52 protein-coding genes and 5 tRNA genes (1 of these 57 only partly in view) are annotated in these 56409 nt (G+C 71.3%); 22 read left to right on the top strand and 35 right to left on the bottom strand.

The features are described 5' to 3' along the window. From rpmB to ACWDVB_RS07640, 3 genes are all read left to right on the top strand, one after another. Positions 1-91 carry the final stretch of a 50S ribosomal protein L28 gene (gene rpmB / locus ACWDVB_RS07650; protein ID WP_016642993.1) on the top strand. The gene continues 95 nt to the left of window position 1, outside the view, so 91 of the gene's 186 nt are visible here — the last part of the coding sequence; its start codon lies off the left edge, out of view; it ends in the stop codon at positions 89-91. 103 nt (positions 92-194) lie between these two features. Then, a complete protein-coding gene (locus ACWDVB_RS07645) occupies positions 195-3209 on the top strand; it encodes a BTAD domain-containing putative transcriptional regulator (protein WP_451515767.1) in 3015 nt (1004 codons plus the stop codon). Positions 3210-3243: 34 nt separating this feature from the next. Next, positions 3244-4512, top strand: a complete 1269-nt coding sequence (locus ACWDVB_RS07640) for an FAD-dependent monooxygenase (protein ID WP_451515766.1) — start codon at positions 3244-3246, stop codon at positions 4510-4512. Here ACWDVB_RS07640 and thiD read toward each other — a convergent pair. Together thiD and ACWDVB_RS07630 are read right to left on the bottom strand one after the other, a co-directional pair. Further along, complete coding sequence (gene thiD / locus ACWDVB_RS07635; protein ID WP_451515765.1) at positions 4485-5279, bottom strand: bifunctional hydroxymethylpyrimidine kinase/phosphomethylpyrimidine kinase; 795 nt, start codon at positions 5277-5279, stop codon at positions 4485-4487. The genes ACWDVB_RS07640 and thiD overlap by 28 nt on opposite strands. Beyond that, on the bottom strand, positions 5276-6244 hold the full coding sequence (locus ACWDVB_RS07630) for a thiamine-phosphate kinase (protein ID WP_451515764.1): 969 nt from the start codon (positions 6242-6244) through the stop codon (positions 5276-5278). Before ACWDVB_RS07630 ends, thiD begins: the two co-directional genes overlap by 4 nt. 209 nt (positions 6245-6453) lie before the next feature. On the opposite strand from ACWDVB_RS07630, the gene ACWDVB_RS07625 reads away from it, so the two are divergent. Together ACWDVB_RS07625 and ACWDVB_RS07620 are read left to right on the top strand one after the other, a co-directional pair. Continuing rightward, positions 6454-6687: an Lrp/AsnC family transcriptional regulator gene (locus ACWDVB_RS07625; RefSeq protein WP_016642988.1), complete on the top strand. Its 234-nt coding sequence runs from the start codon at positions 6454-6456 to the stop codon at positions 6685-6687. Between the two features lie 20 nt (positions 6688-6707). Continuing rightward, positions 6708-7205, top strand: coding sequence for a DUF3515 domain-containing protein (locus ACWDVB_RS07620; protein WP_451515763.1), 498 nt, complete (start codon positions 6708-6710; stop codon positions 7203-7205). Positions 7206-7252: 47 nt separating this feature from the next. On the opposite strand, the gene ACWDVB_RS07615 is transcribed toward ACWDVB_RS07620, so the two are convergent. From ACWDVB_RS07615 to ACWDVB_RS07605, 3 genes are read right to left on the bottom strand one after another with little or no spacing between them, the layout of a single operon-like run. Continuing rightward, entirely contained in the window at positions 7253-8434 is a 1182-nt protein-coding gene (locus tag ACWDVB_RS07615; RefSeq protein WP_451515762.1) for a D-alanine--D-alanine ligase family protein, read from the bottom strand. 34 nt (positions 8435-8468) lie between these two features. Further along, positions 8469-9497, bottom strand: coding sequence for an NAD(P)H-dependent glycerol-3-phosphate dehydrogenase (locus ACWDVB_RS07610; protein WP_451515761.1), 1029 nt, complete (start codon positions 9495-9497; stop codon positions 8469-8471). Beyond that, positions 9494-10348 (bottom strand): lysophospholipid acyltransferase family protein, encoded by an 855-nt coding sequence (locus tag ACWDVB_RS07605; RefSeq protein ID WP_451515760.1) that lies wholly within the window; start codon positions 10346-10348, stop codon positions 9494-9496. Before ACWDVB_RS07605 ends, ACWDVB_RS07610 begins: the two co-directional genes overlap by 4 nt. A gap of 256 nt (positions 10349-10604) precedes the next feature. Here ACWDVB_RS07605 and cofC point away from each other — a divergent pair, with 256 nt between their 5' ends. Together cofC and ACWDVB_RS07595 are read left to right on the top strand one after the other, a co-directional pair. Beyond that, positions 10605-11240, top strand: coding sequence for a 2-phospho-L-lactate guanylyltransferase (gene cofC, locus ACWDVB_RS07600; protein WP_451515759.1), 636 nt, complete (start codon positions 10605-10607; stop codon positions 11238-11240). A 13-nt stretch (positions 11241-11253) separates the two neighbouring features. Next, positions 11254-11457, top strand: a complete 204-nt coding sequence (locus ACWDVB_RS07595; RefSeq protein WP_451515758.1) for a hypothetical protein — start codon at positions 11254-11256, stop codon at positions 11455-11457. Between the two features lie 141 nt (positions 11458-11598). Here the strand turns inward: ACWDVB_RS07595 and ACWDVB_RS07590 are convergent, their stop codons facing one another. From ACWDVB_RS07590 to leuC, 4 genes are all read right to left on the bottom strand, one after another. Beyond that, complete coding sequence (locus tag ACWDVB_RS07590; RefSeq protein WP_451515757.1) at positions 11599-12297, bottom strand: HU family DNA-binding protein; 699 nt, start codon at positions 12295-12297, stop codon at positions 11599-11601. A 162-nt stretch (positions 12298-12459) separates the two neighbouring features. Next, on the bottom strand, positions 12460-12696 hold the full coding sequence (locus ACWDVB_RS07585; RefSeq protein ID WP_223776996.1) for an SCO5555 family protein: 237 nt from the start codon (positions 12694-12696) through the stop codon (positions 12460-12462). Between the two features lie 247 nt (positions 12697-12943). Continuing rightward, on the bottom strand, positions 12944-13537 hold the full coding sequence (gene leuD / locus ACWDVB_RS07580; RefSeq protein WP_451515756.1) for a 3-isopropylmalate dehydratase small subunit: 594 nt from the start codon (positions 13535-13537) through the stop codon (positions 12944-12946). Between the two features lie 5 nt (positions 13538-13542). Continuing rightward, entirely contained in the window at positions 13543-14967 is a 1425-nt protein-coding gene (leuC, locus tag ACWDVB_RS07575) for a 3-isopropylmalate dehydratase large subunit (protein WP_451515755.1), read from the bottom strand. Between the two features lie 181 nt (positions 14968-15148). Between leuC and ndgR the strand changes: the two genes are divergently transcribed. Then, complete coding sequence (gene ndgR / locus ACWDVB_RS07570; RefSeq protein WP_451515754.1) at positions 15149-15865, top strand: IclR family transcriptional regulator NdgR; 717 nt, start codon at positions 15149-15151, stop codon at positions 15863-15865. Between the two features lie 95 nt (positions 15866-15960). Here the strand turns inward: ndgR and ACWDVB_RS07565 are convergent, their stop codons facing one another. Beyond that, a complete protein-coding gene (locus ACWDVB_RS07565) occupies positions 15961-16446 on the bottom strand; it encodes a DUF4188 domain-containing protein (RefSeq protein ID WP_451515753.1) in 486 nt (161 codons plus the stop codon). Between the two features lie 117 nt (positions 16447-16563). Here ACWDVB_RS07565 and ACWDVB_RS07560 point away from each other — a divergent pair, with 117 nt between their 5' ends. Further along, positions 16564-17220: a MerR family transcriptional regulator gene (locus ACWDVB_RS07560; RefSeq protein ID WP_451515752.1), complete on the top strand. Its 657-nt coding sequence runs from the start codon at positions 16564-16566 to the stop codon at positions 17218-17220. A gap of 41 nt (positions 17221-17261) precedes the next feature. Here the strand turns inward: ACWDVB_RS07560 and ACWDVB_RS07555 are convergent. From ACWDVB_RS07555 to ACWDVB_RS07515, 9 genes are all read right to left on the bottom strand, one after another. Beyond that, a tRNA-Glu gene (locus tag ACWDVB_RS07555) sits at positions 17262-17334 on the bottom strand. A 28-nt stretch (positions 17335-17362) separates the two neighbouring features. Further along, positions 17363-17434 (bottom strand) — tRNA-Gln (locus ACWDVB_RS07550). A 32-nt stretch (positions 17435-17466) separates the two neighbouring features. Continuing rightward, a tRNA-Glu gene (locus ACWDVB_RS07545) sits at positions 17467-17539 on the bottom strand. A gap of 62 nt (positions 17540-17601) precedes the next feature. Beyond that, a tRNA-Glu gene (locus ACWDVB_RS07540) sits at positions 17602-17674 on the bottom strand. Positions 17675-17714: 40 nt separating this feature from the next. Continuing rightward, positions 17715-17786, bottom strand: a tRNA-Gln gene (locus tag ACWDVB_RS07535). A gap of 87 nt (positions 17787-17873) precedes the next feature. Further along, the gene (locus tag ACWDVB_RS07530; protein WP_451515863.1) at positions 17874-18602 is read right to left on the bottom strand and encodes an HAD family hydrolase; all 729 of its coding nucleotides are present in this window, start codon (positions 18600-18602) and stop codon (positions 17874-17876) included. A gap of 85 nt (positions 18603-18687) precedes the next feature. Further along, complete coding sequence (gltX, locus tag ACWDVB_RS07525; protein WP_451515751.1) at positions 18688-20175, bottom strand: glutamate--tRNA ligase; 1488 nt, start codon at positions 20173-20175, stop codon at positions 18688-18690. Then, a complete protein-coding gene (locus ACWDVB_RS07520; protein WP_451515750.1) occupies positions 20168-20956 on the bottom strand; it encodes a fumarylacetoacetate hydrolase family protein in 789 nt (262 codons plus the stop codon). Before ACWDVB_RS07520 ends, gltX begins: the two co-directional genes overlap by 8 nt. 145 nt (positions 20957-21101) lie before the next feature. Beyond that, a complete protein-coding gene (locus tag ACWDVB_RS07515; RefSeq protein WP_451515749.1) occupies positions 21102-21302 on the bottom strand; it encodes a hypothetical protein in 201 nt (66 codons plus the stop codon). 575 nt (positions 21303-21877) lie between these two features. Between ACWDVB_RS07515 and ACWDVB_RS07510 the strand changes: the two genes are divergently transcribed. From ACWDVB_RS07510 to ACWDVB_RS07475, 8 genes are all read left to right on the top strand, one after another. Further along, positions 21878-25783 carry a nitrate- and nitrite sensing domain-containing protein gene (locus ACWDVB_RS07510; protein WP_451515748.1) on the top strand — a complete coding sequence of 1302 codons (3906 nt, stop codon included), beginning with the start codon at positions 21878-21880 and terminating at the stop codon, positions 25781-25783. 9 nt (positions 25784-25792) lie between these two features. Further along, entirely contained in the window at positions 25793-26206 is a 414-nt protein-coding gene (locus ACWDVB_RS07505; RefSeq protein WP_451515862.1) for a roadblock/LC7 domain-containing protein, read from the top strand. A gap of 144 nt (positions 26207-26350) precedes the next feature. After that, positions 26351-26752 (top strand): DUF742 domain-containing protein, encoded by a 402-nt coding sequence (locus ACWDVB_RS07500; protein ID WP_362998167.1) that lies wholly within the window; start codon positions 26351-26353, stop codon positions 26750-26752. Next, entirely contained in the window at positions 26733-27317 is a 585-nt protein-coding gene (locus tag ACWDVB_RS07495) for a GTP-binding protein (protein ID WP_451515747.1), read from the top strand. Before ACWDVB_RS07500 ends, ACWDVB_RS07495 begins: the two co-directional genes overlap by 20 nt. Positions 27318-27656: 339 nt before the next feature. After that, positions 27657-30860 (top strand): nitrate- and nitrite sensing domain-containing protein, encoded by a 3204-nt coding sequence (locus ACWDVB_RS07490; RefSeq protein WP_451515746.1) that lies wholly within the window; start codon positions 27657-27659, stop codon positions 30858-30860. Positions 30861-30870: 10 nt separating this feature from the next. Next, positions 30871-31284, top strand: coding sequence for a roadblock/LC7 domain-containing protein (locus ACWDVB_RS07485; protein WP_062779227.1), 414 nt, complete (start codon positions 30871-30873; stop codon positions 31282-31284). Positions 31285-31379: 95 nt separating this feature from the next. Next, positions 31380-31970, top strand: a complete 591-nt coding sequence (locus ACWDVB_RS07480; protein ID WP_451515745.1) for a DUF742 domain-containing protein — start codon at positions 31380-31382, stop codon at positions 31968-31970. Further along, complete coding sequence (locus tag ACWDVB_RS07475) at positions 31951-32535, top strand: GTP-binding protein (RefSeq protein ID WP_030361923.1); 585 nt, start codon at positions 31951-31953, stop codon at positions 32533-32535. The genes ACWDVB_RS07480 and ACWDVB_RS07475 overlap by 20 nt, the downstream gene beginning before the upstream one ends. A gap of 27 nt (positions 32536-32562) precedes the next feature. Here ACWDVB_RS07475 and ACWDVB_RS07470 read toward each other — a convergent pair whose 3' ends face one another. After that, the gene (locus ACWDVB_RS07470; protein ID WP_451515744.1) at positions 32563-32952 is read right to left on the bottom strand and encodes a tautomerase family protein; all 390 of its coding nucleotides are present in this window, start codon (positions 32950-32952) and stop codon (positions 32563-32565) included. 126 nt (positions 32953-33078) lie between these two features. On the opposite strand from ACWDVB_RS07470, the gene ACWDVB_RS07465 reads away from it, so the two are divergent. Further along, the gene (locus ACWDVB_RS07465; protein WP_451515743.1) at positions 33079-33966 is read left to right on the top strand and encodes a LysR family transcriptional regulator; all 888 of its coding nucleotides are present in this window, start codon (positions 33079-33081) and stop codon (positions 33964-33966) included. Positions 33967-34027: 61 nt separating this feature from the next. On the opposite strand, the gene ACWDVB_RS07460 is transcribed toward ACWDVB_RS07465, so the two are convergent. From ACWDVB_RS07460 to ACWDVB_RS07435, 6 genes are all read right to left on the bottom strand, one after another. After that, positions 34028-34219, bottom strand: coding sequence for an acyl-CoA carboxylase subunit epsilon (locus ACWDVB_RS07460; protein ID WP_451515742.1), 192 nt, complete (start codon positions 34217-34219; stop codon positions 34028-34030). A 50-nt stretch (positions 34220-34269) separates the two neighbouring features. Further along, positions 34270-35862: an acyl-CoA carboxylase subunit beta gene (locus tag ACWDVB_RS07455; RefSeq protein ID WP_451515741.1), complete on the bottom strand. Its 1593-nt coding sequence runs from the start codon at positions 35860-35862 to the stop codon at positions 34270-34272. A gap of 246 nt (positions 35863-36108) precedes the next feature. Continuing rightward, the gene (locus tag ACWDVB_RS07450; protein WP_451515740.1) at positions 36109-36900 is read right to left on the bottom strand and encodes an ABC transporter permease; all 792 of its coding nucleotides are present in this window, start codon (positions 36898-36900) and stop codon (positions 36109-36111) included. Further along, a complete protein-coding gene (locus tag ACWDVB_RS07445) occupies positions 36897-37898 on the bottom strand; it encodes an ATP-binding cassette domain-containing protein (protein WP_451515739.1) in 1002 nt (333 codons plus the stop codon). Before ACWDVB_RS07445 ends, ACWDVB_RS07450 begins: the two co-directional genes overlap by 4 nt. A gap of 64 nt (positions 37899-37962) precedes the next feature. Continuing rightward, a complete protein-coding gene (locus ACWDVB_RS07440; RefSeq protein WP_451515738.1) occupies positions 37963-38802 on the bottom strand; it encodes a DUF4097 family beta strand repeat-containing protein in 840 nt (279 codons plus the stop codon). A gap of 91 nt (positions 38803-38893) precedes the next feature. Then, positions 38894-39451 (bottom strand): hypothetical protein, encoded by a 558-nt coding sequence (locus ACWDVB_RS07435; RefSeq protein WP_451515737.1) that lies wholly within the window; start codon positions 39449-39451, stop codon positions 38894-38896. 173 nt (positions 39452-39624) lie between these two features. Here ACWDVB_RS07435 and ACWDVB_RS07430 point away from each other — a divergent pair, with 173 nt between their 5' ends. Continuing rightward, positions 39625-42258 (top strand): hypothetical protein, encoded by a 2634-nt coding sequence (locus ACWDVB_RS07430; RefSeq protein WP_451515736.1) that lies wholly within the window; start codon positions 39625-39627, stop codon positions 42256-42258. 83 nt (positions 42259-42341) lie between these two features. Then, a complete protein-coding gene (locus ACWDVB_RS07425) occupies positions 42342-42869 on the top strand; it encodes a hypothetical protein (protein ID WP_451515735.1) in 528 nt (175 codons plus the stop codon). Between the two features lie 44 nt (positions 42870-42913). Here the strand turns inward: ACWDVB_RS07425 and ACWDVB_RS07420 are convergent, their stop codons facing one another. The 8 genes from ACWDVB_RS07420 to ureA form a co-directional block, all read right to left on the bottom strand. After that, positions 42914-44284: a hypothetical protein gene (locus ACWDVB_RS07420; protein ID WP_451515734.1), complete on the bottom strand. Its 1371-nt coding sequence runs from the start codon at positions 44282-44284 to the stop codon at positions 42914-42916. 48 nt (positions 44285-44332) lie between these two features. Beyond that, positions 44333-45931, bottom strand: coding sequence for a citramalate synthase (gene cimA / locus ACWDVB_RS07415; protein ID WP_451515733.1), 1599 nt, complete (start codon positions 45929-45931; stop codon positions 44333-44335). Positions 45932-46260: 329 nt separating this feature from the next. Next, positions 46261-47523 (bottom strand): TolB family protein, encoded by a 1263-nt coding sequence (locus ACWDVB_RS07410; protein ID WP_451515732.1) that lies wholly within the window; start codon positions 47521-47523, stop codon positions 46261-46263. 76 nt (positions 47524-47599) lie between these two features. Beyond that, complete coding sequence (locus ACWDVB_RS07405) at positions 47600-48712, bottom strand: hypothetical protein (protein ID WP_451515731.1); 1113 nt, start codon at positions 48710-48712, stop codon at positions 47600-47602. A gap of 151 nt (positions 48713-48863) precedes the next feature. Next, positions 48864-49478 carry a TetR/AcrR family transcriptional regulator gene (locus ACWDVB_RS07400; protein ID WP_451515730.1) on the bottom strand — a complete coding sequence of 205 codons (615 nt, stop codon included), beginning with the start codon at positions 49476-49478 and terminating at the stop codon, positions 48864-48866. A gap of 15 nt (positions 49479-49493) precedes the next feature. Then, a complete protein-coding gene (locus ACWDVB_RS07395; protein WP_451515729.1) occupies positions 49494-50531 on the bottom strand; it encodes an agmatine deiminase family protein in 1038 nt (345 codons plus the stop codon). Positions 50532-50572: 41 nt separating this feature from the next. After that, on the bottom strand, positions 50573-52294 hold the full coding sequence (locus ACWDVB_RS07390) for an urease subunit alpha (protein ID WP_451515728.1): 1722 nt from the start codon (positions 52292-52294) through the stop codon (positions 50573-50575). Beyond that, the gene (ureA, locus tag ACWDVB_RS07385) at positions 52291-52995 is read right to left on the bottom strand and encodes an urease subunit gamma (protein WP_451515727.1); all 705 of its coding nucleotides are present in this window, start codon (positions 52993-52995) and stop codon (positions 52291-52293) included. Before ureA ends, ACWDVB_RS07390 begins: the two co-directional genes overlap by 4 nt. Positions 52996-53150: 155 nt before the next feature. Between ureA and ACWDVB_RS07380 the strand changes: the two genes are divergently transcribed. Beyond that, positions 53151-54581: a cytosine permease gene (locus ACWDVB_RS07380; protein WP_451515726.1), complete on the top strand. Its 1431-nt coding sequence runs from the start codon at positions 53151-53153 to the stop codon at positions 54579-54581. A 36-nt stretch (positions 54582-54617) separates the two neighbouring features. Here the strand turns inward: ACWDVB_RS07380 and ACWDVB_RS07375 are convergent, their stop codons facing one another. Beyond that, complete coding sequence (locus ACWDVB_RS07375) at positions 54618-55547, bottom strand: zinc-binding dehydrogenase (RefSeq protein ID WP_451515725.1); 930 nt, start codon at positions 55545-55547, stop codon at positions 54618-54620. Between the two features lie 129 nt (positions 55548-55676). On the opposite strand from ACWDVB_RS07375, the gene ACWDVB_RS07370 reads away from it, so the two are divergent. Then, complete coding sequence (locus ACWDVB_RS07370; RefSeq protein WP_451515724.1) at positions 55677-56306, top strand: TetR/AcrR family transcriptional regulator; 630 nt, start codon at positions 55677-55679, stop codon at positions 56304-56306. Positions 56307-56409: the final 103 nt, after the last annotated feature.

Below are 56409 nucleotides of genomic sequence, written 5' to 3'. Positions count from 1 at the left end.
CATCCAGCGTGTGCGTGCCGTGGTGAGCGGGACGCCGAAGCGCCTCAACGCCTGCACCTCGTGCATCAAGGCCGGCAAGGTCTCGCGCTGACGTCAGCGCGGCCACCTAGCTGGTTGCTGAATCAGCCGGCTCCCCTCGGGGAGCCGGCTTTTTCGTGCGCCCACGCGCGTAGCCGCCTGTCAGAATCTGGCGGATGCGCTTCGGCATTCTCGGTCCCCTCGACATACGCTCCCGCGACGGCGTCCCCCTGGACCCCGGCGGACCGCGCCCCCGCGCGCTGCTCACCCTGCTGCTCCTGGACGCGGGGCGTGCCGTCTCCGTGGAGCGGCTCATCGACGGGCTCTACGGGGACGAACCGCCGGCGGGCGCCGCGAACGCCCTGCAGTCCCAGGTCTCCCGACTGCGCAAGCGTCTGGGGCTTGACATCGAGGCCCTCCCCACGGGCTACCGTCTCGCCGTCTCCCCGGAGGACGTCGACCTGCACCGCTTCGAGCGCCTCGCCCGTGAGGGACGCCGGGCGCTCGGCTCCGGGGACCACGCCGGGGCCGCCGCGCTTCTGAGGGAGGCGCTCGGCCTGTGGCACGGCCCTGCCCTCGCCGACCTTCCGGACGCCCATGCGTCCGTCGCCCGTCTCGATGAGCTGCGGCTTGCCGCCACGCGGGACCGCGTCCAGGCTGACCTCGCGCTGGGCGGCGGCCCCGAACTCGTACCGGAGCTGCGCGAGCTGACCGCCGCGCATCCGCTGAGCGAGCGGCTCCACGCCCAGCTCATGCGGGCGCTGCACGCGGCGGGGCGGCCCGCGGAGGCGCTCACCGCCTACGAGGACGCCCGGCGCACCCTCGCCGACGAACTGGGCGCCGCCCCCTCGGCCGAGCTGTCCGCGCTCCACCTGGAGCTGCTCCAGGGCCGGGAGCCGACCCGGCAGCGGGGAGTGCCCGCGCAGTTGACGCGGTTCATCGGGCGGGCCGACGAGCTCGCGCGGATCGGCGCCCTGCTGCCCGGGGCCCGGCTCGTCACGCTCACCGGGCCGGGCGGCGCGGGCAAGACGCGGCTGGCGATCGAGGCCGCCCGCGCGCTGCCCGACGTCTGCTACGTGGAGCTGGCGCCGCTCGCCGAAGGGGCCCAGGTGACGTACGCGATCCTCACCGCGCTCGGGGTGCGGGACGGCTTCCACGCGCCGGGCGGCGACACCGCCGAGCGGTTGCTGTCCGCGCTGCACGGCCGTGAGCTGCTGCTCGTCCTGGACAACTGCGAGCACCTCGTCGACGAGGCGGCCCGGGTCGCCGGGCTGCTGCTCGGGGCCTGCCCCGGTGTGCGCGTCCTCGCCACCAGCCGGGAGGGGCTCGGGATCACCGGCGAGGTCCTGTGGCCGGTGCCGCCGCTCGACGCCGGACCCGCGGCCCGGCTCTTCGCGGACCGGGCGGCCGCCGTACGGCCCGACCTGGAAGGACTCGGCGCCGGGGACGGTGAACGGCTCGTCGCCGAGATCTGCGCGGCCCTCGACGGGCTGCCGCTCGCCATCGAGCTGGCCGCCGCCCGGCTGCGCACACTCACCCTGGACGAGCTCGCCGCCCGCCTCGGCGACCGCTTCCGGCTGCTCTCGCGCGGCGACCGCACGAAGGCACCGCGCCACCGCACCCTGCACGCGGTCGTGGAGTGGAGCTGGGAGCTGCTCGACGACGAGGAGCGGGAGCTGGCCCGCCGCCTGACGGTGTTCTCCGGAGGCGCCACCGCGGCCGCCGTGGAGGCCGTCTGCGGGATCCCGTATCCGGAGGATCTGCTGGCCTCCCTCGCGGAGAAGTCGTTCCTCGACGTGGCCGACGGGCGGTACGGCATGCTGCGGACCATCCACGCGTTCTGCGCCCGGCACCTCGCCGAAGCGGGCGAGGAGGACCGGTTGCGGGCCGCGCACGCCGCGTACTTCCTGGACCTGGCCGAGCTGGCCGAACCGCGGCTGCGCGGACGCGAGCAGCTCCCCTGGCTGGCGGGGCTCGCCGCCGAGCACGGCAATCTGGACGCCGCGCTGCGCCATCTGACCGGCACCGACCCGCATGGCGGGCTCCGGCTGATGGCGGCGCTCTCCTGGTTCTGGCGGCTGCGCGGCCTCTACGGAGAGCGGACGCTCCTCGCCCGCGAACTGCTCGACGCGGTGGGCACCGAGCCTCCGAAGGATCTCGCCGAGGAGTACGTCCTGTGCATGATCAACACGATCGCGGGCGACGGCGCCGATCCCACGGAACCGGAGCGCCTCGCGCGCGCGGACGGCCTGCTCGCGGAGTTGCAGGGACCTCTGCGGCTGCCGCACCTCGTGGTGCTCTGGTCGGTGGCGGGCGGCCCCGCGCGCGCCATGGAGGACCGGGTACGGGCCCAGGTCGGCGACCACCCCTGGAGTGTGGCTCTCCTCGACCTCGGCCGGGGCTTCCAGGAGCTGTTCGCGGGCCGCGCCGACGCGTCCGAGACGGCGTTCGCCCACGCCCTCGCGGGTTTCCGGACGACAGGGGACCGCTGGGGCATGGCCAACTGCCTCGATCCGCTGGGGATGTTCGCCGACTGGCGGGGCGAGCGGGAGCGGGCCCTTGGGATGCTGGACGAAGGTCTCACGTACGTACGCGAGTTGGCCGCCCCCGAAGAGACCGCCGATCTGCTGCACCGGCGCGGCACGGTCCTGCTGCACGCCGGCGACTTCGAAGGCGCCGCCGCCCATTACGCGCACTCGGCGGCCCTGGCCCGCACCACGGGCGTGCCCGACAAGGTGGCGACCGCGCGGCGCGGCCTCGGGGACGTGGCGCGGCTCTCCGGAGACACGGCACGCGCGCGTGAGCACTACGAAGCGGCTCTGGAGGCGTGTGCCGCCAACTGGTTCAGCCTGGGCGAGAGCGTGCGGACCCTGGTGGGGCTCGGCCGTACCGCGCTCGCCGAGGCCCGTTCCACGGAGGCGGCCGACTGGTTCGAGCAGGCCCGCGTCCTCGCCTCGGACACCGGTGAACTGGCCGAGGTCGCCGAGGCGTTGGCGGCCGTCGCCCCGTGCCCCGAGGAGGCCGCCCGGCTTCTGGGCGCCGCCCACGGTCTGCGCGGCACTCTCATCGCCGACGACCCCGATGTCGTACCCGTGGAGCGGTCGGCGCGTGGGCGGCTCTCTCCGGAGGCGTACGAGAAGGCCTTCGAGCGGGGTCGGGAGCTGCGGTCAGCGGCGGTAAGGGGACGGTAGGCGGACGGTCAGCGCCCACCCCGAAGCTCGTGGCATGACGACAGCGACGAGCACGACACAGACCGCCACCCACAGCCTCGCCCACCTGGACGTCCTGATCTCCGGGGCCAGCGTCGCGGGCCCCGCGCTCGCCCTGTGGCTCTCCCGCTACGGCGCGAACGTCACCGTCCTTGAGAAGGCGCCCGCCCTGCGCGAGGGCGGCTTCGCGGTCGACTTCCGCGGCGACGTGCACCGGACCGTGCTGCGGCGCATGGGCGTCTGGGACGAGATCCACCGCCGCCAGACGCACATGGGCCGCCAGACCATCGTCGAAGCCGACGACAAGGAACGCGTGGATCTGCCCGCGTTCCTGATGAGCGGCGATGTGGAGATCTTCCGCGGCGATCTCTCCAAAATCCTGTACGAGCGCACCCGGGACCGCGTGGAGTACGTCTTCGGGGACTCCATCGCCTCGCTGACCGAGGACTCCGAAGGCATCGACGTGACCTTCGACCACGGCGCTCCCCGCCGCTTCCACCTCGTCGTCGGCGCCGACGGTCTGCACTCGCACACGCGCCGCCTCGTCTTCGGTGACGAGTCCCGGTACCTGCGGTTCCTCGGCTACTACGTGGCGGGCTTCGACCTGCCCAACCGCCTGGGGCTGGACCGCACCGCCCGCATCTACACCGAGCCCGGCCGCACCCTCATGATCAACAACTACGACGGCGACCCGGAGAGGGCGGGCGCGGCCCTGGTCTTCGGGTCCGAGCGGCTCGCGTACAACCGCCACGACGTCGGCCGGCAGAAGGCGATCCTCGCCGAGAAGTTCGCGGGCATGGGCTGGACACACGCCGCACAGGTCCTGGAGGGCCTTGAGGGCGCCGAGAACCTCTACTTCGACGCCATCGCGCAGATCCACGTCGACAGGCTCTCCGAGGGCCGTGTGGTGCTCCTGGGGGACGCGGGGTACGGCGCCACGATGGGCGGCATCGGCACGGGTACGGCGCTGGTCGGCGCGTACGTCCTGGCCGGGGAGCTGGCCGCCGCGCGGGGCGACCACCGGGTCGGCTTCGCCGCGTACGAGGCGGAGATCAGCGCCTACGCCAAGGGCTGCCAGAAGATCTCGGGCAACGCGGGCCCCTTCCTCGCCCCGCCCTCACAGAAGAAGATCCGCAGCCGCGACCGCGCGTACCGCCTGCTCGGCTCCCGCCTCCTCGCGGGCTTCTTCAAGAGGCTGACGGAGAAGGCCGCGAGCGATCTCACGCTCAAGGACTACGCCCGGCAGCCCGCGGAGGGCTACGCCTCCCTGAACCGCCAGCCGTGATCGACCGGCCCGATCCCCCCGCCGAACGCGAACCCGGCGGCGATCGCCCCGGTGACGTACTCCTTGGCCGACGCGACGGCCTCCGGAACGCTCCGTCCCTTCGCCAGCTGCGCCGCGATGGCGCTGGCGAGGGTGCAGCCGGTGCCGTGCGTGTGGCGGTTGTCGTGGCGCGGGGCGCGCAGCACGTGCTCCTCGGAGCCGTCGGTGAGCAGGTCCACGGCGTCGCCGCGCAGATGGCCGCCCTTGATGAGCACCCACTTCGGGCCGTACGCGAGGACGGCGGCGGCCGCGCGCCGCATGTCGTCCTCGGAGGTGACCTCGACGCCGGTGAGCTGGGCGACCTCGTCGAGGTTGGGCGTGGCGAGGGTGGCCACCGGCAGCAGCTTCGTGCGTACGGAGTCCAGGGCGGAGGCCGCGAGCAGCGAGTCGCCGTGCTTGGAGACGCCGACCGGGTCGACGACGGCGGGCGCGTCGGTGCCCGCGAGCAAGTCGGCGACGGTCTCGACCAGTTCGGCCGAGGCGAGCATGCCGGTCTTCACGGCCTGTACGCCGATGTCGTCGACGACGCTGCGGTACTGGGCCCGCACCGCCTCGGCCGGCAGCTCCCAGAACCCCTGCACGCCCAGCGAGTTCTGCGCGGTGACGGCCGTGACGACGCTCATGCCGTGCGTACCGAGGGCCAGCATCGTCTTCAGGTCGGCCTGGATGCCCGCGCCGCCCCCGGAGTCTGAGCCGGCGACGGTGAGCACCCGCGGGGGCGGGGTCACTCCGCGTCTCCGTTGTCCCCGAAGTGGTCCCAGCCCTTGCTGGTCCAGGGGGCGCCGTCCACGGTCACCTGGGGCAGCGCCGAGGGGTTGAGGACCTCGCCGATGACCTTCCAGCGGGCGGGCAGCTTCACGTCGGGCGGGAAGGTCGCCACGATCGCGTGGTCCTCGCCGCCGTTGAGCACCCACTGGAGCGGGTCGACGCCGACGGCCTGGCCGATGTCGTTCATCTGCGAGGGCACGTCGACGTCTCCGGAGCGGATGTCGATGCGTACCTTGCTCGACTCGGCGATGTGGCCCAGGTCGGCGATGAGCCCGTCGCTCACGTCCGTCATGGACGTCGCGCCGAGACCGGCGGCCGCGGGGCCCGCGTGGTAGGGCGGCTCGGGCCTGCGGTGGGCCTCCACGAAGGCGCGCGGCGAGCGGAAGCCGCGGGAGAGCACCGCGTGCCCGGCGGCCGACCAGCCCAGCCAGCCGGTGACGGCGACGACATCGCCGGGCTGCGCGCCCGCGCGCGTGACCGGCTCGTGGTTGCGCAGATCGCCGAGAGCGGTGATCGCGACGGTGATGGTGTCGCCGCGGACGACGTCGCCGCCCACGACGGCCGCGCCCGCGACCTGGCACTCGTCCCTGAGGCCGTCCATCAGCTCGATGGGCCAGCTGGCGGGCAGCTCGGCGGGGACGACCAGGCCGAGCAGGAGCGCGGTCGGCACGGCGCCCATGGCCGCGATGTCGGCGAGGTTCTGCGCGGCGGCCTTGCGGCCCACGTCGTAGGCGGTGGACCAGTCACGGCGGAAGTGCCGCCCCTCCAGGAGGATGTCGGTGCTCGCCACGACCCTGCGGTCCGGAGCGGACACGACCGCGGCATCATCGCCAGGACCGAGCCGTACGGCCGGAGTCGAGGTGAGCCGCGAGGTGAGCTCTCTGATGAGCCCGAACTCCCCCAACTCGCCCACGGTTCCCTTCACCGAGTCTCACCATGCCCTTTCACGCTGCCCGGCCCCCGGTCGCGAGCCGTCACTGTCGTCGGTACGGTCGACGTGAGCGTCGACTTGTGCTGTCCGTCCGCCACGATGTGCGCGCCACAGCTCGCCCGGGTCTCCCCGTGGCGAGTGGCGACGCGGTACCGTTGCGTCTCTTTCCCCCACATGATCCTCGTCGCCGCCCTGGAGGTTCCGTGGTACAGGCGTACATCCTGATCCAGACAGAGGTCGGCAAGGCGTCGACCGTCGCCGAGCTGATCGGCAAGATCCCCGGAGTGATCCAGGCCGAGGACGTGACCGGTCCCTACGATGTCATCGTGCGCGCACAGGCGGACACGGTGGACGAGCTCGGCCGCATGGTGGTCGCCAAGGTCCAGCAAGTGGACGGCATCACCCGAACTCTGACCTGCCCGGTCGTGCACTTGTAGCCCCCGTCTACCCTGACCCGGTGAACATCGCTCGTCTCCGGCGCCGCTGCCTCATAGGAACGTCCGCTCTCGCCCTGTCGATCACGACGGCGGCCTGCTCAGCTACGGACGACGGGGCGTCGGTGGTGGTTCCGTCCCCGGACGCGAAGGCCGCCGGGCTCTGCCGGGACCTGCACGAGCAGCTCCCGAAGGAAATCGACGGGTTGGGGCGCACCGACCCCGGACCGAAGTCGGAGTTGACCGCCGGGTGGGGAGACCCGGCGATCATACTGCGCTGCGGGGTGGAGCGGCCCCCCGAGATGATTGATCCCGCGTATGCCGAGAAGAACGGCGTGCGGGTGAACGGCGTCGCCTGGCTTCTGCAGAAGCGCGACGACGGCTCGTACACCTTCACCACGGGGGCACGGCTCGCCTACGTGGAGGTGACGCTGCCCGAGGAGCGCACGGGGGACGGCCTCGGCCCGCTCACGGACTTCGCCGCCCCCATCAAGAAGACCGTCCCCAAGGGAATCGCCTGACCCCGTAGGCCCGTGGTCCCGTGGGCCGGTACGCCCGTAGGGACGCGTCAGCGCAGCCCTGTCGAGCGGTTCAGCGCCGCCTGGATGAGGCGGTCCACCAGCTCCGCGTAGCCGACGCCGCTCTTCTCCCACATCTGCGGGTACATCGAGATGGGCGTGAAGCCCGGCATCGTATTGATCTCGTTGATCACGAACCGGCCGTCCTCGGTGAGGAAGAAGTCCGCGCGCACCAGGCCCTCGCAGGACGCCGCCTCGAACGCCTCGACCGCGAGCCGCTGGATCTCCGCGGTCTGCTCGGGCGTCAGCGGGGCGGGCACGATGCCGGGCGTCGAGTCGATGTACTTCGCGTCGAAGTCGTAGTAGTCGTGCGCCTGCACCGGTGGGATCTCGGCCGGGACGCTCGCGCGCGGGCCGTCCTCGAACTCCAGGACGCCGCACTCGATCTCACGGCCGCGGAGGAGCGCCTCGACGAGGATCTTCGGGTCGTGGCGCTGGGCCTCGGCGATCGCCTCGTCGAGGCCCTCGAAGGAGTCGACCTTCGTGATGCCGATCGAGGAGCCCGCGCGCGCGGGCTTGATGAACAGCGGCCAGCCGTGCTCGCCCACGAAGTCCGCGACGCGCTGCCGGGCGCCCGCCTCGTCCTGGCTCCACTCGCGCGGGCGGATCACCAGGTAGGGGCCGACGTTCAGCCCGAAGGACGTGAACACCCGCTTCATGTAGTCCTTGTCCTGGCCGACGGCCGAGGCGAGGACACCGGAGCCGACGTACGGCACTCCGGAGAGTTCCAGCAGGCCCTGGAGGGTGCCGTCCTCTCCGTAGGGACCGTGCAGCATGGGGAAGACGACGTCGACCTCGCCGAGTGCCTTGGGCACGGAGCCGGGCTCGCTGTAGACGACCTCGCGGTTGCCCGGGTCGAGCGGCAGTACGACGCCGCCCTCCATGGAGTCGACGATCTCGGCGACGCTCGGCATCCTGCGGTCGGTGATGGCCATCCGCTCGGGCTCGTCCGCAGTCAGCGCCCAACGGCCGTCCGTGGTGATACCGATGGGCAGGACGTCGTACTTGGTGCGGTCGATGGCGCTCAGGATGGCGCCGGCCGTCACCACGGAGATGCCGTGCTCCGAGCTGCGGCCGCCGAACACGACGGCCACGCGCGGCTTGCGGAGCGGCTTCTCGGAGCGCGCCTCGGGGCTCGCTTCAGGGCTCAGGGGGAGGTTCTCGCTGCTCATATCGCGTTGAGCGTACCCGCTGCCCGAAAAACAGTCAGCGACGCTCGGGCTTCGCGCTGCGCGACATGAGCTCCTTGAGGGCCACCACCGGGGGCGTGCCGTCGTGGACGATGCCTACGACGGTCTCCGTGATGGGCATGTCGACGCCGTGCCTGCGGGCCAGATCCAGCACCGACTCACAGGACTTGACGCCCTCGGCGGTCTGCTTGGTGACCGCGATGGTCTCCTCCAGGGTCATGCCCTTGCCGAGGTTGGTGCCGAAGGTGTGGTTGCGCGAGAGCGGCGAGGAGCAGGTGGCCACCAGGTCACCCAGGCCCGCGAGGCCGGAGAACGTCAGCGGGTCGGCGCCCATGGCGAGCCCGAGGCGGGTGGTCTCGGCGAGGCCGCGCGTGATGAGCGAACCCTTGGCGTTGTCGCCGAGACCCATGCCGTCCGCGATGCCGACGGCGAGGCCGATGACGTTCTTGACGGCGCCGCCCAGCTCGCAGCCGACCACGTCCGTGTTGGTGTACGGGCGGAAGTACGGCGTGTGGCAGGCCCTCTGGAGACGCTGGGCGACCGCTTCGTCCCGGCAGGCGACCACGGCGGCCGCGGGCTGCCGGGCGGCGATCTCGCGGGCGAGGTTGGGGCCGGTGACGACGGCGACGCGGTCGCCCGGCACCTTCGTGACGTCGCCGATGACCTCGCTCATGCGCATCGCGGAACCCAGCTCGACGCCCTTCATGAGGGAGACGAGGACGGTCTCAGGAGCCAGCAGCGGCGCCCACGCGGCGAGGTTGCCGCGCAACGTCTGCGAGGGCACGGCGAGGACGGTGAAGTCGGCGCCCGCGGCGGCCTCGGCCGGGTCGGTGGTCGCCCTGAGGTTCTCGGGGAGTTCGACGCCGGGGAGGTAGTCCGGGTTGGTCCGCGTGGAGTTGACCGCGTCGGCGAGTTCGGCGCGACGGCCCCACAGGGTGACGTCGCACCCCGCGTCGGCGAGCACCATGCCGAATGCCGTACCCCAGGAGCCCGTTCCGAAGACGGCGGCCTTCACGGAACCTGCCGAGTTCACGGGGTTCGTCACTTGCTGTCCTCCGAGGTGCTCTGGGTGGGGCTCTGTGTGGTGCTCTGGATGGGGCTCTGTGTGGCGTTTTCCGCGGTGCTCTGTGTCGTGCCCCCGGTGCCGCTCCGAGCGGCGTTGCGGGCCGCCGCCTTGCGTCGCTGCTCCAGCCGTGCCCGGCGCGGATCGTACGGCCGGTCGGGGGCCTTCTCGCCCCGGATCTCCTCAAGGAGCTCGGTGATCGCGGCCATGATGGCCTCGGTCGCCTCGCGGAGCACCTCGGGCGTCGGCTCCTTGCCGTAGAAGCGCGACAGGTCGACGGGGGCCCCGGCCTTCACCTGAAGGGTCTTGCGCGGGAAGAACGAGGGCTTCTTGCTGTACGGCGGCAGCGCGAGGTTGGCGCCCCACTGCGCGACGGGGATCACCGGGCACCTGGTCTCCAGAGCGACCCGCGCGGCACCCGACTTGGCCGTCATCGGCCACATGTCGGGGTCCCTGGTGAGCGTGCCCTCGGGATAGAACGCGACGCACTCGCCGCGCTTGATGGCGGCGACCGCTGCACGGAAGGCGTCGAGCGCGTTCGTGGTCTCGCGGTAGACGGGGATCTGGCCCGTACCCTTCATGACCCGCCCGACAAAGCCCGCCTTGAAAAGACCGTCCTTTGCCAGGAAACGCGGCACCCTGCCGGTGTTGTACTGGAAGTGTGCGTACGACAACGGGTCGATATGCGAGTTGTGATTCACCGCCGTGATGAAACCTTCGTCGGCCGGAATGTGTTCCATTCCACGCCAGTCCCGCTTGAACAGAACCACCAGCGGCGGTTTTGCGATGACCGCCGCCAGGCGGTACCAGAAGCCGATTCTGCGGCGGGACACGCGGACACCTTCCTCCATGAGCCTGTCGGCCGCACAAGTGTCGCCCAGGCTGCCGGTCTGTCGAGAACACCGTACGCCCACCCGTCTCCCACCACCGCCCTTGCGACGAGGCGCTATGCGCCGCACCCTTTCGACCCGTCTCCCACCACCGCCCTTGCGACGAGGCGCTATGCGCCGCACCCCTTTCGACCCGTCTCCCACCACCGCCCCTGCGACAAGCGGGCCACAATAGGCCGACGACAAGGACGGAGCGCCCGTGCAGTGGACCCTGGTCATACCCCTGAAACCGCTGGCGCGCGCCAAGAGCAGGCTTACCGCCACCGCCGGCGACGGTTTGCGCCCGGGCCTCGCCCTGGCGTTCGCGCAGGACACCGTGGCCGCCGCGGTGGCGTGCCCGGCGGTACGGGATGTGGCGGTCGTCACGGACGACGCTCTCGCGCGCCGCGAGCTGGCGGCGCTGGGCGCCCGGATCGTCCCGGACGAACCGGGAGAAGGCCTGAACGCCGCCCTCCGGCACGGAGCGGCGGCCGTACGCGCCGAACGGCCCGAAGCGTCCGTCGCCGCCCTGAACGCCGATCTGCCTGCGCTGCGCCCCATGGAATTGGCCCGCGTCCTTGACAAGGCCGCTCCATTTCCCCGCGCATTTCTGCCGGACGCCGCCGGAATCGGGACGACACTGCTGACCGCGGTGGGCGGAATGGAATTGCGCCCCGCATTCGGCACGGCGTCCCGCGCTCGGCACACGGCGTCCGGTGCCGTGGAACTGACGCTCGTCGGCGTCGATTCCGTACGCCAGGACGTGGATACCGGAGAGGACCTGCGCGCCGCCCTCGCGCTGGGCGTGGGTCCGCGCACCACGACGGCCGCCGCCAGGCTGCTCATCGCCGACTGAGTACGCTGCTTCCATGCAGGCGACCGCGTATACGTACGACTCCGAGACCCGCAGCGGCAGCGTGCTGCTCGACGACGGCACTCCGGTGCCCTTCGAGGCCCCCGCGTTCGACGCGGGCGGGCTGCGGCTGCTGCGGCCGGGCCAGCGGGTGCGGATCGAGGTCGACGGCGAGGGCGCGGCGCGCCGCATCACCTTGGTGACGCTCCAGACGTTCTGAGACCGGGTCGAAGACGTTCCGAGCCGGGCCGAAGACGTTCCGAGGCCGGATCGAAAGGCGTCCCGTGGCGTTCCGTGGACACACGACGCGGGCCGGGCTCCCCCGTGGGAGTCCGGCCCGGCGCGTGAGTGCCCTGTGCCCTTACTTCTTGCGGGCGGTGGCCTTCTTGGCGGTCGTCTTGCGCGCCGTGGACTTCTTGGCGGGCGCCTTCTTGGCCGTGGCCTTCTTCGCCGGCGCCGTGGTCTTCTTCGCCGGCGTGGCCTTCTTGGCGGCCGGTGCGGCCTTCTTGGTGGTGGTCTTCTTGGCCGCGGCCTTCGTCGCCGTCGGCGTCGCGGTGGCCTTCTTGGCGGTGGTCTTCTTCGCCGTCGCCGTGGCCTTCTTCGCCGTCGCCGTCGTCTTCTTCGCCGGCGTGGCCTTCTTGGCGGCCGGTGCGGCCTTCTTCGCGGCCGCCTTCTTGGCGGTGGTCGCCTTCTTGGCCGCGGCCTTCTTGACCGTCGCCGAAGCACCGCCGGTCAGGCTGCCCTTGGGGGCCTTCTTGACCGCGACGTCGTTCTTCGGCAGCTTCTTCGAGCCGCTCACCAGGTCCTTGAAACCCTGGCCGGCGCGGAAGCGCGGCACCGAGGTCTTCTTGACCCGCACACGCTCCCCGGTCTGCGGGTTGCGGGCGTAACGGGCCGGGCGGTCGACCTTCTCGAACGAGCCGAAGCCGGTGACCGAAACACGGTCCCCGCTGACCACGGCACGGACGACGGCGTCCAGTACCGCGTCGACGGCGTCGGCGGCCTGCTGGCGGCCTCCCACCTTGTCGGCAATCGCTTCTACGAGCTGCGCCTTGTTCACGTCTTCCCCTTCGGAGACATTGCCGGGAGCGAAATACTCCGGCTTTTTCGCACGTTAGGCAGATATATACCGCAAATCAAACACGAAACGGCCTAATCACCCTTGTGCCGCAACGAACTGGCCCATCTCGGAGTTCCTCGAAGGCCCGTTGAGGCTTGAGGCTCAGGTGTCTTCGGGGAATCGGCCCTCGTCAGCTTCGTCGAGGGACGCCATCAATCGCTCCAGACGCCTTGCCGCATCGGCGAGATCGTGTTTGGCCGCGGCCGTAATGACCAGCAGCTTCCGGGTCAGCGCCATCCGTACGCCCTCCGGGACTTGCAGTGCACGCACTCGTGAGTGCGCTTCCTTCAGTTGGTCGGCGACGAGCCTGTAGAGCTCGAGTTGGCTGTCGCGTCCCATGCACCGATTGTGCCATCTGGGGCGAGTTGTCGCCTCCGCAGGGGGTAACTACCGCCGTTCACCGCCCTCATGAGGGTACCCGGTCCGGCCGAGTACAAGGGGATTTCCGGCCTCTTCTTCCGTCCGAATCAAGGGAGTTGAGTCCACCCGTTCAGGTCATCGGGCACCTCTCGGGACCCACACACAGAAGTACCCCCAACCGTCCACGATTGGGGGTACATCAGGGCGTTGCGGTTGTTGCGCGGTGTCAGACCCGCGCGGTCCGCGGCTTGTACGCGGGGCGCCCGGTCTCGTACGCGGCGATGTCCGGCTCGTTCCGCAGCGTGATGCTGATGTCGTCCAGGCCGTTCAGGAGCCGCCAGCGGGCGTTCTCGTCGAGTTCGAAGTCGGCGGTGATGCCCTGCGCGCGGACCTGGCGGTCCTGGAGGTCGACGGTGACCTCGGCCTGCGGGTCGCTCTCGGTCAGCTCCCACAGCGCGTCCACGACCTTCTGGTCGAGTACGACGGTGAGCAGGCCGTTCTTCAGCGAGTTGCCGCGGAAGATGTCGGCGAAGCGGGAGGAGACGACCGCCTTGAAACCGTAGTTCTGCAGGGCCCACACGGCGTGCTCGCGCGAGGAGCCGGTGCCGAAGTCGGGTCCGGCGACCAGGACGGTGGCACCCTGCCGCTCGGGCCGGTTGAGGACGAACTTCTCGTCCTTGCGCCAGGCCTCGAAGAGCCCGTCCTCGAAGCCGTCCCTGGTGACCTTCTTCAGCCAGTGGGCGGGGATGATCTGGTCGGTGTCGACGTTGCTGCGGCGCAGCGGAACGGCCCGGCCGGTGTGGGTGGTGAATGCTTCCATGGCTCTCAGACTCCGGCGGTCACGGGGGCGTCGGTCAGGTCGGCGGGCGAGGTCAGCCGGCCGGTGACCGCGGTGGCGGCGGCGACCTGGGGGGAGACCAGGTGGGTGCGGCCTCCCTTGCCCTGCCTGCCCTCGAAGTTGCGGTTGGACGTGGACGCCGAGCGCTCGCCGGGGGCCAGTTGGTCGGGGTTCATGCCCAGGCACATCGAGCAGCCCGCGTGCCGCCATTCGGCGCCGGCGGCGGTGAAGACCTTGTCCAGGCCCTCCGCGACGGCCTGCAGGGAGACCCGGACAGAGCCGGGGACGACCAGCATCCGTACGCCGTCGGCAACTTTGCGGCCCTGGACGATGGAGGCGGCCGCGCGCAGGTCCTCGATGCGGCCGTTGGTGCAGGAACCTACGAAGACGGTGTCGACCTTGATGTCGCGCAGCGCCTGCCCGGCGGCCAACCCCATGTACTCCAGGGCCTTTTCGGCGGCGTAGCGCTCCGAGGCGTCTTCGTACGAAGCGGGATCGGGGACGTGTCCCGACAGGGGCGCGCCCTGGCCCGGGTTGGTACCCCAGGTGACGAACGGCGCGAGCGAGGCGGCGTCGATGTACACCTCGGCGTCGAAGACCGCGTCGTCGTCCGTCTTGAGGGTCTTCCAGTACGCCACCGCGGCGTCCCAGTCCTCGCCGCGCGGGGCGTGGTCGCGGCCCTGGAGGTAGTCGAAGGTGGTGCGGTCCGGGGCGATCATGCCCGCGCGGGCGCCCGCCTCGATGGACATGTTGCAGATGGTCATCCGGGCCTCCATCGAGAGCTTCTCGATGGCCGGGCCGCGGTACTCCAGGACGTAGCCCTGGCCGCCGCCGGTGCCGATCTTCGCGATGATGGCGAGGATCAGGTCCTTGGCCGTGACGCCGTCGGGCAGTTCGCCGTCGACGGTGATGGCCATGGTCTTGGGGCGGGCCATCGGCAGCGTCTGGGTGGCGAGCACGTGCTCGACCTGCGAGGTGCCGATGCCGAACGCCAGCGCGCCGAAGGCGCCGTGCGTGGAGGTGTGGGAGTCGCCGCAGACCACGGTGGTGCCCGGCTGCGTCAGGCCCAGCTGCGGTCCCACCACGTGGACCACGCCCTGCTCGACGTCGCCCAGCGGGTGCAGGCGCACGCCGAAGTCGGCGCAGTTCTTGCGCAGCGTCTCCAGCTGCGCCCGCGAGACCGGGTCGGCGATGGGCTTGTCGATTTCGAGGGTCGGGGTGTTGTGATCCTCGGTCGCGATGGTGAGGTCGAGCCGCCGCACCTGCCGGCCGGCCTGCCGCAGGCCGTCGAAGGCCTGGGGGCTGGTCACCTCGTGCAGCAGGTGCAGATCGATGTAGAGGAGGTCGGGCTCGCCCTCGGCGCGCCGGACGACGTGGTCGTCCCAGACCTTCTCCGCGAGTGTCCTACCCATCGCTTTCCCTCCGACCGGCCGCATCGCCGGCCCAACTAGAGAATCTGTCCGCCGACGCGCGTACCCCTCGTACCGCACGTCGGCTGCGAAATCCGTTGGTCCGCGGATCGCTCGTACAGAGTGGCGCGTTCCACGGAAAATTGAACTTGCGTTTCACAGAGTGAGACGTGAGTATCGACGCATGGACAACTCTAGCGGCGTCGGCGTTCTCGACAAGGCGGCTCTCGTCCTGAGCGCCCTGGAGTCCGGTCCGGCCACCCTCGCGGGGTTGGTCGCGGCCACCGGACTCGCACGACCCACGGCCCACCGACTGGCCGTGGCACTGGAACACCACCGGATGGTGGCGCGGGACATGCAGGGCCGTTTCATTCTCGGCCCGCGCCTCTCCGAGCTCGCGGCGGCGGCGGGCGAGGACCGCCTGCTCGCCACGGCGGGCCCGGTCCTCACGCATCTGCGCGACGTGACGGGCGAGAGCGCGCAGCTCTACCGCCGCCAGGGCGACATGCGCATCTGCGTGGCGGCGGCGGAGCGCCTCTCGGGCCTGCGGGACACGGTCCCGGTCGGCTCGACGCTCACCATGAAGGCGGGCTCGTCCGCCCAGATCCTGATGGCCTGGGAGGAGCCGGAGCGCCTGCACCGGGGCCTCCAGGGCGCCCGCTTCACGGCGACGGCCCTATCGGGCGTACGCCGTCGGGGCTGGGCCCAGTCGATCGGCGAGCGGGAGCCGGGCGTCGCGTCCGTCTCCGCGCCCGTGCGGGGTCCCTCGAACCGCGTGGTCGCCGCCGTCTCGGTCTCCGGACCGATCGAGCGCCTGACCCGCCACCCGGGCCGCATGCACGCCCAGGCGGTCATCGACGCGGCCGGCCGCCTCTCCGAGGCCCTGCGCCGCTCCAGCTGACGTACGTACGCCGGAGGGGCCGCCCCAACGCCGCGGCGGCCCCTCCGAACGCGCACTCCCCGCGCACTCACTCCCCGCGTACTCCCCGAAGTCCCTCAGGCCGCCCCGAGACGATCGGCCGCCCGCTCCCCGCGGCGGCCCACCGGGATCACGCCGGTGGCCTTCCCCAAGCCGAATGCCGGCATGTTGACGTACACCGCCTCATGGGCGCCGGCCGGCACGACATACGTCTCGTGCCAGAAGCCGACCTTCCCCTTGCCTTCCCGGACACGCCGGTTGAAGGCCGCCCACGCGGGCCGGTGGGCCTTGTCCTGTGCCGCCGAGTAGGCCAGCAGCTTCTCCTGCGACTCCCAGTACTGGACGACGTACATCAGACGCGGCCCGCCGAGCAGCAGCCGGAATCCGAGCATCCCGCTCTCCGGGTCCTTCGACAGTTCCTTGAGCATGCGCGGCATGGCCAGGAAGACGGGCCACCAGCTGCGCACGGCAAGGAATTTGTTGACGCGCATCCCGATGTGGAAGACGACCACCTCACCCGTCGCCTCGGCGGTCATGCGCCCTTCGATCGGCTTGTCGCTCATGACGGTTCCCCCTTGGTAGAGCCCTGGCCGAACATTGGATAGCCCCGCTATCCATGATTGGATAGTGCCACTCCCCAAAGGGAGACGCAAGGGCAGACGCAAGAGGAGTACGAGCCGATGAGACTGGCGGAGCTGGGCCGGCGCAGCGGGGTCCCCACGGCCACGATCAAGTACTACCTGCGCGAGGGACTGCTGCCGCCGGGCCGTCGTGTGACGGCGACCCAGGCCGAGTACGACGACGCCCATCTCCAGCGGCTGCGGCTGGTGCGGGCGCTGATCCAGGTGGGCCGAGTGCCGATCGCGTCGGCGCGGGAGGTGCTGGCCGCCCTGGAGGACGAGTCCCTGGACCACAACTCCCGGCTCGGCACGGCCGTGTGGGCCCTGCCGCACGGCCCGGAGCCCGCCGGGGACGACGCGGCCCAGGAGGAGGCGCGCCGCACGGTGGACGCGCTGCTCGCCCGGCTCGGCTGGGAGAACGCCCAGGGTTACGCGGCCGAGTCGCCGGCGTACCGGATGCTGGTGACCGCTGTCGGGACGCTGGCGCGGCTCGGATACCCGTGCGCCGTCGAGGACTTGGCGCCCTATGCCCGCTCGGGTCACCAACTCGCCGTGGCCGACCTGGACTTGATCGAGCGGTACGAGTCGCCCGACGAGCAGCTGGAGGCGGCGGTGGCGCTGACGGTGCTGTACGAGCCGGTGCTGCTCGCCCTGCGCCGGATCGCGCAGGCGGAGGAGTCCAACCGCCGCTACGCGCAAGGGAGTACGGAGGAATGACGAAGGGGCCCTCCCAGTGGGAAGGCCCCTTGTCGTCTCTGTACCCCCGACCGGATTCGAACCGGCGCTACCGCCTTGAGAGGGCGGCGTGCTAGGCCGCTACACAACGGGGGCAAGGATCTTGCTTCTTCACTTGATCCAGCTGGGCTACCAGGACTCGAACCTAAACTAACGGAACCAGAAACCGTCGTGCTGCCAATTACACCATAGCCCAATGTGGTCTAGACCAGAGTCCGTGACCAGCAGTACCCCCGACCGGATTCGAACCGGCGCTACCGCCTTGAGAGGGCGGCGTGCTAGGCCGCTACACAACGGGGGCCCTAGCGATCCTGCATCAGGAACAGTGGGTGCGACCCGATCTGTTCCCGTGGGAAGGATCTGTACCCCCGACCGGATTCGAACCGGCGCTACCGCCTTGAGAGGGCGGCGTGCTAGGCCGCTACACAACGGGGGCTTCGTGGACATGATCCACATTTGCAGATGAGCTCTGCGAGCTGGCCTACCAGGACTCGAACCTAGACTAACGGAACCAGAAACCGTCGTGCTGCCAATTACACCATAGGCCATCAAAACGCAACCCCCTGTGGGGGTTCTGTTTGACTTGCGCTTCCCTGCCGGACCTTTCGGCCTTCTCGGGCGGCGCAGAAAGAACATTACCCGAAGGTGGACGGCGCTCCAAAACGGGTATCCGTCCGCAGCAGCGCGGGAAGCTCGGAGAGGCGCGTGATGCGGTGTACGCCCGAGGGGCCTTCCCGCACCGCGCCGTTGCGGTCGAGCCAGATCCCGAGGAGGCCCGCGTCCCGGGCGCCCCTGGCGTCGATCTCCGGCTGGTCACCGACGTAGGCGATCTCGGCGGGGGCCAGCCCCAGCGTCGTACAGACCGCGTGGAAGGCCTCGGCGGCGGGCTTGGAGACGCCGAGGTCGGCGGCGCACAGGACGGCCTCGAAGCGGTCGCGCACGCCGAGGAGGCGCAGCTTGCGGTCCTGGACGACGAGGGCGGAATTGGAGAGGACCGCGTGGCGGTAGCCGTCGGCGAGGGCGTCCAGGGTGGGCAGGGTGTCGGGGAAGAGCGACCAGGCCGATTCGTAGTGACCGACGTAACGGTGGAACCACGCGTCGGCGTCGGCGTCGCTCAGCCCCGGGGCGTCCAGGAAGTCGCGCACGCGGTCGCGGCGCTGCGCCTCGAAGGTGACCCCTCCGGCGCCGAAGCGGGCCCAGTGCAGCTCGGTGAGGCGCCGCCACCGCTCAAGGGCGCGCTCGGCTGACTCGTACCGCTCCAGGAGCCCCTCGGCCGTCAGGTGCGCGTGCATACCGGTGGTGTCGGCGCGCGCGTAGTCGAAGATCGTATCGTCGATGTCCCAGACCACGGCTTTGATGGGCATGGCTTTGATGGGCATGGCACCGACGGTATGCGAAGGGCCCGGGAGCCGTCTCGGCTTCCGGGCCCTTCGTTCGCGTACCGGCGGATCAGGCGGTGAGCTTCGCCAGGGCCGCGTCGATGCGGGTCAGGGTCTTCTCCTTGCCCAGGATCTCCAGGGACTCGAAGAGGGGCAGGCCGATCGTGCGGCCGGTGACGGCGACGCGGACCGGGGCCTGGGCCTTGCCCAGCTTGAGGCCGTGCTCCTCGCCGGCGGCCAGGACGGCCTCCTTGAGGGAGTCGGGGGAGGTCCAGTCGGCCGCCTCCAGCTTGGCGCGGGCCGTGCGCAGGAGGGCGTCGGAGCCCTCCTTCATGGCCTTCGTCCAGCTCGGCTCGTCGAAGACCGGCTCCGGCAGGAACAGGAAGTCGACGTTGGCCGTGATCTCGGAGAGGACCTTGAGGCGCGTCTGGGCGTGCGGGGCGATGGCCGCCCAGGCCGCCTCGTCGAAGTCCTCGGGGGCCCAGTTGGCGTGCGGGGCCTTCAGCCAGGGCTCGCAGGCCTCGGCGAAGGTCTTCACGTCCAGCATGCGGATGTGGTCGGCGTTGATCGCCTCGGCCTTCTTCAGGTCGAAGCGGGCGGGGTTCGGGTTCACGTCCGCCACGTCGAACTTCGCGACCATGTCGGGCATCGAGAAGACGTCCTGGTCCGCGGAGAACGACCAGCCCAGGAGGGACAGGTAGTTCAGCAGGCCCTCGGGGAGGAAGCCGCGCTCGCGGTAGATGTTGAGGGACGCCTGCGGGTCGCGCTTGGAGAGCTTCTTGTTGCCCTCGCCCATCACGTACGGCAGGTGGCCGAACGCGGGGATCCGCTGGGCGATGCCCAGCTCGATCAGCGCCTTGTAGAGGGCGATCTGCCGGGGCGTGGAGGAGAGCAGGTCCTCGCCGCGCAGGACGTGGGTGATCTCCATCAGGGCGTCGTCGACCGGGTTGACCAGGGTGTACAGCGGGGCGCCGTTGGCGCGCACGATGCCGTAGTCGGTGACGTTCTCCGGCTGGACCGTGATCTCGCCGCGGACCAGGTCGGTGAAGGTGGTGGCCTCGTCCGGCATGCGGAAGCGGACGATGTGCTTACGGCCTTCGGCCTCGTACGCCTCGATCTGCTCGCCGGTCAGTGCGCGGCAGTGGCCGTCGTAGCCGGACGGCTTGCCGGCGGCGCGGGCGGCCTCGCGGCGGGTGTCCAGCTCCTCGGTGGTGCAGTAGCAGGGGTAGGCGTGGCCGGCGTCCAGGAGCTTGGCCGCGACGTCCTTGTAGACGTCCATGCGCTGCGACTGGCGGTACGGCGCGTGCGGGCCGCCGATCTCGGGGCCCTCGTCCCAGTCGAAGCCCAGCCAGCGCATCGAGTCGAGCAGCTGCTCGTACGACTCCTCCGAGTCGCGAGCCGCGTCGGTGTCCTCGATACGGAAGACCAGGCTGCCGCCGTTGTGCCGGGCGTAGGCCCAGTTGAACAGAGCGGTACGGACCAGGCCCACGTGGGGGTTGCCGGTCGGGGAGGGACAGAAACGTACCCGGACGGTGTCGCCGGGAGTCGCGTTAGCCACGCTTGATCACCTTGTTGGTGAGAGTGCCGATGCCTTCGATGGTGACGGCGACCTCGTCGCCGACGTTGAGGGGCCCGACGCCTGCCGGGGTGCCCGTGAGGATGACGTCGCCGGGGAGCAGCGTCATGGCCTCGGTGATGTTCACGATCAGATCCTCGATGGAGTGGATCATCTCGCTGGTGCGGCCGAGCTGGCGCTGCCGGCCGTTGACCGTGCACTGGATCGTGAGGTCGTTGGCGGTGGCCAGGTCGATGTCCGTCTCCACCCAGGGGCCGAGCGGGCAGGAGCTGTCGAAGCCCTTGGCGCGGGCCCACTGCTTCTCGCGGCGCTGCACGTCGCGTGCGGTGACGTCGTTCGCGCAGGTGTAGCCGAAGATCACGTCCTTGACCCGCTCGCGGGGGACCTCGCGGCACATGCGGCCGATGACCACGGCCAGCTCGGCCTCGTGGTGCAGCTCCTCGGAGAACGAGGGGTACGTGATGGCGTCGCCGGAGCCGATCATCGACGTCGCGGGCTTGAAGAAGGCGAACGGGACGTCGGGGACGTCGTTGCCGAGCTCCTTCGCGTGCTCCCCGTAGTTGCGGCCGAAGGCCACGATCTTGTGGCCGATGACGGGGGGCAGCAGCCGGACCTTGCTCAGCGGGACCTTGACACCGCTGAGCTCGAAGTCGGCGACGTAGGGACTGCCCTTGATGATGTCGACGACGAGTTCGTCCGGTTTGTCGCCCTCGACCGCGCCGAAAGCGACATTGCCGTCGATGGAGAACCTGGCGATGCGCACGTGAGCCTTAGCCCCTTGCTGGGATGGTTGGAGTGTGACACTCCAGGCTAACGCGGGGGCCTGCGGCCTGCGTGTGACCCTGCCTCGGGCGAGCGGTGCCTGTCGCCGCTTCGCGGCTCGTCCTCACATGCCGGACCGGCTGGAATCAGGTGCCGGACGGGCTGAATGCCTCCGGGGCGTCCATGAGGATCGTGCGCTTGGGGTTGGCCGTCTGGGCCGGGAGTTCCACGGCGTGCTGCGGCTGCTCGGGCGCGCTCTGGACGTCGTCGGCGTCCTTGAGGTGCGCGAGGGTGGTGCGGCGCGGGTTGGCTATGTTGCGGAACATCGTCGACTTCACGGTCTTCATCTGGTGTTCAGGCCCTGTCGGTTGAGGCGTCCTCTGACGGACGCGGCTTGTCGGTCTCGCCATCCCTGTAAAGCGTCAGGCTAAACATCCAATTCCCGGCGAAAGTCCGGAAGAAGCCATGATCTTCATGTGAGTTTGCTCACGAAGGAGCGGGCAAAACGGTCAAAGCAGGCCGCCCGCCCACCACTTGGAAACGGACATTGCGCCACTGAAGGCACCATTCCGCTCCTGATCATGAAGACTGGGACACCCCCTCCCGGCAGCGCCTTTGCGGGGATGAGTCCGTTTTCTCCTGGATCACTTTCTACGTCTCGTGACCCCTCACTCACGCGGCGTCACGTACGTCGCGGCGCGACACACGGGCCTTGTTGGAGATCCTGCACTGTGCTGGAATTCCCGGGACCGCCGCGGGATCGAACCGGCGCGCAGAGGCGCAACGCAGCGCCGAGTGGCGGCGGGAAGAGGGGAGCAGCGCCGGTCACTCACGACCACCCATGGGGCGCCTGACGCCCCACGACGCCGACACCGTCCCGCCGTTATCCGGCAGGACGCCTGGTCCAGAGGTTGCGACGCTAGTGCAGGGACGTTTCAAGAGGGATGGCAAGGGGTCTCCCCAGGCCGGTCGCGGCCGAGGGGATTCCGCAGCGGAGCCGGAGCGCGGCGGGACCGACCGCGGCTCCTCGCCCCAGCACGCCCAGAACCCCGGCCCGGGCGCGCCCGGCGACGGAACCGGCGCCGCGCGCCAGGCCGTGACGGGCGGCGGCCCGACGGCCGCCCCTGCCAAGGGCAAGGGCAAGGGTGCGTCCGGAGCCAAGTCGCCCACCGGACCCGGCCCGCGAATAGCCCTGCGCAACTGGCGCATCTCCACCCGCCTGGTCTCGCTGCTCACCCTCCCCGTGATCACCGCGACCTCGCTCGGCGCGCTCCGCATCAACTCGTCCCTGGACGAGATTCAGCAGCTTGACAACATGAAGCGGCTGACCGACATGACCAAGCAGGCCACCGCGCTGGCCGCGGCGCTCCAGGAGGAGCGCGACAAGTCCGCGGGCCCCCTCGCGCACGGCGCGAAGGCCACGGACTACACGGTCAAGGGCGCGCGCGACAAGACCGACCGCGTCTACCGGAACTTCCTCCAGGGCACCCAGGACCTGAACGACACGGACGGCGAGAAGGGCCTTCTCGGCGTCCGGCACAGCGCGGTCCAGATCACCCAGCAGCTCCAGGGCATCAACAAGGTCCGCAAGGACGCCTACAGCGACGACGCCTCGACCTCGCAGACCGTCGAGGCGTACAGCCAGCTCGTCGAGCAGCTGCTCGCGCTGTCGCAGGACATGGCGCAGGCGACCAGCAACCCGGACATGATCCAGCGCACGCGCGCCCTGGCCGCCTTCTCCTCGGCCAAGGAGTACGCGTCCGTGCAGCGGGCGATCATCGCCGCCGCCCTGCCCGCGAACGACACCCAGTACGGCAAGATCTCCGAGACCGACCGCACCTTCGGCCTCAGCGCCAACGACAAGGAGCGCTCGCAGCTCCAGACGTTCAGCAAGATCTACGCGGGCAACGCGGACGAGCTGACCAAGCCCCTCGACGGCGGCAACGGCCCGATCAAGACCGCCAACGAGTACGCCAAGCGCGTCCTTGAGCAGGAAGGCGGCATCAAGCTCCAGGACAAGCGGTCGTACAAGGACTGGGTCGACACCGACGCCACCAAGATCGACGCGATGTCCAAGATCGAGCTGACGCTGCTCGGCGAGATGGAGCAGAAGGCCCGCGAGCTGCGCAACGAGTCCGAGCAGTCGGCCATCCTCAACGGTGCGCTGATCCTGCTCGTGCTCGGTGTCTCGCTCGTCGGCGCGTTCGTCGTGGCCCGGTCCATGATCCGCTCGCTGCGCCGGCTCCAGGACACCGCGACCAAGGTCGCCCAGGACCGCCTGCCCGAGCTGGTCAAGCAGCTCTCCGAGTCCGACCCGCAGGACGTCGACACCTCCGTCGAGTCCGTCGGTGTGCACTCCCGGGACGAGATCGGCCAGGTGGCCGCGGCCTTCGACGACGTGCACCGCGAGGCCGTCCGCCTCGCCGCCGAGCAGGCCCTCCTGCGAGGCAACGTCAACGCGATGTTCACCAACCTCTCGCGCCGCTCGCAGGGCCTCATCCAGCGCCAGCTCTCGCTCATCTCCGAGCTGGAGTCCCGCGAGGCCGACCCGGACCAGCTCTCCTCGCTCTTCAAGCTCGACCACCTCGCGACCCGCATGCGCCGTAACGGCGAGAACCTCCTCGTTCTCGCCGGTGAAGAGCCCGGCCGCCGCTGGACCCGGCCCGTGCCGCTCGTCGACGTGCTGCGTGCCGCCGCGTCCGAGGTGGAGCAGTACGAGCGCATCGAACTCTCCGCCGTGCCCGCCACCGAGTGCGCGGGACGCGTCGTCAACGACCTCGTGCACCTCCTCGCCGAGCTGCTGGAGAACGCGACGTCGTTCTCGTCGCCGCAGACCAAGGTCAAGGTCACCGGTCACGCGCTGCCCGACGGCCGCGTCCTGATCGAGATCCACGACACCGGCATCGGCCTCTCCCCCGAGGACCTCGCCGCGATCAACGAACGGCTCGCCTCGCCGCCCACCGTGGACGTCTCCGTCTCGCGCCGCATGGGTCTGTTCGTGGTCGGCCGCCTCTCGCAGCGCCACGGCATCCGCATTCAGCTGCGTCCCTCCGACTCCGGTGGTACGACCGCGCTGGTCATGCTGCCCGTCGATGTCGCCCAGGGCGGCAAGAAGGTTCCCGGCAAGCCCGGCGCCCCCGGCCCGACCGGTGGTCCCGCCGCGGCTCAGGCCGCCGCGGGTGCCGCGGCCGCGCGCCGCGGGGTCGGTGCCGGCAACGGCGGTCCGGCGCTCGGCAGCGGTCCCGGCCCGGCCGGTGGCCCCGGCCGTGGTGGTCCCGCGCTCGGCGGTGGGCCCGGCGCGGGCCCCGGTGGTCCGGGTGCCGGTGGTCCGGGCGGGGCGGGTCGGCCTGGTGCCGGTGCGCCGCGTCCGCAGGTCGCCGGTCCGGGTCCGCGGGCCGCGCTGCCCGCGCGGGACGCCGGACAGCAGCGTCCGCCGGCCGCGCCTCAGGGGAAGCAGGGCCGACAGGCTCAGCAGCCACAGGGACAGCAGCCGCAGGCGCCGCAGGGTGGCCGTGGTGGCGGTGCGCAGCAGCCTCCGGTTCCCCAGCAGCGTACGAACGCCATGAACCCGTCGGCCGACGCCGGTGACCAGGGGCGCAGGCCACAGCTACCGCCTCGCGGAGGACCGCGTGCCGAGCTGCCCGGGGGCAACCCGCAGCCGCGCGTGCCCAGCTGGAGCGACGAGAACGCGCAGCCGCAGGTGTCGCGCGAGCCCTTCGACGCCCCGCGCGGTCACGAGGAGCACGAGTCCACCGGCCAGTTCGCGCAGCCCACGGCCGCCCCCGACGACCGGCAGGGTCCCGGCTCCACGGCCGAGTTCGCCCGCCCGGACTTCGACGCGCCGCCGCCCGGCACGCCTGCCCCGCAGGACCAGGGCACCGGCCAGTTCGTACGCTCCGACGTCTTCGGCAGCAAGAGCGACGCCCCGCAGGGCCGCAAGGGTCGGCACGGTGCGCAGCAGAACCAGCCGCAGAACCAGCAGCAGAGCCCGTCGCAGGACCAGCCGCAGAGCCAGTCGCCGAACCAGGGCAACGGGCCCGCGCAGCACGGCACTCGGGAGATGCCCGACTACACCGTGCCGCGTCCGCCGGCGCCGCGCCGCGGCCAGGGCGATCCCCAGCAGGGCGCTCCCCGGCAGGGCACCCCCCAGCGGCCGCAGCCCGCCGAGCAGCAGCCGACGCCTCCGCAGCCCGCCGCCTCCTCGCAGCCCGATGACCTGCTGCCCGCCGCCGGTCCCGGTGACGGTCGTACGCCGCTGTACGACACGCTGGAGACCAACTGGTTTCAGCAGCAGCAGAACCAGCGGGCGCAGGCCGAGCAGCAGAGCCGTCAGCAGGAACAGCAGCAGGCCCAGCAGGCCCAGCACGGCCACCAGGGCGGCGGCCGCTCCGCCGACCCCGCCCAGCAGCAGGCGCCCCAGGGTCCCGGCCGGCAGCGTCCGCTGCCGTCGCGGGCCCGCCAGGCGCCGCCCGCCGCACCCGGCAACGGCAGCGCCCAGAACCCCCAGAGCTCCCAGAACGGCGCCAACCCCGGCAACCCCGCCGGCTGGCGCTCCTCCCCCAACGACGAGCTGGGCCGCCAGGCCGAGCGCGTCCGCCAGCCCACCGCGGGCGGCATCACCACATCCGGACTGCCGCGCCGCGTCCCGCGGGCCAATCTGGTCGCGGGCACGGCACAGCAGCAGCAGGACAGCACAGGTCCGCAGGTATCGCGTGCGCCCGAAGAGGTACGCGGCCGGCTGACGAATCTCCGTCGGGGCATCCAGCAGGGTCGCCAGGCCGGTACCGGCCAGACCGGCAGTTTCCCCACTCACCAGCAGGAGCGTTAGTTGAGTCCGATGAGCCAGGCGGCACAGAATCTGAACTGGTTGATCACCAACTTCGTGGACAACACCCCAGGGGTGTCCCACACGGTCGTGGTCTCCGCCGACGGCCTCCTTCTGGCCATGTCCGAGGGCTTCCCGCGCGACCGCGCCGACCAGCTCGCCGCGGTCGCCTCCGGGCTGACCTCCCTCACGGCCGGGGCCTCCCGGATCTTCGAGGGCGGCACCGTCACCCAGACCGTGGTGGAGATGGAGCGGGGGTTCCTCTTCATCATGTCGGTCTCCGACGGCTCGTCCCTGGCCGTGCTCGCGCACCCCGAGTGCGACATCGGCCTCGTCGGGTACGAGATGGCGCTGCTCGTCGACCGCGCGGGCGCCGTCCTCACCCCGGACCTCCGCGCGGAGCTGCAGGGCACCCTGCTGCACTAGCTCCCGAAGCCGGCTTCGAAAGCTTTCGCCCCTTCGGCCGCCCCACCGACCGAACGTACTGACCAACCGTCCGGCCGCCTTTCGCCCCCACCGGCTCTGTCAGACGGCACACGCAGATGACCTGCTGTCCCGCCCGGAGGATCCATGACCCCGCCCACCGCCTCTCACAACCCGTACGGCGACGCCTCGTACGGAATGGAGGGCGACCAGCCGCTGGTGCGTCCGTATGCGATGACCGGCGGCCGGACCCGGCCCCGCTACCAGCTCGCCATCGAGGCACTGGTGAGCACCACGGCCGACCCGGCCCAGCTGATGGGGCTGCTCCCCGAGCACCAGCGGATCTGCCACCTGTGCCGTGAGGTCAAGTCGGTGGCCGAGGTCTCGGCCCTTCTGTCGATGCCGCTCGGTGTGGCCCGGATCCTCGTGGCGGACCTGGCCGAGGCCGGGCTCGTCGCCATCCATCAGCCCGGCGGCGACGAGTCCGCCGGCGGCCAGCCAGACGTGACACTGCTCGAAAGGGTGCTCAGTGGACTTCGCCAGCTCTAGTGAATCGGGCTCGGCCCGATCCACCACCTCCGCCAAGATCGTGGTGGCGGGCGGCTTCGGCGTGGGCAAGACCACGTTCGTCGGGGCCGTCTCGGAGATCAACCCGCTGCGCACCGAGGCCGTCATGACGTCCGCGTCCGCGGGCATCGACGACCTGACCCACACCGGGGACAAGACGACGACCACCGTCGCCATGGACTTCGGCCGCATCACGCTGGACCAGGACCTGATCCTGTACCTCTTCGGTACGCCCGGTCAGGACCGCTTCTGGTTCATGTGGGACGACCTGGTGCGCGGTGCGATCGGCGCCGTCGTGCTGGTCGACACGAGGCGGCTCGCCGACTGCTTCCCCGCCGTCGACTACTTCGAGAACTCCGGGCTGCCGTTCGTCATCGCCCTCAACGGCTTCGACGGCCACCAGCCCTACACGCCCGACGAGGTCCGCGAGGCGCTGCAGATCGGTCCGGGCACGCCGATCATCACCACCGACGCGCGACACCGTGCAGACGCAAAGAGTGGCTTGATCACGCTGGTCGAGCACGCACTTATGGCACGACTCAAGTAGGCAGGTGTATACGGCAGTTGTCGTAGGCCATACGGAGCGGCCTGTGTCCTATGACACGGGCGCGCGCCGTGTTCATAACGTTTCGACAGAGAATTTCCAGGTGACCGCCACGCCTCGCGGTCGCCTGGTCTCGCTGTGCTCACAAGAGCCCCGCCTTTTAGCGGGGCTCGCTCTTTATGACCGATTTATCTGAGGCTTACACCACTCGGAACTTCCTCTTCCCACTGTTTGGAAGAGCGGCGCCTGACGTGCTGGAATGCGCTGAACTGCCCAGTAGCACGGGCCTTGGAGACGACAGCGGCACGACGTGAGTGCCGCCGCCGAGAGGTTGTTGGTCGAGTGAGGCGAAGCAAGACGAGCCCCGCGGCACCCCCCACCGGGGACGCGCGGGGCAACTTCACCCCGCCGCCGCGCACAGCGGCGTCCCCCGTTGACGTGAGCGCCGGCCCCGGCAGTGAGCCCCCGGCGCCCTCCGGTGGACGGATGTCCCCCCGCAACTGGCGCGTACCGACCAGACTGAACGCGATCCTCCTCATACCCGTGCTCGTCGGCCTGGTCATGGGCGGCTTCCAGGTGAAGGGCTCCATCGACACCTGGAACGAGGCCCAGGACGCCGAGAACACCGCCCGCCTGGTGCGGGCCTCCCTCGACTACGGCAACCGCCTCATCGAAGAGCGCGACATCTCCGCCGTCCCTCTCCTGAACGGCAAGCGCAACGACCCGGCCGTGGTCAAGGCCCGCAAGGCCACCGACAAGGCCGCGGCCACCTTCAAGGCCGCCACCCAGGAGATGCCGGACAAGGAAGGCCTCAACCGTCGTCTCGACGCCTTCCACAAGGTCGAGCCCCACCTCGCCCCGCTGCGTCAGAACGCGTACACCACCAAGCTCAGCGGCGCGAAGACCGAAGAGGGCTACGTCGCCATCCAGCACCCCCTGATGGAGTTCGCCAACGAACTCGGTCTGGGCACCGGCAACATCACCAGCTACGGCCGCACCGTCTACGCGATCTCGCTCTCCAAGGCCGCGCTCTCGCTGCAGCGGTCCCTCGGCACGCACCTGCTGGTCAAGCCGGGCCCCGGCACCGGCTCGCTCACACTCCAGCGCACCTCGCTCTCCTCGTACGCCTACCTGGAGCGCATCGCCATCGAGGAGTACACCGGCGGCGGCACCCCCGAGGACGTCGCCAAGCTGGAGGAGGCGAAGAAGGAGCTGAAGGCCGCCGCCGAGAAGCAGGCCAAACCGGCGCCGAGCCAGGAGCAGATGGTCGCCGCCCTCGCCACCCTGGAGAGCACGCAGCCGAGCGCGCGGGTCGAGCTGGCCGGCAAGGGCATCACGCGCCAGGCCTGGTGGGCCACCACCACCGCCAAGTTCGACGCCTACCGCACCATCGAGTCGGACCTCGCCGACAAGGCCGTGGACGAGGCGTCCGACATCGCCGCCACCGCGCAGCGCAACGCGTACATCACCGGCGCCATCGTGGTGGTCGCGCTGCTCGCCGCCTTCATCCTGGCCGGGATGATGGCACGCCAGATGTCCCGCGCGATGCGCCAGCTGCGCACCGCCGCCTTCGGCATCGCCGAGCAGCGCCTGCCGATGCTGGTCGACCAGCTCTCGCGCACCGACCCGGGCCGCGTCGACACCCGCGTACAGCCCATCCCGATCACCTCCACGGACGAGATCGGCGAGGTCGCCCGCGCCTTCGACCAGGTGCACCGCGAGGCCGTGCGGCTCGCCGCCGAGCAGGCGCTGCTCCGCGGCAACATCAACGCGATCTTCACCAACCTCTCCCAGCGCAACCAGTCGCTGATCGAGGGCCAGCTGACCCTCATCACCGACCTGGAGAACAACGAGGCCGACCCGGACCAGCTGGAGTCCCTCTTCCGCCTGGACCACCTGGCGACCCGTATGCGCCGCAACGGCGAGAACCTCCTGGTCCTCGCCGGCGAGGAGCCGGGCCGCCGCTGGGACCAGCCGGTCCCGCTGGTCGACGTGCTCCGCGCCGCCTCCTCCGAGGTGGAGCAGTACGAGCGCATCGAGCTGTCCGGCGTGCCGGAGGCCGAGATCCACGGCCTGGCCGTGACCGACCTCGTGCACCTGCTCGCCGAGCTCCTGGAGAACGCGACCTCGTTCTCCTCCCCGCAGACCAAGGTCCGCGTCACCGCGACGCGGCTCCCCGACGGCCGCATCATGGTCGAGATCCACGACAAGGGCATCGGCCTCACCGCCGAGGACTTCGCGGACATCAACCACAAGCTGGCCAACCCGCCGACCGTCGACGCGGCGATATCCCAGCGCATGGGCCTGTTCGTGGTCGGCCGGCTCTCCGACCGGCACGGCATCCGCGTCCAGCTGCGCCCCTCGGGCGAGCAGGCGGGCACGACCTCGCTGGTCATGCTGCCGGACGGGATCACGCACGGCGGCGGTGGCGAACAGCAGGCGGCGGACTCCGAGTTCACCGTCTCCTCGATCATCCCGGAGCAGCAGGTCCTGGAGCCCGAGCCGCTGCGCACGGCCGCGGAGCTGGGCTTCGACGACAGCCGCTACCACGGCGACGGCGCCGAGGGACCCGGGCTCGACCCCGTCGGCCGCTCGCTGATGCGTGAGGAGCGCCGGGCCGCCCTTGAGGCGCAGGCCCAGCAGCCGGGCGGCAACCGCCCGCTCTTCCGCGACGAGGTCGAGCCGCAGCAGCCGCAGCAGCCGCAGCCGGGTGCCTATGAGCAGCCGCAGCCAGGTGCGTACGAGCAGCAGCACGCCCCCGCGTACGACGAGCAGACCGCGTACGACCAGGGCCAGAACGCGTACGGGAACGAGCAGTACGCCGGTGAGCAGTACGCCACCGACCAGTACGCCCATGACCAGCACGCCAACGGTCAGTACGCCGAGGGCGGTTACGGCAACGAGCAGCAGGCTCAGGCCCGGGCTCCCGCGTACGACGAGCAGTACTACCCGGCGCAGGACGGCTACCAGGACCCCCAGCTCTCGTATCCGGAGCGGTCCCGCCAGGACGACTGGCCCAACGGTGACGGCTACCAGCCCGAGTACGGCCAGGAAGCGGAATCCGCACAGGGCCCCGCGGCCGGCGCCGAGCACGTAGGCTTCGACCGGCCGGGACCGGCACCGTCCGTCGTCCACGAGATGACCGACGCGGGTCTCCCCCGCCGGGGCTCCACGGGCCCGAACGGGACCGGCAACGGCAACGCTCCCGCCGGGAACCAGGGCCAGGGCGACGAAGGCGGCCAGAACGGCCCCGACGACTGGCGTTCGTCCAACGACGAGCGCTGGCAGCGGGCCGAGCGCCTGAAGGAGCCGAAGGCGGGCGGGGTCACCTCGTCCGGGCTCCCCCGGCGGGTGCCCAAGGCCAATCTGGTCGAGGGCACCGCGGAACAGACCCCACAGGGCGGCCCCCAGGTCTCCCGCGACCCCGAGGAAGTACGGGGCAGGCTGAGCAATCTGCGCCGTGGCGTCCAGCGGGGCCGCAACTCCAGCAGTGACACGAATGGCCAGGGCTTCAGCCCTGATAGCACCTACAACCAGGAGCGTTAGTGTGAGCCCGATGAGCCAGGCGGCACAGAACCTGAACTGGTTGATCACCAACTTCGTGGACAACACCCCAGGGGTGTCCCACACAGTGGTGGTCTCCGCCGACGGACTCCTTCTGGCGATGTCCGAAGGCTTCCCCCGCGACCGCGCCGATCAGCTCGCGGCCGTCGCATCCGGGCTGACCTCCCTCACCGCCGGGGCCTCCCGGATCTTCGAGGGCGGTGCGGTGACCCAGACCGTTGTGGAGATGGAGCGAGGATTTCTCTTCATCATGTCCATTTCCGACGGTTCCTCACTCGCCGTTCTCGCCCACCCGGATGCGGACATCGGCCTCGTCGGGTACGAAATGGCACTTCTTGTCGATCGCGCGGGCACCGTCCTCACGCCGGACCTGCGCGCGGAGCTCCAGGGGAGCCTTCTCAACTAACAGACAGACGGTGCGTTTTCGCGTCCCGTGCCCGTAAGGTTTCGGGACGCGGCTCCACAGTGATGGTGCCCGGCACAGTCGGAGGAGGAAGAAACGTGGCAACACCCCCAGACGGTTCGTCATCGGCGAACTGGTCCCCTGGCCATGGCCAGGGTGGTCAGCACGACGGCGGCCCGAACAGGTACAACTTCCCCTCCGCGCCGAGCCACCGGCGCCAGCCGTACGCGCAGCCCCAGCAGCCGGGCCCGCGCCCGTACGACCAGGGCACGCCGGCGCACGCGCCCCGTATCCAGCCCGTGCAGCCCCAGCGGCGCGCCCCCGAACCGGCGCCCGCCGGGTCGGCGAGCAACCCCCTGGTGCGCCCTTACGCCATGACGGGCGGCCGCACCAGGCCGCGCTACCAGCTCGCCATCGAGGCGCTGGTGCACACCACCGCACAACCGCACCAGTTGCAGGGCCAGTTGCCCGAGCATCAGCGGATCTGCAATCTGTGCCGCGAGATCAAGTCAGTCGCTGAGATCTCGGCACTGCTCACCATCCCCCTCGGCGTCGCCCGAATCCTCGTAGCCGACCTGGCGGAGGCCGGACTTGTCGCCATCCACCAGCCCGGCGGCGACGAGTCCGCCGGCGGCCAGCCAGACGTGACACTGCTCGAAAGGGTGCTCAGTGGACTTCGCAAGCTCTAGCGGAGGAGCAACAGCCCGCTCCACCACCAGCGCGAAAATCGTGGTGGCGGGCGGCTTCGGCGTGGGCAAGACCACGTTCGTCGGGGCGGTCTCTGAGATCAACCCGCTGCGCACCGAGGCCGTCATGACGTCCGCGTCCGCGGGCATCGACGACCTCACCCACACCGGAGACAAGACCACCACGACGGTGGCCATGGACTTCGGTCGCATCACCCTGGACCAGGACCTGATCCTGTACCTCTTCGGTACGCCCGGTCAGGACCGCTTCTGGTTCATGTGGGACGACTTGGTCCGTGGCGCCATCGGCGCGGTCGTCCTGGTCGACACGAGGCGGCTCGCCGACTGCTTCCCCGCCGTCGACTACTTCGAGAACTCCGGGCTGCCGTTCGTCATCGCCCTCAACGGCTTCGACGGCCACCAGCCCTACACGCCCGACGAGGTCCGCGAGGCGCTCCAGATCGGCCCGGACACCCCGATCATCACCACCGACGCACGACACCGCGCGGACGCGAAGAGCGCGCTGATCACGCTGGTCGAGCACGCCCTGATGGCGCGGCTCCGTTAGCGTCCACCTTTTTCTCGCCCGTCTCCGTCAGTTCCGGCTGTAGTGGTCGAACTGGGTCACGCCCTGGTAGCCGTAGCTCTCGGCGTGCAGTTCGTGCAGGGCGACGCCGCCGCGGGCGAGCGGTCCCAGGAGGTCCGTCAGGAGCGCGGCGGCTCCGGTGATGAAGGCCGCCTTCTGTGCGGCGCTGCTGGTGCCCGCGGTGATGCTGACCTCCAGGTGCGCGTCGCGGGCGGCGTCGGTCAGGGGCTTGCCGCCGACGTGGTAGCGGTCGGCCGGAACCAGGTCGAGGTGCACGATGGTGCGCGCGCTCGACTTGCCGAGGGCCGAGACCGCCAGGCCGGTCAGGCCCTCGGCGAGGGCGCGCCGGACGTCGGCGGGCAGGGCGGGGTCGGTGACGGTGGCCCTGATGTGCGGCATGGCTCTCCTCGGTGCGTGCGCTGACGCTTGCTCGGTGCGTGTGCTGTCGCTTGCTCGGGGCAAGCCTCGCCCCGGCCCGCGTCATTGATCCAACGCATAGCTGTCATAGACGTATGAGGCGGCCGCATGACCGTGAACTTCCCGCAGCTCAGGGCCTTTCTCGCCGTCGTGGACGCGGGCGGTTTCAGCGCGGCCGCCGCCGATCTCCGCATGAGCCAGTCCGCGGTGTCGCACGCCGTGGCCTCCCTCGAACGCGAACTGGCCGCCCCGCTGTTGATCCGGTCGCCCCCGGTGCGGCCCACCGTGCTCGGCGAGCGGCTCCTGCCGTACGCCCGTACCGCGCTGTCGGCGGTCCGGTCGCTGGAGGAGGTGGCGGCCGACGCCGCCGGGGCCATGACGGGCACCGTGCGGCTCGCCTCGACCCCCACGGTCTGCCGGGGCCTGGTGCCCGGTCTGCTGCGGCACTGGCGCGAGGACCAGCCGCGGATCACCGTGCGGGTCTTCGAGGGCGACAGCGCCGAGGTCGCTCAGTGGCTGGAGAACGGCACGGCCGACGCCGCCGTCCTGATCGACCCGCCGCCGGGCCCCGGCGTCCGGCTCGCCCTGGACGGCTACCGCGCGCTGCTCCCCCGCGACCACCCGCTCGCGGGCGAGGCGCTCGTCGACGTCCGTGAGCTGGAGGACGACGCGTTCCTGATCTCGCCGGGTGGCTGTGAGTCGCGGGTCCGCGAGCTGCACCGCCTGGCCGGGGCGCGCATGGCCCCCGCTCACCGGGTACGGGACCTGGCCACCCTGATCAGCATGGTGCAGGCCGGCATCGGCGTGACCGTCCTGTCCGAGGTCTCCCGCTCCCTGGTCCCGCCCGACCTGGTCCTGCTGCCGGTGACACCCCGGGCCGCGCGCCGCCTGGTCCTGAGCGGCCCGCGCGCCCGCCCCTGGCATCCGGCGGTACGGGCCCTGGCGGAGTCGGCCGCGGACCATCTGGCGCGTACGAACGTTCCGGCGCCGCCCTGAGACGCGTGAGGCCCCGCCTTCCCGACGCGGGGAAGGCGGGGCCTCAGGGCGGTGCGGTGTGTCAGCCCTGCCAGCTGTGCGGGGCGCGGAAGCCCGGGGTGCGCTCCAGGCGGCGCCAGCCGGCCTTGTCACGGCCGCGGCGGACCGGGGCGGTGGGCCGGGCGGCGGCACGGGCCAGCAGGATCGCGGTGATGGCCGCGACTTCCTCGGGCTCGGCGTGGCCCTTCTCGACGCGAATGTCGGGGGGTGTCATCTGCAGCGTTCTCCTTGTGGGCTACTGCGGCGCGGACGCGGTGGTTGCCGCTACTGCGGAGGGTTGCCGTGCTTGCGCGAGGGCAGGTCGGCGTGCTTGTTGCTGAGCATCGCGAGGGAGTTGATGAGGATCTCGCGGGTCTCGGCGGGGTCGATGACGTCGTCGACCAGGCCGCGTTCGGCGGCGTAGTACGGGTGCATCAGCTCGGCCTTGTACTCCTTGACCATGCGGGCGCGCATGGCTTCGGGGTCTTCGGCGGCGGCGATCTGGCGGCGGAAGATGACGTTGGCCGCGCCCTCGGCGCCCATCACCGCGATCTCGTTGGTCGGCCAGGCGTAGGTCAGGTCGGCGCCGATGGACTGGCTGTCCATGACGATGTACGCGCCTCCGTAGGCCTTGCGCAGGATCAGGGAGATGCGGGGCACGGTCGCGTTGCAGTAGGCGTAGAGGAGTTTCGCGCCGTGGCGGATGATCCCACCGTGCTCCTGGTCGACGCCGGGCAGGAAGCCGGGGACGTCCAGAAGGGTGACGATCGGGATGTTGAAGGCGTCGCACATCTGGACGAAGCGGGCCGCCTTCTCGGAGGCCTCGATGTCCAGGACGCCCGCCAGGGACTGCGGCTGGTTGGCGACGATGCCGACGACCTTGCCGTCCAGGCGGGCCAGGGCGCAGATGATGTTCCGCGCCCACCGCTCGTGGACCTCCAGGTAGTCGCCCTCGTCGACGAGCTCCTCGATGACCTTGGTCATGTCGTACGGGCGGTTGCCGTCCGCCGGGACCAGGTCGAGCAGCACGTCGGAGCGTCGGTCGGCCGGGTCGTCGGACTCGTGCGCCGGGGGGTTCTCGCGGTTGTTCGACGGCAGCATCGCGATGAGGTAGCGGACCTCGGCGAGGCAGGTCTCCTCGTCGTCGTACGCGAAGTGCGCGACGCCCGACGTCTCGGCGTGCACGTCGGCGCCGCCCAGGCCGTTCTGGGTGATCTCCTCGCCGGTCACCGCGCGGACCACGTCCGGCCCGGTGATGAACATCTGCGAGGTCTCGCGGACCATGAAGACGAAGTCGGTGAGCGCCGGACTGTAGGCGGCGCCGCCCGCGCACGGGCCCAGCATCACGCTGATCTGCGGGATGACACCGGAGGCTTTGGTGTTGCGCTGGAAGATCCCGCCGTATCCGGCGAGGGCGGAGACGCCCTCCTGGATACGGGCACCGGCGCCGTCATTGAGGGAGACCAGCGGGGCACCGGCCGCTATGGCCATGTCCATGATCTTGTGGATCTTCGTGGCGTGCGCCTCGCCGAGCGCGCCGCCGAAGATCCGGAAGTCGTGCGCGTAGACGAAGACCGTACGGCCCTCGACCGTGCCCCAGCCGGTGATGACACCGTCGGTGTACGGCTTCTTGGCCTCCAGGCCGAAACCGGTCGCCCGGTGCCGGCGCAACTGCTCGACCTCATTGAACGAGCCCGGGTCGAGGAGCAGTTCGATCCGCTCGCGTGCGGTCAGCTTGCCCTTGGCGTGCTGCGCCTCGGTCGCCTTCTCGCTGGGCCCGCGCAGCGCCTCCGCACGGATCTCGTGCAGTTCGGCCACGCGCCCACGCGCGTCGGTGGGCTCGCCCCCGGGGGAGGCGGTCTCGTCCAAAACGGTCATGTAGCGACCTTACGGAGCGTCCCTGGGGAAACGGACCGTCGACTCTGTACAGTCTCCGGGCCGTTTTCCTGGCACCCCCGGACAGAAGAGGGCGGGGTTACTGAACAAGTGACTGCTCAGACCCGCGCCCTCTGTGGGGTTCCTACAAAACACCGTCTCGGAGGCGGCCTCGGGGGCAGCCTAACGGTCGGCCGGTCTGTTGAGAGACGCCTCACAGCGGCGGTGCGCGCACCCTGTCATGGCGGGCTACTTCGGGTCGCGGTTGAACTTGGAGGTCGACCAGTAGTAGCCGAGGACGGTCAGGCCCAGGCACCAGGCGGCGGCGAGCCATCCGTTGTGGCCGATCTCGCTGCCCAGGAGCAGGCCGCGCAGGGTTTCGATGGCGGGGGTGAAGGGCTGGTACTCGGCGATCGGCTGGAACCAGCCGGGCATGGAGTCGACCGGGATGAAGGCACTGGAGAGCAGCGGCAGCAGGACCATGGGCAGTGCGTTGTTGCTGGCGGCCTCGGCGTTCGGGCTGATGAGGCCCATGCCGACGGCGACCCAGGTGAGTGCCAGGGCGAAGAGTACGAGCAGTGCGAACGCGGCCAGCCACTCCAGGGCGGTGGCGTCGGTGGAGCGGAAGCCGATGGCCACGCCGACGGCGCCCACGAGGACCACGCTGGCGATCGCCTGAAGGACGCTGCCGACGACGTGCCCGATCAGTACGGATCCGCGGTGGATGGCCATCGTGCGGAAGCGGGCGATGATGCCTTCGGTCATGTCGTTGGAGACGGAGACGGCGGTGCCGACCACGGTGCCGCCGATGGTCATCAGCAGGATGCCGGGTACGACGTAGGCGATGTACGCGGAGCGATCCGCGCCGCCGGTGCCGATGCCCGCGCTCATGGCGTCGCCGAAGATGTAGACGAAGAGCAGCAGCATCATGATCGGCGTGAGCAGGAGGTTCAGGGTGAGGGAAGGGTAGCGGCGCGCGTGCAGGAGGTTGCGGCGCAGCATGATGTTCGCGTCGCGGACGGCGAGGGTGAGGGAGCTCATCGGACGGTCTCCTTGGGGACGTTGGTGCTCGCATTGCTGGTGCTGGTGCTGCTGCTGGTGAGCGCGAAGAAGACGTCGTCGAGGTCGGGGGTGTGCACGGTCAGCTCGTCCGCCTCGATGCCGGCGGAGTCGAGCCGGTCGAGGATGGAGCGCAGCTCGCGCTGACTGCCGTCGCTGGGGATCTGGAGGGCGAGGGTCTCGTCGTCCCTCGTGACCTCGCGCAAGGCGGTGGCGGCGCCCTGGTAGGCGGCCGGGTCGGTGAAGCGGAGCCGCACGTGTCCGCCGGGGATGAGCCGCTTCAGCTCCTCCGCGCTCCCCTCGGCGGCGATCTTGCCGTCGTTGAGGACGGCGATGCGGTCGGCGAGTTCGTCGGCCTCCTCCAGGTACTGGGTGGTGAGGAAGACGGTGACGCCGCCGGTGACCAGTTCGCGGATGATGCCCCACATGTTGTGGCGGGAGCGGGGGTCCAGGCCGGTGGTGGGTTCGTCGAGGAAGATGATGCGGGGGTTGCCGACCAGGGTCATGGCGATGTCCAGGCGGCGCTTCATGCCGCCGGAGTAGGTGGACGCGGGCTTCTTCGCGGCCTCCACCAGGTCGAAGCGCTCCAGGAGTTCGGCGGTGACCCGGCGCCCCTCGCGCTTGGACAGGTGATGCAGATCCGCCATGAGGAGCATGTTCTCCTCGCCGGTGATCAGCCCGTCGACGGCGGAGAACTGCCCGGTGACACCGATCGCGGCCCGCACCGCCTGCGGATCGGTGGCCGGATCGTGGCCGCCGACGCGCAGATCGCCGGCGTCGGCGGTGATCAGGGTGGAGAGGATCTTCACGACGGTCGTCTTGCCGGCCCCGTTCGGCCCGAGCAGCGCGAAGACGGTGCCTGCCGGGATACGAAGGTCTATGCCGTCGAGTACGGCCTTGTCGCCGTAGGACATACGCAGACCGACAGCGGAGACGGCGGCGGGCGGCTCCTGGCCGTTGGCGTGAATGGACGTGGGCATGACAGATGAAGGCATGGGGCCCTCCAGGTCGAAGGCTGGGGTGGCTGGGATGGAAGGGAGGGGGTCAGGCTCGGTGGAGGGTGATGTCACCCATTCCTGTGCGGGCCCGCAGCTTCAGCGTGTCCGCCGGGTCGGTCGGCGGCTCGGATTCGTCCAGGGGCTGGCTTACCGCGCCCGCGCGTGTCCGTACGTCCAGCCAGGCCGCCGTGCCCTCGCGGATGCCGATCTCCAGCCGGCCCGCGGCCGTTTCCAGCACCGCGGTGCCGCGCACCAGCTCGCCCACGCGGATGGCGCCGTTGGCGGACCTGACCGTGACGTCCGCCGTCGCGCGGTCGATGGTGACGGAGCCGTTCGACGCCTTCACGGTGAGGTCGCCCCCGATCTCCCCGAGGCTGGTCACGCCGTTGGAGTTCTTGGTCGTCACCGTGCCCGTGACCTCGCCGAGCCGGATCTCGCCGGAGGCGGTGGTGACACGGGCCGGGCCGGTCACGCGGCCCACGGAGACATCTCCGTACCCCGTGGTCAGCTGGACGTCGGCCGCCTGCTCGACCTGGACGTCACCCGCGGACGTCTTGACCTCGCAGTCACCGAGCCTGCCCCGCGCCGAGAAGTGCACCAACCCGGTGTTGGTCCGCATCCCGGAGCCGGCCGGCAGCGTGATCTCCACGTCGATCGACGAGCCCTTGCTGAACGGGGAACGGTCCTTGGGCCCCTTGACCAGGAGCGTGCCGTTCGCGAACTCGACCCGGGTGCGTTCGGCGGCCTTGATGTCCGCGTCCCGGGTCGCGCTGCCGGGTCGTACGTCGACGACCGTCTCGGTGCCGTCCCCCGCGTTGACGCGGAGCGTTCCGGCGTCGAAGGAGACGGTGGCGGTGATGGGCTTGGGCGTGTCGAAAGCAGGCATGGCTGTGCCGTCCTAGTGGCTCGACGAGCCCTGGAGGGCTCGGTGTCGGTACGTTGCGGTCGCGTTCTGGCTGAGGCGCTCCGAGGGAAGGTCAGCGCACCCAGCCCGTGTAGCCGTTGCCGAAGGCCGGGCCGCCACGGTGGCCGGCGGACCCACCCGGCTTGCTGTCCGGCTGGTCCAGGGCGGCGGAGACCGCCCGGACGAGCCAGGCGTTGACCGAGAGGCCGTCGCGGCTCGCGGCCTCCTCCACGCGGGCCTTGACGTGGGCCGGCAGGCGGAGGTTGATGCGGGCCGTACTGCCGTCGTCCGGGACGTCCGAGGCCGGGGCCGGGGGCGCGGCGGGCGGCGCCGGCTTCGACGCCATGAGGGCCAGGTACTCCGCCTGGGCGTCGAACGGTTCCGCCGCCGGCGGGGGCGTCACCACGAACTCGGGGTCGAGGCCGCGCAGCCGCACGTCGACCGAGCCCGGCGCGAGATCGCTGGTGATCTCCTCCGCTGCGGCCGACAGGGCGTTCAGCAGCGTGAGCCGGGCGGCCGACTCAAGGGGGGCGGTGAGGCGCTCGGCCAGGGCGCGGGCGTCGTCGCCACCGGCTTCGGCGGCGACCGCGAGCTCCTGCCGGAGCTGGTCGACGTACTGCGTGAGGTTCATGACGCCATCGTGGCACCAACGTGGCGCCATGGCAAGCGCCGACGGTGCCATTACCGCGACTGGAGCGATCACAGCCACCTCTTTCCGCAGGTCAGGTGGGGTGCAAGGAAAGTTGGCTCCGAGGTGGCACCGAAGTGGCGCCATGCCCACACCGGCATGGCTATGCTGCCGTCGTGTGGGAGAGCGGCGCGGAAGAGGAGATATACCGGGAGGCCGTCCTCGCCTGCCTGGAGAGACCCGGTCTGGCCAAACGGCTGGAAGCGCGGCCCGGAGTCACCGCGGACACCGTGGTCGACGTCATGTGCGCGGAGGAGAACGTCTCCCGGGTCCTGCGGGCGTTCGCGCCGCAGCACCGCGCCTACCGCGCGGCCTCGCGCCGGTACCGTCTGGCCGAGGAGCGGTTCGAGGCATCGTCCGCGCAGACGCGCCCGAATGGACGCGCCGGCTGCGCCTACGTGTTCGCCGCCGTCGCCGCCGTCGCGTGGCTGCGCGGCGTCCCCTTCCGCTACGGCCTGGCGGTGCCGCTCCTCGCGTGTGCGGCCGCCCTGGCCTTCTCCCTGCGGCACCGCGTCGCCCGGAAGCAGCTGTGGCGCTGGGTGTGGACGGGCCTGCTCGGGCTGGTCGCCGGGGCGCTGTGGCTGCCGCTGTGCCAGAAGGGCCACCTCTGGTCCCTGGACATGCGACTGCACGGCCTGGCGCGCGAAGTGCGCGCCGTCGTCGACGAGTTGCTCGGTGACGACCTCGACTCGCTGCTGCTGCCCGAGAGCCAGCAGGGGCTGCGCTCCTCGGGCGGTCGCAGGTATCTCGTCGAGAGCGACGCCGCCCGGCGCCTGAAGCGGAAGCTCGCGCAGATGGACGGCGGGACGATCGCCGTCAGCGGTCCGCGCGGGGCGGGGAAGACCACGCTCCTGGAGAACTGCGTCGAGGAGGGGGACTTCTTCGTCTCCGCGCACGCCCCGGCGACGTACACCCCCCACGACTTCCTGACCTCCCTCTTCATACGGGTCTGTGAGGAGTACATCTGGCAGGCCGGCTACTCCGCGCCGCAGTTCGTGCGGCTCCCCCACTTCAACCGCGCCGTGCGCCGCTTCGTCCCCGCGCTGAAGCGGCTCGCGCGGTGGCTGGGGTTCGCCGGGCTCGCGGGCGGGCTGATCACGCTCGGGCTGTTCGCGACGGTGCGGTCCCTGGAGGCCACGTACGCACCGCGGGCGCGGGAGTGGTTCGCCGGGCACGCCGATCAGGTCACCGGGCTCGCGCGCGACGTGTGGCAAGGCGACGCGGCGGGCGCGGGCCTGGTCCTGGCCTGCGCCGGCATGCTCGTCTGGGCGCTGCGCCGGAACACGGTGATGCCTCCCGTGCTGTTACGGGCGGGGCAGTCGCTGTACCGCGGCCTCATCGCCGCTCTGATCTACGGGCCCTTCGTCTCGCTCGCCTTCGACCCCGATGTGCGGCGGCACCTGGAGGCGCTGCTCGCCAACGACCTGATCTTCCTGCTCCTGCTGCTGTCGGCGCTGGTCTGGCCGATAGGCACCCGGTGGAGCCACCCGGTCCTGCTCGGCGCCCGCCGCCTGTACCCGTACGCCCTCCTCGGCATGCTGCTCTGGCTCGACGTGACCCGCCCGGTCTTCACGGACTCCGAGAACCCGGCCCGCATGTGTCTGTGGATCACCGGTCTGGCGCTCGACCAGCTCAGGCGCAGACCCCCGCACCTCTTCCGGCCCGAGCCGAGGCTGGTCGCCGCCTGCCGCAACCACCTCTACCGGTTGCAGACCGTGCAGACGTCCACGGCCGTCATGAACACGGGGGCCAGCCAGCTCCTGACGCTGGGCACCTCCCACTCCACGTCCCTGTCCACGGTCCCGCCCAACTACCCCGCGCTGGTCCAGGACTTCCGTACGCTGCTCAAGCACATCGCCCGCACGATGCACAACGACGAGCGGCGCGTCATCATCGCCGTCGACGAGGTGGACCGGCTCGGCACCGACGTGCAGGCGCTCGCCTTCCTCGGGGAGATCAAGGCGATCCTCGGGGTGCCGCGCGTGCACTATCTGATCTCGGTCGCCGAGGACGTCGGTGCCGCGTTCGTGCGGCGCGGGCTGCCGCACCGGGACGTCACGGACAGCTCGCTGGACGAGGTCGTCCACGTACAGCCGGGTGTCCTCGCGGAGTCGGCGGCGATCCTGCGGAAGCGGGCGCCCGGCATCTCCGATCCGTACATCCTGCTCGCGCACGCGCTCTCCGGTGGTCTGCCCCGGGATCTGATCCGGTACGGGCGGCGGCTCCTGGAGATCCAGGAGGCGACCCAGCACTTCGAACTCGCCGACATCTCACGGGCGATGGTCCTGGAGGAGCTGGGCGAGACCCTCTCCGGGTTCCGCACCCTCCTCGCCAAGCAGCAGTGGACCCCGGACACCAGCGTGATCCTCGGCTCCTTCCGCACCCTGGCGGGGCATCTGCGGACCGGCGCCTACCGGGAGCCCGAGCTGCGACAGGCCCTGGAGTACTTCGCCGTCCACGCGGTGCGGGAGCGGTGGCTGTCCGACGTCCGGGGCGAGGGGCCGCCCGGCGAGGCGGAGCCGCTCATCGACGAGGCGGCCACCTACGCCTACTTCTCCCTCACCCTCCTCGACATCTTCGGCAGCGACGGGTTCGGCCGCCGCAGGACGGAGGCGGCCGGGCGGGCACCGGACGGCGATCCCGAGCTGCTCGCGGAGGCCCGGCTCGAACTGGCCGTGTCGCCGTACAGCGCGAGACCGCTCATCGACGGGATACGGCGGGCCTGGAGCCTGTCGACACACGCCGAGTAGCGGCGCGAGCCGAGCCCAAGCGTGAGGCCCCCGCGAGCTGATCGCGCCTGCCGCGACCGGCGTCCGCGCGTTACGGTGTCGCCGTGCCGGAGTTCATACAGCAACTGCCCGCGCTCATCGGCGTGATCGTCGGTGCGCTCGGGTCGTACATGGCGATCATGCGGGGGGACCGGGTCCGCTTCCGGCGGGAGCAGGCGGCCCGTTGGGAGGAGCGGCGGCTCGCGATCTACACCGAGTACGCCCGGGTCCTGAAGCAGTCCGTCACCCTGACCTACCGCGTCGCCGCCCACCTCGGCAACGATCCCCACCCGCACCCCCTCTCCCCCGAGGCGGCCGCGCCGCACTTCACGGAGGCCGCGGACGCCCGCGATCCGGCCGGGGAGGCGCTGCTCATGCTGGGGGCGCCGGACGTGGTGGACAAGGCGCGGATCTGGGTGCTCACGGTGATCGAGATGGAACGGTTCCTGCGCGACGACCCGCACGACCCGGACGCGTGGGCCGGAATGCTGGAGCGACAGCGGACCGCACGGCAGGGGTACTACGCGGCGGTACGCCGGGACCTGGCGCTGCCGCCGGGCCATTCGGGCCGCTGGTCGGCAACGGCCCCCTGAGACGACCGAGCGACGACCGGGCGACGACCGGGCGACGACCGGCCCTAGAATCCGCCGCCCCCGCCGAAGTCGCCGCCGCCTCCGAAGTCGCCGCCGCCCCCGAAGTCCCCGCCGCCCCCGCCGAAGCCGCCGCCGAAGTCCCCGGGGTCGAAGTCCGCCCCCGAGTAGTCCCCACCCCCATAGCCGCCGCCGACATCCCCGTACCCGGCGCCGTAGTCCGCCGCGTACGCGGGACCGGCCATCATTCCGCCGAGCATCGTGCCGATGAGCATCCCCGGCAGGATGCCCCCGCCGAAGTATCCGCCGGCCCACGGCCCGTACGCGGGTCCCGCCTCCCAGTAGGGCCGTCGCTCCCCGGACTCCGTGGCCACGGTCCGCACCATCGGGTCCTGGCCGTCCGCGAGACGCGCCGCGTCCGCCGCGCACACCGGGACCTCACGCTCCGCACCGCCGACCGGCGCCCACAGCGCGTCCTTCACCGAGGGGCCGTGCCGCGGGTCGAAGAAGCACGGGGCGCGCCGCTCCGGCAGCTCCCGTCCCTCCCGCCGCGCCGCGAGCAGGGCCAGCGAGAAGCGTCCGTCCTCCAGTGCCTGGGTCACGCTCCGCACGTCGTCGGGGCGCGTCGCCGCGGCCATGTACGACTTGGCCTTCTCGTACGCGTCGAGGGCGCGTTCGTAGTCGGCGCGCATCGCGTCGTCGGCCCCCGCCTCCGCCGGGTGGAAGTCGAGCCGGTCGAGCTCCTCGCCGAACGCGGTGATGTCCTCGTCGACGACGACGGACAGCTTGCGCAGCGCCTCGCGCTGCGCCTCGTCGTGGCGCCGCTTCTTGCGCCGGATCACGGCGTACGCACCGGCACCACCGGCCACGATGACCACACCGACGCCCGCCAGGGCGCCCACGGAGACGCCGTCGCCCTCGGGGCCGCCGCTCCAGGACTGCGGGGCGCTGCCGGGGATCTGTGTGATGGCCTCGTCGACGAAGTCGTTGAGCTGGGTGTTGGTGTCCTCGCCGCGCACCAGGGAGACGAGGTTGGTGACGGCGTTGCGGCTGAGCACGGAGTGGTCGGCCTTGGCGTCGAAGCCGTCGCCAAGGCGTACCGCGTACACCCCGGTCACGCCCGTCTCGGTCCGCAGCTTCTGGAATATGTCCTGCCGCGGGAAGTCCTGCGGCAGCACGGCCACGAACACCGGCTTGTCCGCCTGCTCGATCTTCAGCGCGAGGGCGTCCGCCTGGGAATCGGACAGCTGGTCCGACGCCGCGGGGTCGACGTACACCGGGCTCTTCTCCCAGGCCTCGGCCACCTCGGACGTACTGGACGCGGCCGACGCCCCGGGCGCCCCCGTGAAGGACGCGGCGCCCAGGGCGAGCAGCAGCCCGGACAGCCCCACACTGATCCGTTTCGTCCTGTTCCTCATACTTAGAACGTAACTCAGCGGGGCCGTCGAGGGAGGTTCGGGGAGCGGTTATTCGACCGGCTCGACCCCGGCCCGCAGCAGCCCGTACGTGTACGCGTCCTCCAGCGCGTCCCATGAGGCCGCGATGACGTTCTCCGCGACGCCGACGGTCGACCACTCGCCGACGCCGTCGCTCGTCGAGATCAGCACCCGCGTCGTGGAGGACGTGCCGTGCTTGCCTTCCAGGATGCGGACCTTGTAGTCCACCAGCTCCAGCTTGGCGAGCTGGGGGTAGATCCGCTCCAGGCCGACCCGCAGCGCCCGGTCGAGGGCGTTGACCGGGCCGTTTCCCTCCGCCGTGGCGACGATGCGCTCGCCCTTGGCCCAGAGCTTCACGGTCGCTTCGTTGGCGTGCGTGCCGTCGGGGCGGTCCTCGACGATGGCCCGCCACGATTCGACGCGGAAGTACCTCCGCGCCCGCCCTTCGGCCTCCTCGCGCAGCAGCAGCTCAAAGGACGCGTCGGCGGCCTCGTACGTGTAGCCCTGGAGTTCGCGCTCCTTGACCCGCTCCACGACGCGGCCGACCAGCGCGCGGTCGTCGCCGAGGTCGACGCCGAGCTCCTTGCCCTTGAGCTCGATGGAGGCCCGTCCCGCCATGTCGGAGACGAGCATGCGGATGCGGTTGCCGACGAGGTCGGGGTCGATGTGCTGGTAGAGGTCCGGGTCGACCTTGATCGCGGAGGCGTGCAGACCCGCCTTGTGCGCGAAGGCGGAGACGCCCACGTACGGCTGGTGTGTGGAGGGCGTGAGGTTGACGACCTCGGCGATGGCGTGCGAGACGCGGGTCATCTCGCGCAGCGAGCCCTCGGGCAGGACCTGCTTGCCGTACTTCAGCTCCAGCGCGGCGACGACCGGGAAGAGGTTGGCGTTGCCGACGCGCTCGCCGTAGCCGTTGGCGGTGCACTGCACGTGCGTGGCGCCGGCGTCGACGGCGGCGAGGGTGTTGGCGACCGCGCAGCCGGTGTCGTCCTGGGCGTGGATGCCGAGCCGGGCGCCGGTGTCGGCGGCGACGGTGGAGACGACGGCCTGGACCTGGGCGGGCAGCATGCCGCCGTTGGTGTCGCACAGGACGACGACATCGGCGCCCGCTTCGGCGGCGGCCCGCACGACGGCCTTGGCGTACTCGGGGTTGGCGCGGTAGCCGTCGAAGAAGTGTTCGCAGTCGACGAAGACCCGGCGGCCCTGCGCGACGAGGTGGGAGACGGTGTCGCGGACCATCTCCAGGTTCTCGTCCAGGGTGGTGCGCAGGGCCAGCTCGACGTGCCGGTCGTGGGCCTTGGCGACCAGCGTGATGATCGGGGCGCCGGACTCCAGCAGGGCGTTGACCTGCGGGTCGTCGGCCGCCTTGGCGCCCGCGCGGCGGGTGGCGCCGAAGGCGACGAGCTGCGCGTGGCGGAAGGTGATCTCCTGCTGGGCCCGCGCGAAGAACTCGGTGTCGCGCGGGTTGGCGCCGGGCCAGCCGCCCTCGATGAAGCCCACGCCGAAGTCGTCCAGATGCCGGGCGATGGTCAGCTTGTCCGCGACGGTGAGGCTGATGCCTTCGCGCTGCGCGCCGTCGCGCAGCGTCGTGTCGAAGACATGGAAGGAATCGTCGGGAGTTTCCGTCATGCTGATCTGGCTCCTGTGTCGGATCTCGGTCTACCGGAAGGACCGGCTCCACCGCCCACAATGATCCCGCGTGCTCCGTGTCCGGCTGCGGTTGGGCCGGGAAACGAAAAAACCCCTCGCGGGTGCGAGAGGTCTGCGCGCGGGTCGAGGACGACGGTGTCCGCCCGTACATGGTGGTACGAGACGGTCACTGCGGACCGGCGCGCCTGCTGCCAATAATCATGGCGAACGAGAGCACGTACGCACCCTGCCACAGCCCGCCCCCGCCGCGCGGCCCCGTCTCACGATGCGGGCGGCGTGCCGGACACGCCGCCCGCCCCGCGTGTACGTCAGCGCAGATGGCGTACGAAGGCGTCGTTGCCGTCGTTGGTGTCGCCGCTCAGCAGCGTCCCGTCGCCGGAGAGGAAGGCGACGCGGCGGCCGTCCGCCGAGACGCCGCCCGGGGCGACGTCCGCCGTGGCCGCGCCGCCCGTGGTATCCGGGGTGACCAGCGTGGTGCCGCCCTTCTTCAGGTCGCGCAGATAGACGGGCCACTCCTTGCCGTACTCGGCGCCGGGCTCGGTCAGTTCCGACATGTAGGTGAGGTAGCGGCTGTCGGCGCTGATCGCGGGGGCGCGGGTGTAGACCTCGCCGGGGCCGCCCTGGGTGCCGTGGACGCGCTGGTTCCTGCCGGAGGCGATGTCGTGGACGAAGACGTTCCAGGCGGCGTCGTCGTCGTTCGGGACCAGGTGCGTGTCGCGGGACTCGAAGACGACCGTACGGCCGTCGCCGCTGATGGACGGCTGCAGGGACTCCTTCTCGGTCTTGGAGCCGTCGTACGAGCGGTCGATCTGTGTCACCTTTCCGGTCTTGCGGTCGCGCAGCCACAGGTCGCTCCAGTCGTCGCCGCGCGGGCCGTTGACGAAGGAGGTGGCGTAGACGACGCGGCGGCCGTCGTCGCTGACGGTCGGCGAGTGGGCGTCGCGCTCCCCGTCGCCGCCCGGGTAGGGGTGGCTGACCTTCTCGGTGGTGCCGGTCTTCCGGTCGCGCAGGAAGACCGCCGTGCCGTCGAACTGGGGGCCGTCCGTGCTGAAGACGGCGTAGCGCGCGTTCGCGCTCAGGGAGACGCTGCCCGCGCTGTCGCCCGGGTGGCCGTCGGGCAGTTCGACGTCGAGGCGCTCGGTCTTCTTCGTCCTGCGGTCGTAGAGGCGTACGTCCCGGTCGGAGTAGGAGCCCGCCGGGCTGGTGACCATCGCGACGTAGCGGCCGTCGGCGCTCAGTGAGGGGCCGCTGACCTGGCGCCCTTCGAGCGCGATCCGCTCGGTCCCTCCGGTGCGCAGATCGCGTACGAAGATGTCGCTCCGGCCGTTGGTGTCGCCGGCGACCAGGTCGGCGGCCTCGGACTCGAAGGCCGCGAACCGGCCGTCGCGGCTGATGACGGCGCCCGCGGACGTGCCGTTCCCTGCCTTGCCCTCGGGCGTGACGCTGACGCCTTGGGTGCGGGGCGCGGCGGCGTTCGGTGCGGCGACGGCCGCGGGCAGGGCCGTGGCGGTGACGGCGGCGACGGTGAGGGCGGCGGCCGTCAGGGCGGCGCGGCGCTTGGTGCTGTGCATGAGCTGTTCCCCGTACTTTCTTGTCGTGGTGCTGTCAGGTCAGGTCACGGTGCGCAGGCCGGGAACGCGGATCGGTTCAGCGTGTGTGGCGCAGGAAGAGGTCGGAGTCGCCGTTGGTGTCGTCCGGCACGAGGTCGGTGGCCTCCGAGGTGAAGACGACCCCGCGGCCCCTGGCGGTGACGGCTCCGGGCACGGCCTCGCCGGGTCCGACGGGCCGGTGCCTGCCCGTGCGCAGATCGAGGAGCGTCAGGTCGCCCTCCCCCGCGAGCACGGCGTACCGGGCGTCGCGGCTCGCGGACGCGGCGGGCCTGTCCGCGACGCGCCGGGTCGTGTCCGAGCGCAGATCGTGCAGATACGCACCCCCGTCGGCGTCGAAGAGAACGTACCGCCCGTCCTCGCTCAGCTGGACCAACTCCCCCTTGCCCAGCCCCTTGTCGACATGGACGGTCTCACCGGTGGCGCGGTTCCTGACGAGGACGTCGGCGGTGTCGTCGCCGGCGGACCGGGTCTGGTAGGCGACGAGCGAGCCGTCGGCGCTCAGCGACGCCGCGTCCTTGGGGCCGTCCGCCGCGCCCGACACCAGTTCGTCGGCGCCGGTCGCCATGGAACGCACGTACAGCCGCAGGGTGGGGCTCGGCCGGTCGCCCGCGCCGTAGGCGACATGGCCGCCGCCGGGGGTGACCGCCCACATCTCGCCGATCCACGCCTCGGGGTCGGCGGCGGGCAGGACGGTCCCGGTGGTGCCCGTCACGCGGTCGTGGAGCCGGGGCAGCGGGACCTTGGTGCCCGCGGTGAAGCCGATGTAGCGGCCGTCGCCGCTGATGACCGGCGGCGCCCACGCGTGGCCGCCCGCCTGGGGGACCGTGCGTGCCTCGCCCGTGACGCGGTCCTTCAGCACGAGGCACGTGTAGACGTTCTGGTGGCAGCCGAACTGGGCCCCCTTGGTGTGGAACGCCGCGTATCTGCCGTCGTCGCTGATCACGCCCTGATGGGAGGGGCCGTCCAGCTGCGCGCCCTCGCTCGTGGTGCTGACCCGCTCGGTGCGGGGGGTATGCGTCTTCGCCTGCGCGGTGGGCAGGGTCGCCGCGGTGATCGTGACGCCGACGACCGCGCCCAGCAGGGCGCTCGCGGGGCGCCGCGTCAACGGGCCGTCCCGGTGGAGGACCTGCTTCCCGAGTGACGCGCTCAAGGACACACGTCTGGCAGTGGACATGGTTTCCCCCCACGGACCTGTGACTCCCCCGGCCCGACGCCGAAGGCCCACGGGGATACAAGCGCACGCGCCGGGCGGCAGGCAATCCGCCGGACTGCGTACAACCTGGACGGGCCGCCGGGCGTCCCTAGGCGCCCGAGGCGAGCGCCGCGTCCAGGAACTCCCGTACGTGGGTGAGGACCTGGTCCCGCCCGGTGCCGCGCAGCCCGATCGCCACGTGGATGGAGAAGCCGTCGAGGAGCGCCCGCAGCCGGGCCGCGAACCGGTCGGGGTCGATCCCGCCGAACTCGCCGCGCGAGACGCCCTCGGCGAGCAGCGCCACCAGGTCGCGGTGCCAGGCGCCCTCGATCGCGGCCTGCCGGTCGCGGCCCTCCTCGTCGGCGTTGAGGGAGCGGTTCCAGACCTCCAGCCAGAGCGTCCAGTGGGGGTCGCCCACGCCGTCGGGGACGTACAGCTCGACGTAGGCGTCCAGGCGTGCGCGGGCCGTGCCGGTGCGGGCGAGGAGGCGGCCGCGCTCGGTGCCGAGGCGGCCCTCGCTCCACTCCAGGGTGCGCAGGAGCAGCTCGTCCTTGGTGCGGAAGTAGTAGAGGAGGTGGCCGGAGCTCATGCCGACCTCGCGGCCGAGCGCGGCCATGGTCAGCTTCTCCAGGCCGCGCTCGGCGATCATCTCCATGGCGGCCGCGAGGACGTCCTCACGCGGCGGGGCGTTCTTCCGCGCGCGGGCCTGCCCGGCTGAGGCCATGTCCTGCTCCTTGATTCACACCTTCGGCTGCTGCTGGGTGATGCAGTGGATGCCACCACCCCCGGCGAAGATCGTACGGGCGTCGACGAGCGTCACCGTACGGCCCGGGAAGAGACCGCGGAAGATGCCGGCCGCGATCTCGTCGTTCGGGTCGCCGAAGGCGCACAGGACGACGCCGCCGTTGCAGAGGTAGTGGTTGATGTACGAGTAGTCGACCCAGCCCTCGTCGTCCTTGAGGACGGTCGGCGCGGGCACCTCGACGATCCGCAGGGTGCGGCCGCGCGCGTCCTTCTGGCCCTGGAGGGTCGCGACGACCTCCTGGCTGACCTGGAAGTCGGGGTGGGCGGGGTCCCGCTGGGAGTGGACGAGGACGACGCCGGGCGCGGCGAACGCGGCGACGATGTCGACGTGGCCGAGGGTGCCGTAGCCGTGGCCGGGGTAGTCGGCGGTGAGGCCGCGCGGCAGCCAGATGGCCTTGGTGGTGCCGAGGTGGGCGTGGATCTCCGCCTCGACCTGCGCCTTGGTCCGGCCGGGGTTGCGCTCGGGGCCGAGCTGGACGGTCTCGGTGAGCAGGACGGTGCCCTCCCCGTCGACGTGGATGCCGCCGCCCTCGTTCACCAGGTCCGAGGTGTACGTACGGGCTCCGGCGAGGTCGGCCACGTACGCGCCGATCTTGGAGTCGTGGTCCCAGCGGGCCCACTCCTGGGCGCCCCAGCCGTTGAACGTCCAGTCGACGGCGGCCAGTTGCCCCGTGCCGTCGGTGAGGAAGGTCGGCCCGATGTCCCGCATCCAGGCGTCGTCGAGCTCCCGCTCCACCACCTCGATGTCCGGGCCGAGCAGCTCCTTGGCGTACGCGGACTGGGCGGGTCCGCACACCACGGTGACGGGCTCGAAGCGGCGTACGGCGCGGGCGACGTTCGCCCAGGCGAGGCGGGACTCGTCGAGGCCCTCGGGGTCGTCGAAGGTGGGGTTGGGGCACGGCCACGCCATCCAGGTGCGCTCGTGCGGGGCCCACTCGGCGGGCATGCGGAAGCCGTCGGCGGCAGCAGACATGACGTACACCTTCAAAGTCAGAGAGTCAGGGAGTCAGGGAGTCAGAGGAAGTAGAGGCGGTTGAGGGAGACCGAGTCGGCGGGCTCGGAGCGGACCGGGTCGCCGTCGAGCGTGACGAGGCCGGACCGCTGGTCCACGTCGACGGCTCCGGTGCGGGAGTTCAGGAGCAGATCGGCGGGGCCGATGCCACGGGTGCCGCGCACCGCGACCCGGCGGCGGCGGGTCGGCATGAGGTCGTTGCCCTGGTCGACGGCGGCCTGCGCGACGAACGCCACGGAGATGTCGGCGGGTGTCGCGCCGTACGCCCCGAACTGCGGTCCCAGGACGAGGGGTTCGCAGGTGTCGGTCGCGGCGTTCGGGTCGCCGACGACGCCGTAGGCGGGGAAGCCGGACTTGAGGACCAGCTGCGGCTTGGTGCCGAAGTACTCGGGGCGCCACAGCACGATGTCGGCGAGCTTGCCGACCTCGATGGAGCCGACCTCGTGGGCGAGGCCGTGGGCGAGGGCGGGGTTGATGGTGAGCTTGGCGATGTAGCGCAGGACGCGCGCGTTGTCGTCGTGCGGGCCGTCGCCCTCCATGGGGCCCAGCTCGGCCTTCATCTTCCCGGCCATGGCGAAGGTGCGGCGTACGGTCTCACCGGCGCGGCCCATGCCCTGCGCGTCGGACGAGGTGATGCCGATGGCGCCCAGATCGTGCAGCACGTCCTCGGCGCCCATCGTCCCGGCGCGGATGCGGTCGCGGGCCATGGCCGCGTCGCCCGGCAGGTCGGTCTTCAGGTCGTGGACGGAGACGATCATGCCGTAGTGCTCGGCGACGGCGTCCCGGCCGAAGGGGAGGGTCGGGTTGGTGGAGGAGCCGATGACGTTCGGTACGCCCGCCATCTTCAGGACGTTCGGGACGTGGCCGCCGCCGCAGCCCTCGATGTGGAAGGCGTGGATGGTCCGCCCCTCCAGGACCTTCAGGGTGTCCTCGACCGACAGGCACTCGTTCAGCCCGTCGCTGTGCAGCGCGACCTGGACGTCGTGCTCCTCGGCGACGCGCAGCGCGGTGTCCAGGGCGCGGGTGTGCGCACCCATGTCCTCGTGCACCTTGAAGCCGGACGCGCCGCCCTCGGCGAGCGCCTCGATCAGCGGGGCGTCGTGCGAGGACGAGCCCCGGCCGAGGAAGCCGATGTTCACCGGCCAGGCGTCGAAGGCGTTGAACGCGTGGCGCAGCGCCCAGGGCGAGTTGACGCCGACGCCCCACACCGGCCCGAACTCCTGGCCGATGATCGTGGTCACGCCGGAGGCGAGGGATGCCTCCATGATGCGCGGCGAGAGCAGGTGGACGTGGGTGTCCACGGAACCCGCGGTGGCGATCAGCCCCTCCCCCGACACGATGGACGTGCCGGTGCCGACCACGACGTCGACGCCGTCGAGGGTGTCGGGGTTACCGGCCCTCCCTATGGCGTGGATGCGGCCTTCCCTGATGCCGATGGACACCTTGCGGATGCCCTGCACGGCGTCGATGACGACGACGTTGCTGATGACGACGTCGCAGGTGTCGCGGACGGCGGCGGCCTTCAGATGCAGCCCGTCGCGGGCCGTCTTGCCGAATCCGGCGAGGAATTCGTCGCCGTACTTCTGGGCGTCGGACTCGACGCGGATCGTCAGCCCGGAGTCACCGAGCCGGACGTGGTCGCCGGCGCGGGGGCCGTGCGTGGAGGCGTACTCGTACGGGGTGAGGCGGCGCGGTTCGGCGGCGTGGCCTCCGGGTCGGCTCATCGCTCGATCTCCTGCTCAGTCGTTTCCGGTACGCCGAGGTAGCCGCAGGCGGCGGCGCGGCGCAGTGCCTCTTCGCGGGCGCCCGGCGCGTCCAGCGGCCCGTCGACCAGTCCCGCGAAGCCGATGGCGATCCGCTCGCCGCCGATGGGCAGCAGCCCCACCTCGCCGCTCTCGCCGGGCCCGAAGCGGACGGAGGACCCGGCGGGGACGGCCAGGCGCAGGCCGTAGGCGGCGGCGCGGTCGAAGTCGAGCCGGGGGTTGGCCTCGAAGAAGTGGAAGTGCGAGGTCACGGAGACCGGCACGGTCGCGGTGTTGCGCACGGTCAGCGTCACGACGGACACGGGGTCCTCGTGCGCGGGGCCGGGCAGGAGCGCGCCGGGCGCCTCACTGCCGAGGCCGCCACCGATGGGGTCGGAGACCACGGCGAGGCGGGACCCGTCGTCGAAAACGGCCTCCACATGCACCTCGGTCACCACGTCGGCGACGCCGGGCAGGACGTCGTCGGGGCCGAGGGCGGCACGGGCGCGCTCGACGGCCTCGGCGAGCCGGACGCCGTCGCGGGCCGCCTCGCAGACCGTGTCGGCGATCAGCGCGGTCGCCTCGGGGACGTTGAGTCTGAGGCCGCGCGCCTTGCGGGCCCTGGCGAGCTCGGCGGCCCCGAAGAGCAGCAGCCGGTCGCGTTCGGTGGGCGTCAGTCGCACGCGCCGTACCTCCCTGTTCCAGAGTTAGAGCACCACTCTAACTACGAAATCCGCATGCGGGAAGCATTGACGGAAGGGGGTTCAACGCGTCACATTGAGCGCTGCTCAAATACGGGAGCAACCATCGGGACCAAGCGAGCGTCAGGGGCACCCTCATGCCGATAGAACAGCGCGGAGTCGACACCATCCCGGACGGGGAACGCACCAGCGGGCCCCGCGACCTGGTGTCGATCCTGATCGGCTCCAACCTCTGCCTGGGGGTGATCGTCTTCGGCTGGCTGCCGGTGTCGTTCGGCCTCGGCTGGTGGGAGTCGGTGAGCGCGGTGGTCGCGGGCACGGTGATCGGCACCGCGCTGACGGCGCCGCTCGCCCTGGTGTCCCTGCGCACCGGCACGAACCTCTCCACCTCGTCGGGCGCACAGTTCGGGGTGCGTGGGCGCCTGGTCGGCTCGGTCGTCGGCCTGCTGCTCTCGCTCGGCTACACCGCGCTGACCATCTGGATCGGCGGCGACGTGATGGTGGGCGTACTGCACCGCCTGCTCGGACTGCCGGCCGGCGGACTGTCGTACGCCGTCGTCTACACCCTGCTCGCCGCCGCCACCGTGGTCGGCGCGGTCTTCGGCTACCGCGTCCTGCTGCGCCTCTCCCGCGTCCTCGCCTTCGGCATGACGGCGCTGCTCATCCTCGGCGTCGTCGCGTACGCCCCCGACTTCACGACGTCTGCGCTCCCGGGAGCGGGCGGCTACCTTCTCGGATCGTTCTGGCCCACCTGGCTGATGGCCCTGGTGGCGGCGGGCCTGTCGGGCCCCATCGCCTTCATCACCCTGCTCGGCGACTACACCCGCTACGTCTCCCCGGCCCGGCACAGCTCCCGCGCGGTGCTCGGCGCGGCCTGGGCCGGACTGCTCGCCGGGCTGCTGATCCCGCAGCTCTTCGGCACGTTCACGGCGTACGCGGCGCGCGCGGCCCTCGACTACGCGGGGGGCCTCGTCGACGCGTCCCCCAGCTGGTACCTGGTGCCGCTGCTGCTCGCCGCCTCCGCGGGCTCGGTCGGCAACGCGGGCCTGATGCTGTACTCGATGGGCCTCGACCTGGACGCGATCCTGCCCCGCGCCTCGCGCGCACGCGCCACGTACACGGTCGCCGTCGTCGCCACGGGCTGCGTCTTCGTCGGCCACTACGCGTGGGAGGCGCAGGACGCGATGACGTCGTTCGTGCTGCTCCTGACCGCCATCGGCACGCCCTGGGCGGTCATCACCCTGATCGGCTTCGCGCGCTGCCGCGGGGAGTACGACGCGGACGCCCTCCAGGTCTTCAACCGCCGCTCCAAGGGCGGCGTCTACTGGTACCGCGCGGGCTGGAACGTCCAGGCCACCGCGTCCTGGGCGCTCGGCGCGGCGGTCGGCCTGATCGCGGTCTCCCTCCCTTCGTACGAGGGTCCGCTGCTGTCCCTGACCGGCGGGGTCGACTGCAGCTTCCTGCTGTCGGGAGTGGTGGGCGGCGCGGCGTACACCGCGCTGACGCGGCGGCACGCGCCCGCCGTCGCCCCGCTCTCCCTCACGGAAGAGGAGTCCCTGGCGGGCTGAGACTCCGTCGGGGCGGCGGGGTGGCGGGGCTGCGCCTCAGCCGATGTCCAGGATCGCCTTGCCGTGCAGACGGCGGGTGAGGAGCGTGTCGATCGCCTCCGGGGCCTTGTCCCAGGCGCCCCGCCAGGAGGTGCCGGGGTCGAGCGCGTCCGACGCCACCTGCTCCGCGAGCCAGGTCAGGTCCCTGGCAAGGTCGGGGAAGCCGAGCAGCTGGAAGTTGACGATCGAGCGGTTGTGGCGGCCCGCCTCCCCATAGAGAGCCCTGAGCGGGAAGTGCTCGGCCTCACCGCCGGCCTGTCCGACGGACACGAGCGTGCCGTTCCGGCCCAACTTCTCGTACGACGCGACGAGTTGCCGGCCGCCGATCACGTCCACCACGCCGTCCACCGGGGCGCCGGCCGCCTCGGGCGCGGCGATCACCTCATGGGCGCCGAGGGCCCGGAGCGTCTCGCCCCGCCCCTCGGGGTCGCCGGTCACCGCGATGACGTGGGCGCCGCCCTGCCGGGCGAGCTGCACCGCGTACCGGCCGACGCCGCCGGTCGCACCCGTGACCAGGACGCGCCTGCCGAGGATCGGCCCGATCCGGTGCAGGGCGAGCAGGGCGCTGGCGCCCGCGACCGGCACGGTGCTGATGGCGCCCAGGTCGGCGCCCTCGGGTACGACGCCGATCCAGCCCGTGTCCACGGCGCGGAGTTCTGCCCAGCCGCCGTCGCCGCCCAGGGTCACCACGGGGGTGCCCGCCGCGGGGCCCGAGCCGTCGGCGGCGGCACGCTCGACCACTCCCGCCGCGTCCCAGCCGAGCACCGCGCCCTCGGGCGCGCCCTCGATGCCCCACCTCACCTCGCCGTGGTTCAGGGAGGTCGCCCGTACGCGGACCAGGGCCTGATGCGGGGCGGGCTCGGGGGCGGGAGCTTCGCCGAGGCGGAGCCCGCCGGGGACGGACCGGTCAACCAGCAGTGCGCGCATGGGAGTTGAGCCTTTCGTCGTACGCCGGAGAGAGCCGACGGCGCCTTGGGAGGGCCCGGCTGCCGTAATAGTGCCACTGAGTGGCATACGCCTTCAAGGGGCATTCGCTCCCAGGGCTACACTTCGGCCATGGACATCGACCAGCTGCCCCTACGGGAGCGCAAGAAGCTGCGGACACGGCAGGCACTTGTCGACACCGCCCTGGAGCTGTTCACGGAGCGCGGCTTCGACGGAGTGACGCTCGACGCGCTGTGCGACGCGGTGGAGGTCAGCAAGCGGACGTTCTTCCGTACGTTCAGCAGCAAGGAAGACGTGGCGATGGCGCCGACCCAGGACCTCTGGGAGGCGTTCCTCGAAGAGCTGGAGGTCTGCGAACCGGCCCCGGGGCAGGCGCTGTTCGACGTGCTGCGGGACGCGCTGCTGGGCGCGCTGGCGCGGATGCCGGATGAGGGGTGGGCCGGGAGGGTGCTGCTCAGCCGCCGCCTCGCCGCGGTCACCCCGTCCATGGACGCGCATGGGCTGGCCTTCTGCGACCGCACGAGCCGGGCCGCGCTCGTCGTGGCGCGGCGCCGGTTCGCCCTGCCGGGCAGGGGCGACGATCTGCGGGTGCGGCTCGCGATCGATGTGCTGGTCGCGGCGTTCCACCGGGCGGTGGAGGCGTGGATCGAGGGTCCCGGTCCCACGCGGGACCGCCTTGCGGCGGGGCTGAGGCGGGCCTGCGCCGCGGCGCCGGAAAGCCTTACCCTCGCGGCGCGTTAGCGCTGCGCTGGGCGGGTGCGGTTCTCGTCTGCGGGTTGTCTTGGGCTGGTCGCGCAGTTCCCCGCGCCCCTTGACCGGGTCTCGCGTACCGCCCCGTCAGGGG

This window comes from Streptomyces sp. NPDC003379 (assembly GCF_053589195.1).
This window is presented reverse-complemented; position numbering and strand designations above follow the sequence as displayed.

What these genes read in the sequence shown, in the direction of transcription:
- ACWDVB_RS07645 (WP_451515767.1), top strand. Translation starts at nt 195, where the DNA reads ATGCGCTTCGGCATTCTCGGTCCCCTCGACATACGCTCCCGCGACGGC.
- ACWDVB_RS07640 (WP_451515766.1), top strand. Translation starts at nt 3,244, where the DNA reads ATGACGACAGCGACGAGCACGACACAGACCGCCACCCACAGCCTCGCC.
- ACWDVB_RS07615 (WP_451515762.1), bottom strand. Translation starts at nt 8,434, where the DNA reads ATGAGCAGCGAGAACCTCCCCCTGAGCCCTGAAGCGAGCCCCGAGGCG.
- ACWDVB_RS07595 (WP_451515758.1), top strand. Translation starts at nt 11,254, where the DNA reads ATGCAGGCGACCGCGTATACGTACGACTCCGAGACCCGCAGCGGCAGC.
- ACWDVB_RS07585 (WP_223776996.1), bottom strand. Translation starts at nt 12,696, where the DNA reads ATGGGACGCGACAGCCAACTCGAGCTCTACAGGCTCGTCGCCGACCAA.
- leuD (WP_451515756.1), bottom strand. Translation starts at nt 13,537, where the DNA reads ATGGAAGCATTCACCACCCACACCGGCCGGGCCGTTCCGCTGCGCCGC.
- leuC (WP_451515755.1), bottom strand. Translation starts at nt 14,967, where the DNA reads ATGGGTAGGACACTCGCGGAGAAGGTCTGGGACGACCACGTCGTCCGG.
- ndgR (WP_451515754.1), top strand. Translation starts at nt 15,149, where the DNA reads ATGGACAACTCTAGCGGCGTCGGCGTTCTCGACAAGGCGGCTCTCGTC.
- ACWDVB_RS07565 (WP_451515753.1), bottom strand. Translation starts at nt 16,446, where the DNA reads ATGAGCGACAAGCCGATCGAAGGGCGCATGACCGCCGAGGCGACGGGT.
- ACWDVB_RS07560 (WP_451515752.1), top strand. Translation starts at nt 16,564, where the DNA reads ATGAGACTGGCGGAGCTGGGCCGGCGCAGCGGGGTCCCCACGGCCACG.
- ACWDVB_RS07530 (WP_451515863.1), bottom strand. Translation starts at nt 18,602, where the DNA reads ATGCCCATCAAAGCCGTGGTCTGGGACATCGACGATACGATCTTCGAC.
- ACWDVB_RS07515 (WP_451515749.1), bottom strand. Translation starts at nt 21,302, where the DNA reads ATGAAGACCGTGAAGTCGACGATGTTCCGCAACATAGCCAACCCGCGC.
- ACWDVB_RS07505 (WP_451515862.1), top strand. Translation starts at nt 25,793, where the DNA reads ATGAGCCAGGCGGCACAGAATCTGAACTGGTTGATCACCAACTTCGTG.
- ACWDVB_RS07500 (WP_362998167.1), top strand. Translation starts at nt 26,351, where the DNA reads ATGACCCCGCCCACCGCCTCTCACAACCCGTACGGCGACGCCTCGTAC.
- ACWDVB_RS07485 (WP_062779227.1), top strand. Translation starts at nt 30,871, where the DNA reads ATGAGCCAGGCGGCACAGAACCTGAACTGGTTGATCACCAACTTCGTG.
- ACWDVB_RS07470 (WP_451515744.1), bottom strand. Translation starts at nt 32,952, where the DNA reads ATGCCGCACATCAGGGCCACCGTCACCGACCCCGCCCTGCCCGCCGAC.
- ACWDVB_RS07465 (WP_451515743.1), top strand. Translation starts at nt 33,079, where the DNA reads ATGACCGTGAACTTCCCGCAGCTCAGGGCCTTTCTCGCCGTCGTGGAC.
- ACWDVB_RS07460 (WP_451515742.1), bottom strand. Translation starts at nt 34,219, where the DNA reads ATGACACCCCCCGACATTCGCGTCGAGAAGGGCCACGCCGAGCCCGAG.
- ACWDVB_RS07455 (WP_451515741.1), bottom strand. Translation starts at nt 35,862, where the DNA reads ATGACCGTTTTGGACGAGACCGCCTCCCCCGGGGGCGAGCCCACCGAC.
- ACWDVB_RS07450 (WP_451515740.1), bottom strand. Translation starts at nt 36,900, where the DNA reads ATGAGCTCCCTCACCCTCGCCGTCCGCGACGCGAACATCATGCTGCGC.
- ACWDVB_RS07445 (WP_451515739.1), bottom strand. Translation starts at nt 37,898, where the DNA reads ATGCCCACGTCCATTCACGCCAACGGCCAGGAGCCGCCCGCCGCCGTC.
- ACWDVB_RS07440 (WP_451515738.1), bottom strand. Translation starts at nt 38,802, where the DNA reads ATGCCTGCTTTCGACACGCCCAAGCCCATCACCGCCACCGTCTCCTTC.
- ACWDVB_RS07435 (WP_451515737.1), bottom strand. Translation starts at nt 39,451, where the DNA reads ATGAACCTCACGCAGTACGTCGACCAGCTCCGGCAGGAGCTCGCGGTC.
- ACWDVB_RS07420 (WP_451515734.1), bottom strand. Translation starts at nt 44,284, where the DNA reads ATGAGGAACAGGACGAAACGGATCAGTGTGGGGCTGTCCGGGCTGCTG.
- cimA (WP_451515733.1), bottom strand. Translation starts at nt 45,931, where the DNA reads ATGACGGAAACTCCCGACGATTCCTTCCATGTCTTCGACACGACGCTG.
- ACWDVB_RS07410 (WP_451515732.1), bottom strand. Translation starts at nt 47,523, where the DNA reads ATGCACAGCACCAAGCGCCGCGCCGCCCTGACGGCCGCCGCCCTCACC.
- ACWDVB_RS07400 (WP_451515730.1), bottom strand. Translation starts at nt 49,478, where the DNA reads ATGGCCTCAGCCGGGCAGGCCCGCGCGCGGAAGAACGCCCCGCCGCGT.
- ACWDVB_RS07395 (WP_451515729.1), bottom strand. Translation starts at nt 50,531, where the DNA reads ATGTCTGCTGCCGCCGACGGCTTCCGCATGCCCGCCGAGTGGGCCCCG.
- ACWDVB_RS07390 (WP_451515728.1), bottom strand. Translation starts at nt 52,294, where the DNA reads ATGAGCCGACCCGGAGGCCACGCCGCCGAACCGCGCCGCCTCACCCCG.
- ACWDVB_RS07380 (WP_451515726.1), top strand. Translation starts at nt 53,151, where the DNA reads ATGCCGATAGAACAGCGCGGAGTCGACACCATCCCGGACGGGGAACGC.
- ACWDVB_RS07375 (WP_451515725.1), bottom strand. Translation starts at nt 55,547, where the DNA reads ATGCGCGCACTGCTGGTTGACCGGTCCGTCCCCGGCGGGCTCCGCCTC.
- ACWDVB_RS07370 (WP_451515724.1), top strand. Translation starts at nt 55,677, where the DNA reads ATGGACATCGACCAGCTGCCCCTACGGGAGCGCAAGAAGCTGCGGACA.